Below are 44727 nucleotides of genomic sequence, written 5' to 3' on the forward strand. Positions count from 1 at the left end.
CGAGTCCCGTCCGCTCCGCCATTTATTCCAGACCTCAGCAGCAATGCTGAGGTCTTTTCGTTTCTATCGAATAATCATCTTGTGCCATTCTAAACAGCCTTCCTTTCATTACCTGATAGCGATTAGAGTCATAGAGTAAACATAGCTCAAGTAACCTAATTCGCTTGTTTGATTCAAGGTAAATACTACGTTTTTTGCACTGTGCTTAAATTTACTCTGCCGCTAGCAAATTGCCCCTTATATTTTGCTAAACTCAGGTTAAGATAAATAGCTAACTCACTGTTTCAAAAATAATTGCCTAAAAGGCTTATTAGGGATTGATGATGAAGGTCAACGAAGAATTTTCGAAGCACGCCATAGACGCAGCGATAAAAATAGCAGCGGTCGCGATACTGACGTATTTTTGTTTTACTATTTTGCGCCCATTTGCTCTTCTTGTTACTTGGGGGGCTATTATCGCTACTGCTCTATATCCGGTGGCGCTATTTATCTCAAATAAAACTAAGCTGTCAAAAGGTAAAGCGAGCGGTTTGTTAAGTTTTATTGGTGTGATCCTGCTATTGCTCCCTCTGTTTTTCATTTCCTCTGGTATCTACACCAGTTCTTCCGAAATTATCACTGGCCTTCAAAATGGTACGTTAGAGATGCCCAAACCAAGGGCGTCAATACAAGATTGGCCGATAATAGGTGACAAGTTATATTCGGCTTTGATGCTCTCTTACACCAATATAGAAGAGGCTATAGCTACGTATTCTGAAGAGCTTAAGAGCATTGCAACTAAATCAGCTTCTATACTGGGATCTGTTGCCGGAGGCTTACTCCAGTTTATTATTTCGACCATCATCGCTGGTTTATTTATGGCGAATGCGGACAAGTGCCAGGCAGGCATGGTTAAGCTTGTGACGCGGATCAGTGATGGAAAGGGGGATATGCTTGTCTCCCTCTCGAAGAAAACCGTTCGTGGTGTCGTGCAAGGAGTTATCGGTGTTGCGGTTATTCAGTCTGTGTTGGCTATGCTGGGTCTTGTTATCGCAGATGTTCCTGCAGCAGTGCTTTGGGCTCTCGCGGTTTTAATCGTTGCAATCATTCAGTTACCGCCAATATTGGCTTTGCTACCAGCGATTATCTATATGTTTAGCGTTGAATCGACATTGGCGGCAAGTTTGTTCTTTATTTGGTGTTTCTTAGTCAGCGCCAGTGACACTTTCCTTAAGCCGATGCTACTCAGCCGTGGTTCTGATGTTCCCATGCTTGTGATTTTATTGGGAGCGTTAGGTGGAATGGCGACATCAGGTATTGTTGGGTTGTTTGTCGGGGCCGTGATACTGAGTTTAACCTACAAGCTTCTAGAGGCTTGGGTTAACGAAGGCTCCGAGTCTGAATAATGTAAAAGGGCTCTGCATGTAAGTACAGAGCCCTTTTCATATTTGATAGCGATTGGGTTAGCTGTTAGCTTTGAGCTTTTCTTCTTTCTTCGCCTTTTCAATCATAGGCGTGATGGTTGAGCCCTGAACCAAGATCGAGAACACCACCACAGAATAGGTCATGACCAAGATGATTTCTTTAACATCAATCAGCTTGTCTTGAACGACCCATACGCCTGATGGAATCGATAGAGCCATCGCCAATGCTAGCCCACCTCGCAAGCCGCCCCAAGTAAGTATCTTGACTGACCAAGAGTTGTACTTTCTATAACGCTTAAAACCCACGTATGATAAGAAGACACTGAGATAGCGAGCAGCTAAAACAAGCGGTACAGAGAATGCCATTACAATCCAGTCTTCTTCGTGGAATTCGAACAGTAGCATTGACATGCCGATCAACAAGAACAGTACCCCGTTAAGGAATTCGTCAACTAGCTCCCAAAAATGGTCTAGGTGATCTTCACTCTCCTTAGAAAAACCGATGAAACGAGTCCAGTTTCCGATCATGATACCTGAGACAACCATGGCAAGTGGCCCTGATACGTGGATGATGTCGGCAAACGCATAACCTGCGGTTGGCACGCCGATCGTCAATAGCAATTCCATTGAGTGATCGTCGGTTGAGCTGATTAGAAAATGAAACAGTAACCCCAATGCAAAGCCATAGAAAATGCCACCAATCGCTTCTTGTATGAACAGGAGAGTGACACTGCCAAATGTTGGTGCTTCACTGCCAAATGCAATGGTATAGATGGTGACGAAAATGACTAAGCCAAAACCGTCGTTAAAAAGGGACTCACCTTCAATTTGAGTTGAAATTCGTTTCGGCGCATCAAGTTTTTTTACGATGGCCAGAACCGCAATCGGGTCGGTAGGAGAAATCAGTGCACCAAACAGCAAACAGTAAACAAGGTCAAACTGAATACCGATGACCTGGCAGAACCAGTACAGAGCAAAGCCGATAAAGAAGGTAGAAAATAGTGTTGCGGCGAGGGCGAGGGTAGTAATTTCCCATTTTTGGTCCTTTAAGTTGGGCAGCTTGATGCCTAGCCCCCCGGCAAACAGAAGGAACCCTAGAATCCCTTTGAGTAGAAAATCTTCAAAGTTAATGCTAGAAACGGTCTTAGAAGCAATCTCTGTTAAATGAAACCAGTTATTTTGACCAGCAACCAGGATCAGTAAGGATAGCATCATAGAACCTGCTGTGATTGCTATTGTAGTTTGCATCTTACCTATCTTACTGTTTACAAAGGCTATCAACATAGCGGCGGCAGATAAAAAACAGAGCGTGTAATAGACCGACATTGGACTCTCTACATGTAACAAATTATGAATGGGGATTTTCGGATCCCTGTGTTCAAATAGCAAACACTTTTTTACGATAAATAAGTCATTAATTTGATTGTTTAGACGTCTAGACTCCTTTTTGAACTGTGATAGGATGGAGCGATAACGAAAGGAATGAGGTTGTACTGTGGGAAGTAATGTAAGGCAACAGATTGAAGCTCAATTGAAACAACGTATCTTGTTGATTGATGGTGGTATGGGAACCATGATCCAAGACTACAAACTTGAAGAGCAAGATTATCGAGGTGAGCGTTTTGCTGACTGGCATTGCGATTTGAAAGGCAACAATGATTTATTGGTTCTTTCTCAGCCTCAGCTAATTAAAGATATTCACAGCGCATATTTAGAAGCTGGTGCGGATATTCTTGAAACTAACACCTTCAACGCGACCACCATCGCCATGGCTGACTACGAGATGGAAAGCCTAAGCGAAGAAATTAATTTCGCTGCTGCTCAGTTAGCACGAGAAGTGGCAGACGAATGGACGAATAAAACACCGGAAAAGCCGCGTTATGTCGCTGGCGTATTAGGTCCAACCAACCGTACATGTTCTATTTCGCCGGACGTAAATGACCCAGGTTATCGAAATGTCAGCTTTGATGAGCTGGTAGAAGCTTATTCACAATCGACCCGAGCCTTGATTCGAGGTGGTGCAGATTTAATTCTTATCGAGACCATCTTTGATACTTTGAATGCGAAAGCGTGTGCCTTTGCCGTTGATACTGTGTTCGAAGAGTTAGGGAGCACGCTACCGGTCATGATTTCCGGTACTATTACGGATGCTTCCGGGCGTACCCTTTCTGGTCAAACGACAGAAGCTTTTTATAACTCTCTTCGCCATGTTAAACCTATTTCATTTGGTCTCAATTGTGCTTTAGGGCCTGATGAACTTCGCCCGTACGTTGAAGAGCTTGCGCGTATTTCAGAAAGCTTTGTTTCTGCGCACCCTAATGCAGGTCTGCCAAACGCATTCGGTGAATATGATCTCTCTCCTGAAGAGATGGCCACTCACGTCAAAGAGTGGGCTGAAAGTAGCTTCCTCAATTTGATCGGTGGCTGTTGTGGTACCACACCTGAACATATTCGCCATATGGCGGAGGCTGTTGCCGAACTCAAGCCGCGCCCACTACCAGAGTTAACCGTTGCATGCCGCCTTTCTGGATTAGAGCCGCTGACGATTGAAAAGGAGACGTTATTTATCAACGTCGGTGAACGAACCAATGTCACAGGTTCGGCTCGCTTTAAGCGCCTGATCAAAGAAGAACTTTATGACGAAGCGCTAGATGTTGCTCGTCAACAGGTAGAGAACGGCGCGCAAATTATCGACATCAACATGGATGAAGGCATGCTCGATGCTGAAGCCTGTATGGTGCGTTTTCTTAACCTTTGTGCTTCTGAACCCGAAATCTCCCGAGTTCCGATCATGGTCGACTCATCTAAGTGGGAAGTGATCGAAGCGGGGCTGAAGTGTATTCAAGGCAAAGGTATTGTTAACTCGATATCGCTCAAAGAAGGCAAAGAGAAGTTTGTTGAACAAGCCAAACTGATCCGCCGCTATGGTGCTGCGGTTATTGTTATGGCCTTTGATGAAGTAGGACAAGCCGATACTCGAGAACGCAAGCTAGAGATCTGTACCAACGCATATCGTATTTTGGTTGATGAAGTCGGTTTCCCACCAGAAGATATTATTTTTGACCCGAACATCTTCGCTATTGCCACTGGTATCGAAGAGCACAATAACTACGCAGTCGATTTTATTGATGCTGTCGCTGATATCAAACGTGATCTTCCTTATGCAATGATCTCGGGTGGGGTATCTAACGTTTCGTTCTCTTTCCGCGGCAACAATTATGTTCGAGAAGCCATTCATGCTGTGTTCCTCTACCACTGTTTTAAAAATGGTATGGATATGGGCATCGTTAACGCGGGTCAGTTGGAAATTTATGACAACGTACCAGACAAATTGCGTGAAGCGGTTGAAGATGTCGTTCTCAACCGTCGTGAAGATGGCACTGAGCGCTTGCTTGATATCGCGGCTGAATATGCCAATAAAGGAGTTGGCAAAGAGGAAGACGCTTCAGCACTTGAGTGGCGAACTTGGCCAGTTGAAAAGCGTTTAGAGCATGCGCTAGTCAAAGGCATCACGGAATTTATCGTTGAAGATACAGAAGAGGCACGAGTGAATGCCAGTAAACCACTAGAGGTCATAGAAGGCCCTCTGATGGATGGTATGAACGTTGTTGGTGACCTATTTGGTGAAGGTAAGATGTTCTTGCCGCAGGTGGTAAAATCGGCTCGCGTTATGAAGCAGGCGGTGGCGCATTTAGAACCTTATATCAATGCTGAGAAACAAGCTGGATCGACTAACGGTAAAATATTGCTCGCGACAGTGAAAGGCGATGTCCACGATATCGGTAAGAACATTGTTGGTGTGGTTCTCCAGTGTAATAACTATGAGATCATTGACCTTGGCGTTATGGTGCCGTGTGAACAGATCCTCAAAGTCGCCAAGGAAGAGAATGTCGATATCATTGGTCTCTCTGGCTTGATTACGCCATCACTGGATGAAATGGTGCATGTAGCGAAAGAGATGGAGCGTCTCAATTTCGACTTGCCGCTTCTGATTGGCGGTGCAACCACGTCAAAAGCGCACACGGCGGTTAAAATTGAGCAGAACTATTCGCATCCTGTTGTTTACGTCAACAATGCGTCACGCGCGGTCGGTGTGTGTTCAGCGCTGCTATCTGAGACACAGAAACCTGCTTTTGTTGAAAAGCTCCAAGCGGACTACGACGTTGTACGCGATCAACACGCCCGTAAACGCCCTCGTACCAAACCGGTGACGTTAGAACAGGCGCGAGCGAATAAAGTTGCGATTGACTGGCGAGCTTATACTCCGCCAGCACCTGCGAAACAAGGTGTTCATGTATTCAATGACTTTGATGTTGCGACACTGCGCAACTATATCGACTGGACTCCTTTCTTTATGACTTGGTCGCTCGTAGGTAAATACCCTGCAATTTTAGAGCATGAAGAAGTGGGTGAAGAAGCTCAGCGTTTGTTTAAAGATGCCAATGACTTGTTAGATAGAGTTGAGAAAGAAGGTTTGCTCAAAGCGCGTGGGATGTGTGCACTGTTCCCAGCGGCAAGTGTGGGTGATGACATTGAAGTTTACACAGATGAGTCGCGCACTGAAGTGGCGAAAGTGCTGCATAACTTACGTCAGCAAACTGAGAAACCTAAAGGCTTTAACTACTGTCTTTCGGATTACATTGCACCTAAATCGAGTGGTAAGAAAGATTGGATTGGTGCCTTTGCTGTGACTGGAGGAATTGGCGAGCGCCAATTAGCCGATGAGTATAAAGCGGCTGGTGATGACTACAATGCGATCATGATTCAGGCGGTTGCAGATCGCTTAGCAGAAGCTTTTGCTGAATATCTGCATGAAAGAGTACGTAAGGAAATTTGGGGCTACTCTGCGCAAGAAAACCTATCTAACGATGAGTTGATTCGCGAAAAATATCAGGGTATACGACCTGCTCCAGGGTATCCTGCTTGTCCTGAACATACTGAAAAAGGCGCGCTATGGGAACTACTAAAGGTGGAAGAGACGATTGATATGTCTCTAACCACCAGTTACGCGATGTGGCCGGGTGCGTCAGTTTCGGGATGGTATTTCTCACATCCTGACTCTCGTTACTTTGCGATCGCTCAGATCCAAAAGGATCAAGCGGAAAGTTACGCTGAGCGTAAAGGCTGGGACATGCTGGAAGCAGAGAAATGGCTAGGTCCAAACCTCAACTAGCATTTAGAAGATAAAAATAAGCGCAGCTAACAGGCTGCGCTTTTTTATTCATGTGATTTAACCAAACTAAATGAGAATGGTGGCTAAACCAAGGAAGACGGATAGGCCGATAACATCAGTGACCGTTGTCAGAGCCATACCGCCTGCGAGTGCTGGGTCAATGTTCATTTTCTTGAGCATAATAGGTATTGTCACTCCGGCTACACCTGCCACTAACAAATTGGTTAGCATAGCGGCTGAAATAATGCCTCCTAGCATCCAGTTACCTTTCCAAGCCACCACAATACCGCCGATAATCAGTGCCCACATAATGCCATTGAGTAAACCGATAGCTGCCTCTTTCAACAATAACTCACGTCGGTTGGAATCACCGATATGACCAAGAGCAAGACCGCGAATCACCAGCGCGACGGTCTGGTTGCCAGCAACACCACCCATCGAGGGAACAATCGTCATGAGCACGGCAATCGCCGCCATTTGATCGAGTGTTGCTTCAAACATGTTTGACACAGATGCAGCGGCGAGCGCTGCAAGCACATTCGCACCTAACCAAATACTGCGCTTGCGAGCTGATTTGACTACCGGGGCAAAGGTATCCTCATCATCGTCCATACCGGCCATACTCATCATAGAGTGTTCGGCATCTTCACGAATAACGTCGACTACATCATCGATGGTGATACGGCCGACCAAATGTTGGTTTTCATCGATAACCGGAGCCGATACCCAATTACGGCGCTCAAACAGGCTAGCGATATCAGAGTCGCTCATCGTGACGTCTATCGCTTCATCCGTATCTTCCATCACATCACTGATTTTGACATCGGGCTGTGTGGTGAGCAGAGTCGTGATAGGAAGTTCACCAATCAAGCGACTTTCTTCATCAATCACGTAGAGCGCATCGGTTGCTTCAGGCAGTTCGCCCTTCATACGCAAGTAACGTAGTACAACATCAACATCGACATCACCACGAATGGTAATGACGTCGGTATTCATTAGACTACCTGCGGTATCTTCCGGGTAAGAAAGTGCGGTTTCAACCAGTAAACGCTCATTCGCGTCCATCTGAGAAAGAACTTCACGAGAAACATCATCTGGGAGGCTGCGAAGAACGTAGGCTACGTCATCGGTCTCCATGCCCTCGGTCGCCTCTGCCAACATCTCAGGTGCCATTTTTGACACGAGATTGTCTTTAACGTCCTCACTGAGTTCATCAAGAATTTCACCGTAATCTTCGGGATCGGTCAGTTGCCAGAGTACTTCACGGCTTTTACGAGGAGAGGCTTCTAATAGATGCGCAATATCTTCCGGTTCCATGTCTTGCAGTTGGCGGCGGACATGGACAAAGCGACCATTTTCTAGCGCTTCGGTGACTTCTTGGAGGGCTTGGTGAGCTTGATCGAATTCTATTTGCTCTGCCATTCATTCCTCCTGACTCTCAATGCTTACAATGCTGTGATAGTAACTTAATTTTAGAATGGATTTAATAAGTTATTGTGAAGGAAGAGCATTTAGTGATTATTCGCGGTGAATTATTCGTCTTCGTCAAACTTGTCTTCAATTAGATGGCACACTGCGGCGAGGGCTGGGATCGCATCGCCACCTTCGGCACTAATGGTAACATATTCACCTTGCGCGGATTCAAGCATCAATAGCCCCATTACGCTGTCGGCAGTAGCTTCTTTGCCTTCATGATTTTGGATGGTCAGAATGGCGTCGAATGACTGAGCTAGCTCGACTAACTTAACAGCAGCACGCGCGTGGAGACCTAAACGATTTTGGATTAAGACAGTACGGCTTTGCTGCGGCATAAATAGTTCCTTATAGATTTTTCTCTAGTGAGGCGTGGCGTATTTGAACCTGATGACCCATCTGGGCAAAATATTCACCGATTTGCTGAGTTAAGTATACAGATCGATGCTTTCCGCCTGTACACCCAATGGCAACGGTGAGGTAGCTGCGGTTATTTTTCTCAAGTAGCGGTAACCAGTGTTCGATGAATTTTTGAATTTGTTGTTTCAGTTCCATCACTTCTTGATGACTTTCTAGAAATGACTTTATTGGCGCATCGAGACCGGTAAGAGGTCTTAAAGTGGGTTCCCAATGTGGATTGGGCAGAAAACGGACATCAAACACATAGTCTGCATCACTGGGTAAACCATATTTAAAGCCGAATGATTGGAACACCATAACGAGATCTTTTCTCTCGCGTCCCTCTATCCGCATGCGTACGGTTTCACTCAGTTCATGCAGCGAGCGATTGCTACTATCGATGATTAAGTCGGCATGTTCTTTAAGTGGTGAAAGAATACAGCGTTCCTTTTCAATCGCTTGCTCTAGAGATGTATTCTCTAGGCTCAGTGTCAAAGGGTGAATACGCCGAGTTTCACTGTAGCGTTTGAGCAGCGTTTCTTTGTTTGCATCCAGAAACAGCACACTGACGTCTGAACTTTGCTTGAGTTTAGTTAAAACATCTTCAACCAGATTGGGTTCAGTGGGCAAGTTGCGAATATCAATGCTGACAGCGACGTTTTGTTTACTGGTTTCTACCGATTGAACAAACACTTCGAGCAGATCGACAGGTAGGTTATCGACACAGTAATAACCCAAGTCCTCCAGCACACGCAAAGCCACGCTTTTACCTGCACCGGATTGGCCGCTGACAACGATAAGACGCATTATTGGTTAACCATGATGTCGTACAGTTCTTGGTCTGACTGAGCTTTGCGCAGTTGTTTAAGCACTTGTTTGTCGTTGAGGCGCTCTGCCATGCTCGCTAATGTTTTGAGGTGATCTTTACACTGTGCATCGGGTACCAGCAGAGCAAACAGAAGGTCGACAGGTCGATTGTCAATCGAGTCAAATTCGACAGGTGATTCACATTGCAGCAAAACAGCGACAGCTTTATCGCTCGATTGCATACGGGCATGGGGAATAGCTATCCCATTTCCAATGCCAGTACTGCCCATTTTTTCACGACTGAGCATACATTCAAAAAGTTCGGTTGAGTTTTGCCCGGTTTGCTCAGCCACAAGTTCGCTGATCATTTCAAGGGCTCGTTTTTTACTAGTACATTGAACTGCACTCTTAGTGCAGTTCAATGTTAGGATTTCACTTAGTTGCATGGTAGTTAATGGGCGTTTAGCTTTTCTTTGTGCTTGTTAAGCTGTCGAGTCAGTTTGTCGACGAGCGAATCGATTGCTGCATACATGTTCTCATCATCGGACGAAGCATGTATTTCAGCTTGATTTACGTGAAGGGTAGCTTCTGCGATTTGACGGAGTTTTTCAACTTTTAATACAACATGAATGCTGTTGATGTGGTCAAAAAAACGCTCGAGCTTTTGAAACTTTTCGTTTACGTAGTCTTGCATTGAGTCAGTGAGATCAACGTGGTGGCCAGTAATATTGATTTGCATAGACTTTCCTTCTCGGTTGTTGACCTACTAAAGTAGGCGTTTGCGCTGACTTGAAGGGGCTATTCCTAAAGACTCACGATATTTCGCGATTGTCCTACGAGCGACCTGAATCCCTTGGTCAGCGAGTAGAGCTGCAATCTTACTATCACTGAGTGGCTTGGCACTGTTTTCGGCAGCAACAAGCTTTTTAATCAGTGCACGGATTGCAGTTGATGAGCACTCTCCGCCATTGTCAGTACTGACATGGCTGGAAAAAAAGTACTTCAATTCAAAAATGCCACGTGGGGTATGCATAAATTTCTGTGTCGTTACCCTAGAAATGGTGGACTCATGCATGTCGACAGCTAATGCCACATCATTGAGCACCATTGGCTTCATGGCTTCTTCACCATACTCAAAGAAATCGCGCTGATGTTCAACAATACACTTGGCAACTTTGAGCAGCGTCTCGTTTCTACTTTCTAAGCTTTTGATTAACCATTTGGCTTCTTGAAGATTACTACGAATATATTGGCTGTCAGCACTGTTGCCTTTACCTAATGCGGCGTACTGCTGATTAACTTTAAGTCTAGGTACGGAATCAGGGTTGATGGTGACGATCCACTTACCGTGATCTTTAAATACCGAGACATCAGGGATGACATACTCAGCATGCTCGGAAGCGATTCGGCTGCCAGGTCTTGGATCGAGTTGCTGAATTAACTGCAGCACTTCTCGTAGCTCTGATTCTTTGAGCTTAGTCTCTTTAATCACCAGTTTATAATCGCGGTTACCTAACTGGTCAATGTGGTTGGTCAGCACCATTTTAGCTTCAGATAACCAAGGCGTATCTTCTGGGAAGGTGGCTAATTGAAGCAGTAAACAGTCTTGTAGGTTGACCGAGGCGACCCCAAGTGGATCAAACTGTTGAACGCGTTTGCGTACAGCTTCGATTTCTTCGATTTCAATCTCTTCGTTATCGAAACTCTCGAGAATGTCTTCAGTTGATAGCGTGAGATAGCCATAATCGTCAATCGCATCAATCAGTGCTAAGGCAATGGTTCGGTCTGTTTCGCTAAACGGTGTGAGATCCAACTGCCAAATAAGGTAGTCTTGAAGAGATTGAGTCGTTTCACCTTGGTAAACGGGTGCGTCGTCATCGAGTGCAATTCCGGTACTACCAGTATTGGCACTGTAGACATCTTCCCAAGTGGTATCTATCTCCAAGTCATTACTGATTTCAGATTTTTCGATTAGCTCAGAGCTGTCTTTGACTTCAGGCTCGGCTGTTTCGGCTAGCTCAACGGTAGGCTCTTTTTCTTCGCTGCGGTTGGTTTCTTCTGCCGACGGCTCATCACTGGTTTCTTCAACCTCAAGAAGAGGGTTGGAATCCAAGGCTTCTTGAATTTCTTGTTGAAGATCTAGCGTTGACAGTTGCAGCAAGCGAATCGCTTGTTGCAATTGAGGAGTCATCGCTAACTGCTGTCCTAGCTTAAGTTGTAATGAGGGTTTCATTCAGTCGTATTTGCCTTAATGCTGGAGAATCTCACCGTTCTTTCCTTTAATCATAGACGGAATTGTTCACCGAGATAAACTTGTTTCACTTGCTCGTTATTCAGCACTTGCTCTGGTGTGCCTTCAGCGATCAGGTGGCCTTGACTTACAATGTAGGCTTTTTCGCACACATCTAGAGTTTCGCGGACATTATGGTCGGTAATCAATACGCCAAGACCACGATCTCTTAGGTGTTCGATGATCTTTTTGATGTCGATAACTGAGATCGGGTCAACCCCAGCAAAGGGCTCATCCAACAAGATAAACTGTGGGTTGGCCGCCAATGCGCGCGCGATTTCTACCCGGCGACGTTCACCCCCAGATAATGCCATACCCGCACTATGGCGAATGTGCTGAATGTGGAATTCTTCTAACAAATCTTCCAGCTTGTCCTGGCGCTCTTCACGCGTCATTTCCTCGCGTGTTTCCAGAACTGCCATGATGTTATCTTCTACCGATAACTTACGGAAAATAGAGGCTTCCTGAGGAAGGTAACCGATCCCCATGCGTGAGCGACTGTGCATCGGCAAAATACTGATATCTTGGCCATCAATGGTAATCGCCCCTTCATCACGCGCGACTAGGCCGACGATCATATAAAACGAAGTGGTTTTCCCCGCTCCATTCGGTCCTAACAGACCTACGATCTGGCCAGACTCGACTTGCAGGCTGACGTCCGTCACTACTGTGCGGTTGCCGTAAGTTTTTGCTAAGTGCTCAGCTTTTAGTATTGCCATAATTATTCTTGTACTGCTTGTGGCTGAAGAACGGTAGAAACGCGATCGCCTTTCTCTTTACCATCAGCAATGAGCTTCTGAGATGAGATTTTGTAACGAATTTTAGTACCACGAATGACGCTATCATCTTGGGAAAGCATGGCTTGATCGATCATAGTTAACTGATCGTCAACCATGACGTAGTACAGCTCTTTGGCTTCGCCATACAGAGTTTTCCCATCATCAGTGAGCTGAGAAAAGGTCGCTAAATCACCGTACCCTTCAATTTCTTGAATCGAACCGTCTTTGGGATCTCGGGTCACAATGACTTTGTCGGCGTTAATATTGATACTGCCTTGTTTGAGTTTTACGTCGCCAAGGAAAGTCACTTTATTGCTCTGCATGTCTAACTGCTGGCTGTCTGAGTCGATATAAACCGGTTGTTCTTGGTCGGTTGATAACGCCACCGCTTGGCTAGACAGTAATAAACAAGAAATCAGACTAAGGTGTGAGAGTTTCATATCTACTTTGTACGCGATTGTAGAGGGTAGCGTGATTATCGGCGAAATTCCCCGTCATCGCTTGCCCTAATGTTTCAAACTGAGGCCCAACCATAATTACTTGGTTGTCGGCCCAAAAGTCCCTGCTGTCCAACTGAATATTCATAACATCGGTGGACAGGGTGTCAAAACCGGAATCTGGTAATAAGTTTGTCGCTAAAACATCTTCATAAAGCGTTAAAACGTGATCTTTGCTAAGAACACCACGGACGGCTGTTACTTCCCACTCTTGAGTGGTGCCTTCCTTATATACTTTAAGGACAGGCCGTTTAAAAATGGTATCGCCACTTTTTGCATAGTGGTCGAGATTGACCGATGTAATGACATAACTACGGATACCGCCCTCACTATATGAGGTGTTAACTAGGCCTTCGCCACTAAACATCGGCAGCTCTGTATCTGGCTCAACTTGAATATCATAACTCTGCTGCTTATCGAAAAGATAGTAAGCAGACCAGCATATTATGAAACTCAAGATGAGATAGCCAATACGAGATAGACTCATATACTTAGACCTTTGTGAACATCAAGTTCGTTTCGTGCTTGTAGGATAAGGTCGCAAACTTCTCTAACGGCGCCATGTCCACCTCGAATCGAAGTGACATAATTAGCTCGGCGTGCCAACAGTGGGTGCCCGTCCGCGACACACACTTTTAGTCCTACTTGTTCCATGACTGGCCAATCAATCAGATCATCACCTATGTAGCCAGTGTGTTCCGGCGCGATATTGAGTTTATTGCAAATGTCCTGATACGCTTTGATTTTATCGTCTTGACCTTGGTAGATCAGCTTGATGCCCAATGCTGTCATGCGGTTTTCAACGATTTGTGAACGTCGACCTGTGATGATCGCAATTTCGATACCGGCGTTCATTAGCGATTTTACGCCATAGCCATCACGCGTATGAAATGTTTTTAGCTCTTCACCATGGTTGCCCATGTAAATGAGGCCGTCAGAGAAAACGCCGTCCACATCGCAAATCAGTAACTTAATCTGTTTGGCAATTTCAACAATGGATTGTTCCACGGGTTGATACAAAGTTTCGACCATCAACGACATCACACTACTCCAGCTTTTAGTAAGTCATGCATATTAAGAGCGCCAACGACTTTGCCGTTGTCACATAAGATCAGACCGTTAATACTTTTGTCCTGCATTAAGTTTAGACCTTGTGCGGCAAGCATATTCGGGGTTGCGATAGTCGGGTTGACGGTCATTACCTCACCAATCAATGCACTGTGAATATCGATACGCTTATCAAGAATTCTGCGCAAGTCGCCGTCGGTAAAAATTCCGACCAGTTGCTGGTGGTCATCGACGACAGCGGTCATGCCTAGCCCTTTTTGACTGACCTCCAATAGCGCGTCACGTACGACAGTGTTCGGCGTCACTAAGGGTAAGTCAGCGCCAGAGTGCATGATATCGGAAAGTTTGAGCAGCAGCTTTCTGCCTAACGCCCCCCCCGGATGTGATAGAGCGAAGTCTTCGGCGGTAAAGCCACGTGCTTGCATAATTGACACGGCGAGCGCATCACCCATAACCAGGGTCGCGGTTGTGCTTGAAGTTGGCGCAAGCTCTAATGGGCATGCTTCTTTTGGTACGGTGATCTGCAGATGAATATCGGACAGTTTCGCCATATTGGATTGTGGCTTGCCTGTCATACTAATGATCTTGATATTTAGACGCTTTAGAACCGGGAATAAGCTTAATATTTCATCCGACTCACCTGAGTTAGATATGGCGAGGACAATGTCTCCGGGCTTAATCATACCCAAGTCGCCATGCGCGGCTTCTCCGGGATGGACAAAGAAAGCTGAACTGCCAGTACTGGCGAGAGTTGCCGCAATTTTATTGCCGACGTGACCTGATTTACCTATACCCATGACCACGACTTTGCCATCTTTGTTGGCTAGGATCAGTTCACACGCTTTGACAAAATCTTGATTGAGATATTGGTCGAGCTGCTCTAGTGCGGTGATCTCGGTCTTTAATACTTCTAATGCTGCAGAGCGATAGTCAAACATACAGAACTCCGAAAAGGGTTTAAGCGGTCATGTTCATAATTAAATAGGCTTGGTAGCCAATAAAGCAGCAAAATAGTGCTGCGCCTTCAAAGCGGTTGATGCTACGAGATTTACCCAGTGCCATGGCAACCAGTAATAGTGAGACACCTAGCATGACCCAAAAATCACGCCCCATCGCATATTCACTGAGCACCGAAGGGTTGAGAATACCTGGGATACCCATCACGGCAAGAATGTTGAATACGTTGGAACCTATGATATTACCCACGGCCATATCGTCTTCACCTTTCATCACACCAGCCAGAGAAGCAGCAAGCTCTGGTAAACTGGTACCTACAGCTATGATGGTCAGTCCTATGACAAGATCGCTCATGCCAAAGTACTGGGCGATGATGACGGCATTATCAACCAACAGATCGGCGGCCAGTGGCAAAATAATCAGGCCAATAACGACCCAGATTGCCGCCTTGGTGTTGCTGACTCCTTCAGGAACCTCAGACTCTTGCTCTTCAATAAATGCATCGCCATTATTTTTCTCATTACGGCTGATGCGCAGCATGGCAATAATAAAGGCGGCAAACAAGACGAACAGCAACACACCTTCGTAGAAGCCTAAATGACTATCCCACAATAAAACGCCAGCCAGTAGCGTGACGCCAATCATCAAAGGCAACTCGCGACGTAGAACCCCAGAGCTGATAGAAAGTGGCTTGATTAGCGCGGTAATACCCAAAATCAAAGCGATGTTGGCGATGTTAGAGCCTAAGACATTACCGACAGCGGTATCGGTTTTGCCATCTAGAGCGGCAGTGGCGGAAACCATCATCTCAGGTGCTGAAGAGCCCATTGCTAGGATTGTCATACCGATAACAAGCGGAGAAATACCAATGTTGCGCGCGAGGGCTGCAGCACCAAATACTAGCTTGTCGGCACTCCACACCAAAAATACCAATCCAATTATAAGAAACACAACGGCTTCGAGCATGATGATTCCTAATCCATATACAGCGAGAGAATTTAACCGTCAATTTTGACGGTTTGGGGGTAAAAAGAAAAGCAGTTCATTCAATTAATTGTTAATCCAATAACTATTCTCTTATTCCACACTGACAGATAGGAGGAAATGAGTGATAATTCGAATCACTCACATTTAATTGAACAGTGCTTTAAATTCGAATTGAATGTGCTTATGATTGCTCATTCTAACGGTATGAGTATGAGCGCAGAATGGAATCCGAAGACCTAGTCACGGTCAAGCAGCTAACATTTGCTCGTGGAGAGCGTAAAATCTTTGATAATGTCAATTTACGTGTCCCTAAAGGTCAAATAACTGCGATTATGGGCCCATCGGGTATTGGCAAAACCACCTTATTGCGTTTGATCGGCGGTCAGATTTATCCCCAGAGTGGTGAAATCTGGTTCGATGGCCACGATATACCCACTTTAAGCCGCGGCAAACTTTATCAGCAACGTAAAAAAATGAGCATGCTGTTTCAATCCGGCGCGCTATTTACCGATTTATCGGTGTTTGACAATGTGGCTTTCCCATTGCGTGAGCATACCGAGCTCGATGAGTCCTTGATTCGTACTTTGGTACTGCTGAAATTAGAAGCGGTTGGTTTGCGTGGTGCTGCTCAATTAATGCCAAGTGAACTCTCTGGTGGTATGGCAAGACGTGCAGCACTGGCGAGGGCCATAGCGCTAGATCCTGAACTCATCATGTATGACGAACCGTTCGTTGGCCAAGATCCAATTACTATGGGTGTGTTGGTTGAACTGATTCGCAATCTTAATCAAGCTTTGGGCGTGACCTCCATTGTCGTTTCACATGACGTGCCTGAGGTAATGAGTATTGCAGATTTGGTCTACATTTTGGCCAACGGTAAAGTGATTGCCAGTGGCACACCAGATGAGTTGCGCACCAATACCGACCCACAAGTACAACAATTTCTTAAAGGTGATGCTGACGGGCCAGTACCTTTCCGTTTTCCATCTCAGCCTTTAGCAACGGAGCTGTTCTCACAATGACAAGCTTAGTGGATTTTATCACTTCGGTTGGTCGGCGTAGTATGTCGGTCTGCGAAGCGTTTGGTAGAGCTAGCCTGATGCTATTTGGTGCCTTAGCCACTAAACCACGTCCTATCAAAAATCTGCCTTTATTGGTCAAGCAGCTTTATAGCGTTGGTGTCCAATCACTGATTATTATCATCCTATCTGGTCTGTTTATCGGTATGGTGCTTAGCCTGCAGGGCTATGTAATTTTGGTGGATTTCGGTGCAGAAGGTGCGCTAGGTCAGATGGTTGCCTTGTCGTTGCTACGTGAGCTCGGCCCTGTAGTGACTGCATTGCTTTTTGCTGGGCGCGCAGGTTCAGCGCTGACCGCCGAGATTGGGCTTATGAAAGCAACGGAACAGCTCTCTAGTATGGAAATGATGGCCGTTGACCCACTTAAGCGCGTTATTGCTCCTCGCTTTTGGGCTGGGGTTATCTCGATGCCGATGCTGGCGATGATTTTTATGTCGGTTGGCATATGGGGAGGGCAGTTGGTTGGCGTTGATTGGAAGGGCATTGATCACGGCAGTTTTTGGTCTGCGATGCAATCTTCGGTTGAGCTTGGACAAGATATTGGCAACAGTTTTATCAAGAGCTTAGCTTTTGCGTTCACGGTGACATGGATAGCGCTTTTTAATGGATACGATGCCATACCGACTTCGGAGGGTATCAGTCGAGCAACGACGCGTACTGTTGTTCACTCTTCTTTGGCTGTACTTGGTCTAGACTTCGTACTAACTGCCTTGATGTTTGGGAATTAAGGATGTTTGGATACTAATCATGCAACAAACTCGAAAAATTGAATTATGGGTTGGTAGCTTTGTAGTCGCTGGAATTTGCGCAATTCTAGTGATGATTTTTCAAGTTGCTGACGTAAAGGGTCTTGGCTCAAGTGATACTTATACTCTCAAAGCCGAGTTCGATAACATCGGCAGTTTAAAAGTACGCTCACCAGTTAAAGTCGGTGGGGTAGTGATTGGTCGCGTAACCAGTATCGGTCTTAATAGCGAATCCTTGTTACCTGTCGTCACTATGGCGATAAGCAGCACCTATCAACAATTCCCAGAGACATCCAGTGTTAAGATTTTAACTTCTGGCTTGATTGGCGAGCAGTACATAGGTTTAACGCCCGGCTTTGTGTTTGACGATGAACAAATGCTGGTGGATGGTGATTACATTGAAGATACCCAATCGGCGCTGGTACTTGAGGACTTAATCGGTCAGGTGCTGTACAGCGTTGGCGGTTCAGAAGAGTAAGGAGAAGGTAATGTTGAAAAAGTTAGTACTTACTCTGTTTTCAGTGCTTGTGACAATGAGTGTCACAGCGAACGAAATTGACAAAACTCAACCTTATCAAATGATGAAGCAGGTTTCGGAGGTCGCATTTGCTCGGCTTAAAGCGGAACAAGATCTGATAAAACAAGATCCAAATCATCTAAAAGTGATTATTGAAGACGAGTTTATGCCGTATATCAACGAGAAATATACTGCACTCAAGCTACTTGGCCCAAATCTAAAAGGGGCTAAGCGTGACGATGTTACACAGTTTATTGTTGCGTTTCGCGCCTACTTAGTCACTTCCTATGCTCAGGTATTGACGCAATATACTGATCAAACGATAGAGTTTGGCCCAGAACCCAAACTTGACCCAAATAAGAGTATTACCAGTATCAGAGTGGATATTGTTGATGCACCACGACCAAACATAAAGTTGGAGTTCAAGCTGCGTCGAGACAAAAGCAGTGGCGAGTGGCAGGCTTTCGATATGATTGCAGAGGGAATTAGTCTGCTGTCGAGCAAGCAGTCTGAATGGAGCACTAAGCTACGCCAAGAGGGTATTGTTTCGGTCGCCGAAGAGCTAGAAGTATTGGCACAACAACCGATTCGTATTGAGAGCAAATCTTAATGAAGGTCGCCACATGGAATCAACATGGCGAGAGTCAGTACTCGCTTACAGGTGACTTGTCACGCGATTCTGTTCCCAAGCTATGGCTATCTTTGCAAGCGATTTCATTGCCGGAGCAACAGGTCGATATCTCTTTACAGGGCTTAACGCGTGTCGACTCTGCGGGCATGGTGATGCTAATTCATCTAATAGAGAATGCAAAAAAGCAAAACTGTCATATAATGCTCAGTTTCGTGCCGGAACAACTGCGCACATTATTTCAGTTGAGCAATGTTGATGACCTCATTGCTGGGCATTTAAAGAATACGACAGGGGTGGATTGTGGATAGCGCAAAAGTACAACAGATTTTAAACGAAGCACTGAATTTAGAAGAGCTGCACGTAAAAGGCGAAGGCAGTCATTATGAAGTAGTGGCTGTTGATGCTTGTTTCGATGGAATGAGTCGCGTTAAAAAACAACAGCTAATCTATGCACCACTGATGGAATACATCCAAAGAAATGACATCCACGCGGTTTCTATTAAAGCTTACACTCCTGCAGAGTGGGCCCGTGATAAGAAGTTGATGTCGCTGTAAGGTTTAATGATGGAAAAGTTTCGAGTAACCGGTTCAAAAAAACCTCTTGTAGGTGAAGTGACCATTTCAGGTGCAAAAAACGCTGCACTGCCGATTTTGTTTGCCTCTATTCTGGCAGAAGAACCTGTTGAAGTGGCAAACGTGCCGCGTCTACGTGATATCGACACCACTATGGAGTTGCTAAAGCGTTTAGGGGCGAAAGTCGAACGTAACGGTTCAGTACATGTCGATCCAAGCAGCATCAATGAGTATTGTGCGCCGTATGACTTGGTAAAAACTATGCGTGCGTCGATCTGGGCTCTTGGTCCTTTGGTCGCTCGTTTTGGTCAAGGTCAAGTATCGCTACCTGGTGGCTGTGCGATTGGTGCTCGCCCTGTTGATTTGCATATCCACGGTTTAGAGCAGCTAGGCGCGACGATTACGCTTGAAGACGGTTATGTTAAAGCTAATGTCGATGGTCGCCTCAAAGGTGCGCATATCGTAATGGATAAAGTGAGTGTGGGCGCGACGATCACCATCATGTGTGCTGCGACACTGGCCGAGGGTAAAACGGTGCTCGACAACGCAGCACGTGAGCCTGAAATCGTCGATACCGCTGATTTCCTCAACAAGCTAGGGGCAAAAATCTCTGGTGCAGGTACAGACACGATTACGATTGAAGGTGTGGAACGCCTAGGTGGCGGTCAGCACTCTGTCGTGGCCGACCGCATTGAAACCGGAACATTCCTTGTTGCCGCTGCAGTATCGGGTGGCAAAGTAGTTTGTCGCAATACCAAAGCGCATCTTCTCGAAGCTGTCCTAGCAAAACTGGAAGAAGCGGGAGCAAAAGTTGAAACGGGAGATGATTGGATCTCTGTTGATATGACAGACCGAGAGCTTAAGGCTGTCACTGTACGCACGGCTCCTCATCCAGGCTTCCCGACGGATATGCAAGCCCAGTTTACCTTGCTAAACCTAATGGCCAAAGGTGGTGGTGTGATTACTGAAACCATTTTTGAAAACCGTTTTATGCATGTGCCAGAGCTGATGCGTATGGGGGCAAAAGCCGAAATCGAAGGCAATACAGTCATCTGTGGTGACGTTGATGAACTCAGCGGTGCTCAAGTGATGGCAACAGACCTTCGTGCATCAGCAAGCCTAGTTATCGCAGGTTGTATTGCTCACGGTGAAACGATTGTCGATCGTATTTATCACATCGATCGTGGTTACGACAAAATTGAAGACAAGCTATCTGCGTTAGGCGCAAATATTGAACGTTTTCGAGATTAGAGATAGAATCAGCTAACGCTTGTAAGCCGAAACTTAAGTTTCGGCTTTTTTATGATGAATAGATAGGTTAGAGTCAGCTCAACGAACTTTGACTCTCTATTTTGGAGATCCATAATGATTGCACTATTACGTGTATTAGCTGTTGCGATATTTGCAATTGTGATGTTTGTTTTTGGCTGTGGCTACTGCTTGTTAAGCCCACGTAACCCGAAACACGTATTCACCTTCGGCCGCATGTTTGGCAAGATGTCGCGTATATTTGGCATTAAGCTTGAACTGCGTATTCCTGAAGATGCTTACCAGCGCGGGCAGCATGTTTATATCGCTAACCACCAGAATAACTGGGACTTATTTACAGTTTCATCTGCTGTAACACCTAAAGTGGTCACTGTAGGTAAGAAAAGCCTCGCATGGATGCCGCTCTTTGGTCAGCTTTACTGGCTAACGGGCAACATTCTCATTGACCGTGCGAATCGTTCAAAAGCGAAAGGCACGATAGATCAGGTCGTAGACAACCTAAACAGCAGTGATGTATCGGTTTGGATGTTCCCTGAAGGCACACGTTCACGTGGTCGCGGATTGTTGCCATTTAAAACCGGAGCCTTCCATGCAGCAGTGGGTGCTAAGTTGCCGATTATACCGATTGTATGTAGCTCAACAGCGGGAATTAAACTTAACCGTTGGAACAATGGTCATGTGATTATCGAAATGTTGCCTCCGGTCTCTGTCGATGGCTACGGCAAAGAAAATGTTCGCCAACTTGCCAACACCTGCCGAGAGCAAATGAAAGCCAAGCTGGAAGAGTTAGATAACGAAGTGGCAATACTTAATCAGCAACAAGGCGTAAAAGCCTAACCCATAGTGCGATCTATCGCTTGAACGAAGAGCCAGTTATCGAGCGACTGGCTTTTTTACATCTGTACTTATCACACTGCGATACCGACGTTGAGCTCATCGAGCCAAGCTAAAAATTTACTCACATTCTCTCCTTTGAAAATTCCACCATGTTGCGGGCATATCATCTCGATATCTAGCGCGCTGACTCGTTTTATCCACGCACTCTTAGCTTGATTAGAGGGCATCCAACGACGATGGAAATATTCCATCTTTGGGATGTGAGCTTCAAAGTCTTCGACGAATAGAGGAGCATCTGGTGCATCAAGCGCAGCGCCGATATCGCCAGACATTAGGATTTTGGCTTTCTTATCATACACCGAGAAATTACCCGATGAATGCATATAGTGAGCAGGAACAAATTCGATATCGATGTCAGCCAGTGACAAATGGCCACCTTCATCTTTGATTGGGGAAAACGAGATTGACTCCATGCCAAAGTGGCGGATGAACCCTTCCCACAGCCAAGGAGAGTACAAGGTAGCGCTCGGCAGGGCTTTATCCCATAACCCTAGAGAAGAGATGATGTCTGGGTCTTGGTGCGAGGCAAATAGATATTTAATATGGTCAGTCGGAACCTCTTTGACGACGCTACTTAACATCGAAGAGAACATTTCGATCCCACCGGGATCAAGCAATATTGCCTGCTGCTTGTTGACGATCATGTATTGATTAGTGTCGATGATCTTTTCAGGCTTGTGCGGATCTCGGGCAAACATGACCCAGCGATGTTCACCATCTCGGAATAACACTTTGGATTGCATAGTATTCCTTATTCAAAAAGAGAGAAAAGCTTCAGGGATTGAAGAACATGAGCACGGATAGACTCTGCAGACTGTTGGACATTTTCGGCGATGGAATTGAGTTGTCCCTTAAAACGCTCATCGACTTGTGATGCTTCGACGCTAAGCATAGTCGAGATGATAAGTGCGACTCTCAGTTCGCTGTATAACGTATTCAGTAGGCTACTTAGCTCTTTAGAGCCTTCATTGAAGCGAGTATTGAGCGTTTCAGTTTCTTGGTAACACTGAGTTCGAGTGGTATCTAAACTGTGGAGATAAGGGGCATCTTGGGAGCGAGCGTAAACCGTATTAAAATGCTCTAGCACTGTGCGTGAACGCGCCTCGGCAGTGGCTATCTGACTTAATCTTTGCGCTTTTAAATTAATGCTATTCGAGGCACTGAGCGTGAGCCGCACCAATTCATCAATAGAGTCTGTAATAGGATGAAAGCCTGCCGCGCTTTCTCCTGCTCGAAGTGCAAGTGCGCGTGCATTACTTGCCACCAGTTGAAGTTGTTTAGCAATAAGTACACCGCGGTTGAGTTCCGCAGAAATCTCCGCAGCAACGACAAATAATTGCTTGCTAGCCATAGTGTTTCCTTATAAATATTATGGAGTAACTATAGGAAGCGTGATGCATTTTTGCCAATTAAGTCGAGTAATTCCTAGGCTGGGGATCGAGGTGAATGGAGCATTTACTTGATGTAAGTAAATCAAATCTGAAAACAAAAAAAGCCAAGTCTTGCGACTTGGCTTTTAAAAGTGGCTCCTCCTGCTGGGCTCGAACCAGCGACCTGCGGATTAACAGTCCGTCGCTCTACCAACTGAGCTAAGGAGGAATTGTTCTTTAAGAAAAATGGTGCCGACTACCGGAATCGAACTGGTGACCTACTGATTACAAGTCAGTTGCTCTACCTACTGAGCTAAGTCGGCGCTCTTTATTTTTCTTATATTGTTCGTGTTAAGCACCAACAATAAATTAATTGTGGTGCCCGGAGGCGGAATCGAACCACCGACACGAGGATTTTCAATCCTCTGCTCTACCGACTGAGCTATCCGGGCGACGAGGTGTATTAAACGGCTTTTCGTGCTTTAGGTCAACATCAAAATGCAAAAAAAATATCGTTTGTTGTTTTTCTATACTTAATGGGCTGTTTTTATCCATTTTGAATACTAAATGTATAGAGGACAACCGTCGTTATACCTTGTGAACGGTTAATTAGTGTGGTTTAGATAACAAAAAAGCACACAAAGAGGCGTGCTTTTTGCTGTTCCGAGTGGAATTAGTGCTTAACAGTAAACTTGCTCACCCAGTTTTCGAGCTCGTTTGACAACCTTGCCAAGCTTTGAGTGCTATTGTGACTTTCGGTGACGACACCACTTAACTGATTACCACTCTCTTCGATCATGTTGATCCGTTGTGAAATATCATCACTCACTTGCGTCTGCTCTGCGGCAGCCGTGGCAATTTGCTGACTCATTTGTGTGATGGATTCAAGCGCAACAACGATCTGCTGGAGGGCTTCAGACGCATTTTGTGATTCTTGAACTGTGCTTTGGCTGGTCTCCGCACACACTTCCATGGTTTGAATCGCATTGCGCGAGCCTTCTTGCAAATTACTGATCATTTGCTGGATTTCTTTGGTGCTATCTTGAGTCCGACCTGCTAGGTTACGAACTTCATCGGCCACCACGGCGAAACCGCGGCCCTGTTCACCCGCACGAGCGGCTTCAATGGCGGCGTTCAACGCGAGTAGGTTAGTTTGCTCGGCAATATCACCAATAACATCCAGTACTTTTACGATATTGTTTACATCGTTATCGAGATCGGCAACAGCCTGACTTGCGGTACCTAACTGAGTTGCCAACCCTTGAATGTTATCCACTGTGCTGTGAATCAATTGCTGGGTGTGTTGGCTCTGCTTGTCGGCTTCATCTGTATTTCTTGCGGTGTCACTGGCCGAGTCTGCAACATTGCTTGCCGACGAGGCCATTTCGGTCATCGCAGTGGCAATCATTGCCGTAGACTGTTGTTGAGAGTCGGTTAGCTGAGCAATGCTCGCAGCGCGATCTTCAACGCTTGCCAGCTCGCTACGCAAACCATGCATTGAACCTTCAAGGTTACTCACCAGTTGAGCGAGCGATTGGCTCATTTGCTGAACTGCTTCGTAGATACTACCTGGTACAGCTTGGCTAGCGAATGTCGTCTGAATGTTGCCTTTGGCTACTTCTTGAACGGCAAGACGTACATCTTGAGGTTCCCCACCCAGTAACGCGAGCATACGGCGAATGGATACGATTAAGATGGCTAAGATGATGGCCGCAATACCTAAACATAGAACTAGCTGCCATTGAGCCGTTGCCCAAAAGCGCGCATTGGCTTCATTAAAACCGATTCCAGTACCGACAACCCAGTTCCAATGCGGGGTTTTTTCTGCGATAGAGAGTTTTTCTTCGATGCTGCCATCAGCTTGTTTCTGCGTCCAAGTATATTCAACAATTTGGCCTACTTTTCCACCCAGCTTATCGAGAATCAATTTGCCGACACTGTTTCCGTCTCCATCTTTGAAGTCGTGGAAGCTGGTGCCATGCAACTGGGGATCAAGTGGGGTAGCAACAAAGGTCATTTTTTCATCAGCAACGTAAACGTATTCGTTATCTTTGTAGATATTGTTACGTAGCAAGCGAGTTGCTAAGGTTTTTGCCTGCTCTTCTTCCAGTGTGCCGTCGACAGCCATCTTTTCGACTTCCGTCAGAATACTGTAGGCACTGCGAAAGAGTTCAGTTACGCGAGCCTTATTGTCTAAGTTACTTGCGACACGTAAGGTCCAAAGACCTGTTGCGGTTAACGCAAGCAACGCGAACAAGATAATTCCCGACAATAAATAAGCTTGTGTTTTTAGTTTCATATAATCGCTCACATTTAAATCACATTGCTAAGATTTGAGTCTATTAATTGCTCATTCCAATGAATTGTCATATTAGTGTATAACAAATGAAGCAAATAGCTGCCTTGGTTTGTTTTATGATCAAGATTAAATTTTAGTAACAAAAAAAGTCGCTTAATAAGATAACAAATGCATAACAATTTGCAGGCTGGGGACGAAATAACAATACAAAGATTAGCTATGCAAGAGTTGTTGGAGCGGATCTCAGTTTGGAATTAGAATTGTTTGGGCAATGAGCGTCCAAACTCAAGGCAATATTGCTGTATTGCGGAATGAAGCTGAAGCTTGTCTGGAGGACTTTGGTGATCTAGAAATGAAAAAAGCCAAGTCTTTCGACTTGGCTTTTAAAAGTGGCTCCTCCTGCTGGGCTCGAACCAGCGACCTGCGGATTAACAGTCCGTCGCTCTACCAACTGAGCTAAGGAGGAACTATTCTGTTTGTGTCTTGCTAATCATTTCAAATTAAACAAGTGCACCAAATAATGGTGCCTCGAGGCGGAATCGAACCACCGACACGAGGATTTTCAATCCTCTGCTCTACCGACTGAGCTATCGAGGCAAAAGAATGGTGCCGACTACCGGAATCGAACTGGTGACCTACTGATTACAAGTCAGTTGCTCTACCTACTGAGCTAAGTCGGCACACTATATTCTTTGCTGTTTGTTGATTAAAAGCACCAACAATCAAGAAATTGTGGTGCCCGGAGGCGGAATCGAACCACCGACACGAGGATTTTCAATCCTCTGCTCTACCGACTGAGCTATCCGGGCAACGGAGCGCTATTAAACGGATTTTCGGCTTTGTCGTCAACTTGTTTTTGGAAAAAAAATCAAAAAAGTGGTTGAGTGCTGATTATTTAGGCGATTTTAATGCTTATGTTTTACCAGAGTTAAAATCCTTTTTGAATTTGGTTACTTTTTCAAGGTAGCGGCGTGCTTCTGCATTTGGGTGTTTTTTGGTTAATGCCCAGTAAACTTGATTCGGTTGCAGTGAATTCAGATCACGCATCGCTCGTTTTCTATCGCTACGGTTGAAAGTGTTAAGTACACCACCAGTGCCGCCGTTATAAGCAGAAATCATACTGTATTCGAGTGAAAGTGGATTATTCACGTCTTTTAGATAGCGATTTTTCAAAATGTAGAAATATGCGGTACCAGTATCGATGTTGTTTTCAGGGTTGAACAAGTATTCCGGACTAGGCTGGCCGGATTTTTTCTTCACTATAGTAAATACATCTTTGCCAGCGGTTTTCGGTACGACCTGCATTAAGCCATACGCATTGGCCCAGCTCACCGCATAAGGGTTGAAGCTGCTTTCGGTTTTGATGATGGCATAAATTAAATCTTCAGGGATGCCATATTTACGTGACGCGCGTTGAACAATATCTGCATATTTATAACTGCGAATCTCAAACTGTTCTTCCACCATAGGAATTTCGACGTAGTAGGCCTTCTTAAAGTCGACATCCTTCACTTTGAGTTTGTTGGCGATCAGATAGTCGGCAAAGCGATTGGCACGCCAAGACCACTGGATTGCTTTATTGTCTTGGTCGACGACTTGGCGGTAAAGAAAAGGCTGGCCTTCGAGTTTAATCTCTTTGGAGGAAAAAAGGTCAACGTTGGCAGGATCGTCAGGCGTCAATAGGGTGGTGATGATTGCGTTTTTAAGGTGCCCTTTGGGATCAGTAGGAGAGACGGTTTCAACCGTGATTAAGCCTTTATCAAAGTTGACTTCAGAGCGACTGAGATAGTTATCGATATATTTTACATAATTGCTTTTGCCAGCAAATTTAATCTCACCACGGCCCCAACGTTTTTCAATGTTACCTGAGAAACTACCAATCAAGGCATCCAGCGCCGCGGTATCTTTCTCAAATTGCCCAGGTAGCTCAGCGAGGTTTTTGGCAAATCTATTGGTTGGTTCATAGTTTACATCGTAGAGACTTTCCACGAATTCACGGCTGCAACCCGTTAAGGCGACAGCAAGCAAAAAGTAAGCTAACTTTCTCATAACTCTCCTAAAAAAATGACATCACTGTTGGCAATGATGTCATCTTCTACTTCAATCTATCGCTTACGATTACTCGCTCGGCGGCGTGTAGCCTTCAATATGAACCTCTTTTCCTTCGAACAGGAAGTTGACCATCTCAGTTTCAAGCAAGGTGCGATGTTCAGGATCCATCATATTGAGCTTCTTTTCATTGATCAGCATGGTTTGTTTATGCTGCCACTGGCCCCAAGCTTCTTTTGAAATGTTGTCAAAAATGCGTTTGCCCAATTCACCAGGGTAGAGCTGAAAGTCTAAGCCTTCGGCTTCTTTTTGTAGTCGAGCACAAAATACAGTGCGGCTCATAACGATTCCTTAAAAATAATTAGCGTTGAAGTTCGAAAGGCAGGCTATCCAGTAACTGTTTTACCGGAGCAGCTAAGCCAATTTCTTCAGGTTGAGATAAGTTATACCAAAGACCTTTGCTTGCTTCCATTACCACATTAGGTTGCTTTGATAGGTCTACCAAAATTGGCGTGATATCGAGGTGATAATGACTGAAGGTATGACGAAAGGCGATCAGTTGGGTTTGTTGTTTGATCATCGATTCAGAGAGGCCACGAACATCGAGTTGATGAGCAATATCTGCTGTCGTGCTTTCAGGAAAACAGAATAAGCCGCCCCAAATACCCGACTGTGGACGTTGTTCTAGCCACACTTGCCCCTCATGATGGAGCATCGCAAACCAAGTTTCTTTTACTGGTTTGTCTTTCTTCGGCTTTTTGCCCGGATAGTCGAGAGGGTTTCCTTGTTTGTTGGCCACACACAAAGACTCTACAGGGCATAAAGTACATTTCGGTTTGCTACGTGTGCAGACCATTGCACCCATGTCCATCATTGCTTGGTTGTATTTATCAACATCGGTGTTTGGCGTATGTTGCTCAGCATATTGCCATAGCTGAGTTTCCACTCTCTTTTGTCCCGGCCAACCTTCAACGGCAAACGCGCGAGCAAGGGTTCTTTTAACGTTGCCATCTAAGATCGCGTGGGGCTGCTTATAGACTGAAGAGAGGATCGCTGCAGCCGTAGAGCGGCCAATCCCTGGCAAGGCGTTCATTTCTTCAATGCTGAGTGGGAACTGACCTTGATATTGTTCTGCGACTATCTTTGCCGCCTTGTGTAGGTTTCTGGCCCGTGCGTAGTAGCCTAATCCCGTCCATAGATGCAATACTTCATCTTGCTCAGCATTGGCAAGATCGACAACAGTAGGAAAGCGCTCTAAGAACCTTTGGTAGTAGGGAATCACGGTTGCAACTTGGGTTTGTTGCAGCATGATTTCGGATAGCCACACGCTGTAAGCCGTTTTATCTTGCTGCCAAGGTAGGCTTTTACGTCCATAGTTTTCGTACCACTCTAAGATGGCACCAGCAAAAGGGGTCACGATATGCTCAATATTGTTGTTATCTAATTAGGCAAAATTGCACCACAGAATGGCGCTAAAGTACAACCGATAAAGAGTAAGGATTTAACCCAAATAAGGCATGTAAGCGTTGAGTTGAGTCGAAATACGCTAAAATACTTGCACCAGTAGCAATTCTTTGGATAATCACAATCCCTTTGAGTCGAGACCAATTTTTAAACAGGCAAAATCATGAGTGAAGTGACCACTAACGAGTACAACGAAGACGGTAAACTGATACGCAAAATTCGCAGCTTTGTTCGCCGCGAAGGTCGTTTGACCAAAGGTCAAGAAAACGCGATGAATGAGTGTTGGCCAACAATGGGTATTGATTACCAACAAAAGCTTCTAGATTGGAAAGAAGTATTTGGTAACGACAACCCTGTTGTTCTAGAAATTGGTTTTGGCATGGGCGCATCTCTGGTTGAAATGGCGAAAAATGCGCCGGAGAAAAACTTTATCGGTATCGAAGTACACAGCCCAGGTGTGGGTGCGTGTCTATCAGATGCGCGTGAAGCCAGCATTACTAACCTGCGTGTAATGTGTCACGATGCGGTAGAAGTGTTCGAGCACATGATCCCAGATAGCAGCCTTGCTACGCTGCAACTGTTCTTCCCAGACCCATGGCATAAGAAGCGTCACCACAAGCGCCGTATTGTCCAGCTAGATTTCGCTGAAATGGTGCGTCAGAAGTTGATTGACGGTGAAGGTATCTTCCATATGGCGACTGATTGGGAAAACTACGCGGAGCACATGATCGAAGTAATGAATCAGGCTCCGGGCTTTGAAAATATTGCTCAAGATGGCGATTACATTCCCCGCCCAGATGAGCGCCCGCTAACAAAATTTGAAGCACGTGGTCACCGTTTAGGTCACGGCGTTTGGGATATTAAATATAAGCGCGTAAAATAAAACGCCTAGCTGTATCGGTGAAGATTTATCGCCCATAACACAGACGTGAATAGATTTTAAAAGCCAACATTGATGTGTTGGCTTTTTTGACCCTACAACAAAATAATAATAACTAGCTGATTTTTAAGGTTGATATGAAACCGACACTAACAATATTAAATGAAATCCTCGACGAAGTTCGCCCACTGATTGGTCAGGGAAAGGTTGCAGATTACATTCCTGCTTTGGCTAAAGTACCTGCGTCTAAATTAGGTTTGGCGGTGTTCACCAATCAGGGCGAAGTGATAAAAGCGGGAGATGCAGATGAAGCGTTCTCGATTCAATCGATTTCAAAAGCGTTAAGTCTAACGCTGGCGATGTGCCTGTATAAGCCGGATGAAATTTGGGTGCGTGTCGGCAAAGAGCCGTCTGGTCAAGCATTTAACTCGCTTATCCAGTTGGAAATGGAGCAAGGTATTCCGCGTAATCCATTTATCAATGCCGGTGCGATCGTTGTTGCTGATTTACTTAACAGTCGTTTGTCGGCACCTCGTCAACGGCTGTTGGAGTTTGTACGCCAACTCTCGGGTGATACACATATCTGCTATGACAAGATAGTTGCTGCCTCAGAGATGATGCATAGTGATCGCAATGCTGCCATCGCCTACCTGATGCGTTCATTTGGCAACTTTGAAAATGACGTTATCCCGGTATTGAATAACTATTTCCACGCTTGTGCACTGAAAATGAGTTGTGTCGATTTAGCCAAAACCTTTAGCTACTTAGCCAACAAGGGCGCCTCGGTTCAAACGGGCAAACCTGTCATAACACCGACTCAAACCAAACAGCTCAACGCTTTACTGGCGACATGTGGCTTATACGATGGTGCAGGAGAGTTTGCCTACCGCGTGGGTATGCCGGGTAAATCGGGTGTTGGCGGCGGCATTGTGGCAGTTGTTCCCGGAGAAATGACTATTGCTGTTTGGTCGCCAGAACTGGATCCTTCTGGTAATTCTCTAGCGGGAACCAAAGCCTTGGAGTTGCTCGCTGAGCGTATCGGGCGTTCGATCTTCTAAGTTGAAACGCCTTATAAACAATGGGTTGAGGTTTGCGCCTCAACCCTTTTTTGTTGTCGAGGGTTATTCTTCTGCCATAAAGGCTTCGAGCAGATCGTTAAGGAACAGCTTACCTTTCTCTGTGATTTGCCAATGAGTATCGCTCTCGTCGATGTAGCCCATCTCAATCGCCCAGTTCATGGTTGCTTGAATTGCGTCAAAGCCTAAGCCTGTTGTATCAAGGAAGTCTTGCTTAGGGCAGGCTTCAAGAAGTCGGAAGCGATTCATAAAGAACTCAAACGGGCGATCTTCGAGTGCAACTTCCTCTTCACTATTCAAATAGGGTTTAACCATATTGTCGTAGGCGGCAAGGTAGCCTTTTGGATGCTTTATCTTAGTGGTGCGAACAATGCGCCCATCGCTAAAGCTGATTTTACCGTGAGAGCCGCAACCAATGCCTAGGTAATCGCCAAAGCGCCAGTAGTTTAGGTTGTGCTGACATTGATAGCCGGGCTTGCTATAGCCAGAAATTTCATATTGAACATAACCCGCTTCGGCTAACTTTTGATGCCCTAACTCAAAGATATCCCATAGGTCGTCATCATCAGGCAAAGTTGGCTGCTTGTAGTAGAACATGGTATTCGGTTCGATCGTTAGCTGATACCAAGAAAGGTGGGGCGGATCGAGCTCGATCGCTTTGTCTAGATCCTGCAGAGCTTGATCAACAGACTGATCGGGTAAGCCGTGCATAAGATCAAGGTTAAAGCTATTTAGCCCAATTTTATGCGCCAGTTTGGCGGCATTGATCGCTTCAGCTTGACCGTGAATGCGCCCCAGTCTTTCTAGTTTTTGCTGTTCAAAACTCTGCACGCCAACAGAGATGCGAGTGACGCCAGCTGTTTGATAGCCCGAAAAACGTTCCGCTTCTATGGTGCCGGGATTTGCCTCCATAGTGATTTCGATATTGGGCTTAAATGGAATTCTTGCTTCAATACCTTGCAGTAAATCTGCAATGCCTTGGGCAGAGATCAAACTAGGGGTACCACCGCCAATAAATATTGAATGGAGTGGACGCTGAGGCGTGCTGATCTGATAACGCTCAATATCCGCATCTAAATCTTGCAATAGTGCAGCGATGTATTCCTTCTCCGGAATATCGGTTTTAAGCGCGTGTGAGTTAAAGTCACAATATGGGCACTTCTGTACGCACCAAGGGATGTGTACATAAAGGCTTAAAGCTGGTGGGATTAGTTGGTTCATTGATTCACTAGCGACTTATAACGCTTGTTCTGACAGTGTCGCGAAAAGTTGTTTCAATGCTTTTCCACGATGTGAAAGCTGTTTCTTGCGTGCAGGCTCGAGCTCGGCAGACGCGCAGTTATCTTCAGCAACGAAAAATACCGGATCGTAACCAAAGCCATTCTCACCGTGTGCTTCGCTTAAAATGCGCCCTTCCCACTTACCATGGCATACGATCGGCGTTGGGTCGTTCTCGTGACGCATTAGCACAAGCACACAGTGGAATCGTGCCGTACGTTCAGCTTCAGGGACTTCTTTCATCGCAGCCAGCAACTTCTCAAGGTTCTGTTGGTCAGTTGCACCTTCACCGGCGTAACGTGCAGAGTAAATCCCCGGTGCACCGTTAAGAAAGTCCACCTCAAGACCTGAATCATCCGCAATCGCGGCAAGCCCGGTCTCTTTTGCTGCATGACGAGCTTTAATGATCGCGTTTTCGATAAAGGTTGTTCCTGCTTCGGCCACTTCAGAAACATTGAATTCACTTTGAGCCACTACGTCAAAGCCAAAGTCTGACAGTAGATCTGCCATTTCGCGAACTTTGCCTTGGTTGCCAGTGGCTAGGACAATCTTATTACTCTTCATCGTATGACCTTACATAATTGCAATTATCGAATGTTACTCTTCGACATAAAATTTTTGGCTGAACTTTAATGCGCCTGCGCCTTTATTACCAGCGCTAACGTCGATGTTAAAGGTTAATTGTTCTTCATCCGAAATCGGGAACTCAGCAAGATAGTAAATCGCGTCGCCTTCTTTTATCTCGCGAAAGTCCAGTTCACGCATCTGACCAATCAGGTTTTTTGCATTCCCAGAGATTTGTGCAGTGATAGCAGGCTTTCCTGCTTGGGAGTTGTCTAACACGCTAATGTTCAAAATTGCAGAATAGCCATTGCGCTTGAGTTGATAACTGCGAGCGACTTGTGGCGTTAAAAATGTCGAATTGAACGCTGAATAGTGAACCTCGATATCCTTAATGTTTTTAAACTGACCTGCCCATGTCGGAAAAGCGAGGGAGGTAATCATCAGTAGTGCGATCCAATGTTTCATAATACTTCCTTTATGTTGGGCTAAACCTTCAACCGAGAGTAAATAAAAAGCCATCATAGGATGGCTTCTATCTCTTTCGGTATCTGGGACGGTGAGTTGATCCTGACTTGTTTGTGTCTTCCTAGCTCACCTTTTTCTATTGTTATTAATCCCTTGGCGACCTTAAATTGCTTGGCGAGATACTTACTAAGGTGCGCATTGGCTTTGCCATCGACCGGCGGTGCGGTGATGGCAATTTTGAGTTCTTCACCATGCTGACCGACGATTTTGTCTCGACTCGCTTTCGGCTGAATATAGAGCCGAATGACAAGGTCTTGACCGTCAAACCAAGCTGCTGATGACATTATAGTTGATACCAGATAGGACCGATTAAATCGCCCATCAAGAAATTGGCAAACTGCAGTACAATGAACAGCACCAAAACGCTTAAATCGAATCCGCCCATGGCAGGCAGAATTCGGCGAATTGGCGCCAACATAGGTTCGGTCAATTGATGGAAAACGTATTCAATTGGACTGCGGCCTTGGCTAACCCAGCTTAAAATTGCACGAATCAACAATACCCAAAACAGCAGTCCACCTGCTGCTTTGATTAGAGCTAAGCCACCAAAGATGAAAAAGCCGACATCAAAAGCGGCCGCACCACTAGACAAGATAAAAGTCAGTGCGACGAACTTGAGTACACACAGCAGGTAGGCAAACAGCACTGTCGCAAGGTCGATACTACCAACTGACGGAATCACGCGGCGTAGTGGTGCAACAACAGGTTGGGTTGCCTTGACGATAAATTGAGAAAACGGGTTATAGAAGTCTGCTCGGGCAGCTTGTAACCAGATACGTAAGATCACCACCATGATGTAGAGATCAAACAGGGTGGAAATCAGAAAACTCATTGAATTCATAGGTTACCCTTATTGTCTAGAGCCATATGCTCTGGTCATTAAAATAGTTTTTCCATCTCTTCAGCGCGCGCAACGGCCGCTTGCATGGCTTTGGCTACTATATCTGAAAGTTGATGTTGATTGAATGTACGTAGCGCTTCCGCCGTTGTGCCGCCTTTAGAGGTGACATTTTCTCGCAGAGTGGACAATTCTGTCTCTGGATTGCCCTCGACCATACGCGCTGCGCCAAGTGCTGACTGCTGTACGAGTAAGCGCGCGGTTTGTTTGTCAAACCCTTGCGCGATGGCTTCCGCCTGCATTGCTTCCATGAAGAGGAAGAAGTAGGCAGGGGCGCTACCGGCAGCGGCGATAATATTGTTGATGCCGGATTCTTGCTCTACCCAGCATACCTTGCCGCATGCTTGCATAAGATTGGCGGCAAAGGCCTTATCTTGTTCAGACACGTTAGCCGGAGCAAATAAACCACTCATGCCTAAACCTAACTGTGACGGCGTGTTTGGCATCACGCGTACTAGGCTGAGTTCGCTGTCTAGCATTTGGTTAAAGCGTGCGCTTTGAATTCCCGCCGCAATAGAAATCACCAGTTTTTCAGACCAATCGATAGCCTGTAATGGTTTGCACACTTCTGCCATCATTTGTGGCTTGACTGACAGTACCACCACATCAGCCTCACTAGCCGCTTGGATATTGTCATCAGTGGTACGAATACCAAATTCTTGCTCTAGTGGCAGTCGACGTGTTTCTGAAGGCGCTGTCGCAGTGATTAGCTCTGCTGGGTAACCATCGGCAATTAGCCCAGACACGATAGCTTTAACCATGTTCCCCGCGCCAATAAAGGCAATCTTTTTATGTTCCATTGCTGCTGTGATCCTTTGAATCTTTACGCTTTGTTGGTGTAATCTCGTGCGCCAAATATGGCGGTGCCAATACGTACCATAGTACTGCCGGCTTCAATCGCAGCTTGCATATCTCCGCTCATTCCCATCGACAAGGTGTCGATGTTCTGCTCAGGAAATCGCTCGGCAAGCTTCTCTTTTAGCTCAGCGAGTTGAGTAAAGGCGGCTAACTGGGAAGCATAATCCGACACGTTGGCCGGAATTGACATCAATCCTCTTAAAGTGAGGTTGGGAAGGGTAGAAATCAACTCTGCCAGCTCAAAGATTTCGTTTTCATTGATACCCGATTTAGACAACTCTCCGCTGGTATTAACTTGAATCAATACTTGAAGTGGCTGTAGGTCTTGTGGACGTTGTTCACTTAGGCGCTTGGCAATTTTGGCTCTATCTACGGTGTGAACCCAAGCAAAATTTTCTGCAACGTGGCGCGATTTATTCGACTGTATCGGGCCAATAAAGTGCCATTCAAGCCCAAGTTCGGGATGATGCTGTGAAAAGTAGGCAACTTTGTCGGTGCCTTCTTGCACGTAGTTTTCGCCGAAACGAACTTGCCCTGCTTGGGCTGCCTCTAATATCGCTTCTACTGGTTTAGTCTTACTGACGGCCAGAAGTTGCACTGTGTCTCGACCGCGTCCACACTTTTGTTGTGCGCCCTCAATCTGTGAGGTGATCTGTTCAATGTTTTGTTGAATACTAGTCATAGCAGATTTTACTTAAGGATTTTAAATGGATATCGCCGAATTACTGGATTTTAGTGTAAAGCATAATGCTTCAGATCTACATCTTTCTGCTGGAGTATCTCCAATGGTGCGGATAGATGGTGAAGTCAGAAAGCTCGGAGTCCCTGCTTTTAGTCACTCGGATGTACACCGTTTAGTGTTTGAAATTATGAATGATGCGCAGCGCAGTGAATTCGAAGAGCGTTTAGAAGTCGACTTTTCATTTGAGTTACCTAATGTCGGTCGATTTCGTGTTAATGCCTTTAATCAAGCGCGCGGTTCGGCAGCGGTGTTTCGCACTATTCCTACCGAAATTCCCACTTTAGAGCAGCTTGCCGCACCTCAGATCTTCGAAAACATTGCCAATATGGAAAAGGGCTTAGTGTTGGTGACCGGCCCGACGGGTTCTGGTAAATCGACTACATTAGCGGCGATGGTCGATCATATTAATCGCCATCATAACAAGCACATCCTCACCATCGAAGATCCGATCGAATTTGTACATAGTAACAATAAGTGTTTGATCAACCAACGTGAAGTACACCGCGATACCCATAGCTTTAACAATGCACTACGCAGTGCGCTGCGTGAAGACCCAGACGTTATACTAGTTGGCGAGCTTCGTGACCAAGAAACCATTAGCTTGGCGCTGACTGCTGCGGAAACCGGTCATTTAGTGTTTGGTACCCTGCACACCAGCTCTGCGGCAAAAACCATTGACCGTATTATTGATGTCTTTCCCGGTAGCGATAAGGAGATGGTGCGCTCAATGCTTTCAGAATCTCTACGCGCTGTGATTGCGCAGAAGTTACTTAAACGGATAGGCGGCGGGCGTGTAGCGTGTCATGAGATCATGATGGCAACACCAGCGATTCGCAACTTGATTCGTGAAGATAAAGTGGCGCAGATGTTTTCTGTGATCCAAACCGGCGCTCAACATGGTATGCAAACTATGGAGCAACACGCTAAGCAGTTGATCGCCCAAGGCTTGGTTGATCAACAAGAAGTGGCGAAGAAAATCGAACTTGAAAGCTCAATGTTCTAAGCAACAACAAGAGAAGAAATAATGGATATTGATGCGTTTTTGCAGCAAATGATCAGCCACAAGGCGTCTGATTTATATATTACCGTTGGGGCGCCTATTCTGTATCGTGTCGATGGCGAACTGAAACAGCAAGGTGACAAGCTATCACATGCCATAGTCAACTCTTTGCTTGAAGCCATGATGGATAGCGAGCGTTTGCATGAATATCATGCCACGAAAGAAGCGAACTTTGCCATTGTGCGCCATTTTGGTCGATTCCGCGTTTCCGCCTTCTATCAGCGCGAACTACCCGGAGCTGTGATTCGCCGTATTGAGAATAAGATCCCGACGTTTGAAGAGCTTAAGTTACCGCAAGTATTGCAAGATCTCGCTGTTGCTAAACGAGGGTTGGTGCTGGTCGTTGGAGCGACGGGCTCGGGTAAATCAACTACCTTGGCGGCGATGACAGGTTATCGAAATAGCCATAGCTCTGGACATATCTTAACCGTAGAAGACCCAATTGAGTTTGTTCATGAACATCAAGGTTGCATCGTCACGCAAAGAGAAGTAGGGCTTGATACGCAAAGCTACGAAGTGGCACTGAAAAACTCGCTGCGTCAGGCACCGGATATGATTTTGATTGGCGAGATTCGTTCGCGAGAAACGATGGAGTACGCGATGACTTTTTCTGAAACGGGTCACCTGTGTATGGCGACACTGCATGCCAATAATGCTAACCAAGCGCTAGAGCGCATTCTCCACTTGGTACCCAAAGAGCAAAAAGAACAGTTTCTGTTTGATTTGTCACTTAATCTACGTGGTGTGATTGGTCAGCAGTTAATTCGAGATAAGAATGGCCAAGGTCGTCATGGTGTATTTGAAGTCTTACTTAATAGCCCACGAGTGGCGGATCTGATTCGTCGTGGTGATCTTCATGAGCTTAAAACCACCATGGCAAAATCAGACCAGATCGGAATGCAGACTTTCGATCAGGCGCTCTATACGCTGGTTAGTGAAGATAAAATCACCGAAGAAGATGCGATGCATTGTGCCGATTCAGCTAATGATTTACGCATCATGCTCAAAACTCAGCGTGGTGATACTCCAAATTCCGGCTCTTTGAGTGGCGTTAAGATTGATATGGATTGAAGTACTTGGTTCCTAGAAACCACTCTCTAGGAACTATTCTCCCCACTGCGCTTCAAACCAGCTTTCTAAAATGACCACGGCTGACTGACAATCGACATTACCTTTACTGAGCGCCTTATAGCCTCCCATTTCAAATAGGTCGGCGCGAGCTTCCATGGTGGAGAGTCTTTCATCATGCAGCTCTACTGGCAGGCCAAAACGACCATGCAGACGATTAGCAAATTTTTTCGCTCGCGGGGTAATGGTTTCGAGATCTTTCCCGTAGAGGTCAGTGGGTAGCCCAACCACTAACAGATTCGGCTGCCACTCTTTGATCTGTTTCTCAATATCGTCCCAGTTTGGAATACCATCGTTAGCTTTAAAAGCTTTAAGTGGTGAAGCGGTCCCTGTGATTTCTTGCCCGATGGCACTACCAATACTTTTGGTTCCGAAATCAAAGGCCATAATTGTTCTAGACATGTTTCTCTTCGTTATCTTTGTTAAGCGTGGCCGATATCACTTGATAGTTGTGCAACATCAATACCGAGCATTTGCACCGCTTTTTGCCAACGTTCATTTATGGGTGTATCGAACATTACGTCAGGATCGGCTTCTACGGTGAGCCATGAGTTTTCGGAAAGTTCGCTTTCCAACTGGCCCGGTTCCCAGCCAGCATAGCCTAACGCGACGATATAGTGGTTAGGCTCGGCTTCAGTGCCAAGCACGCCAAGAATGTCTTTTGACGTCGTGACAGAGAGATGATCGGTCATCTTGATGCTAGATTCATACTCATCTTTCGGCTGGTGGAGGATAAAACCGCGATCTTCAGATACGGGGCCACCATTGAGTACCGGTTTTTGCAGGCTTTCAGTCATCAACTTTGGCTGTGTCGACTCTACGTCAACCCGCTCTAGCATCTTACCAATAGTGATATCGATAGGAGCATTAATCATTAAACCCATTGCGCCATCTTCATTGTGCTCACACACATAAATAACACTGCGCTTGAAGTAGGGATCCTTCATCCCCGGCATTGCCACTAAAAAATGGTTGGTTAGATTCATAAAGACTCCCACTTATAAATGTAGGGCAACGAGCGCCGTTGCCCAAACGCGGTTAGGCGTTAAGTCGACGCTCGATAGCATCCATTAGCTTTCCAGTAATTGACACATCAAATGCAGCCTCGATTTCGCGAATACACGTTGGGCTTGTCACATTGATTTCTGTCAGCTTGTCACCAATAACGTCGAGACCTACAAAGATCAGTCCTTTTTCTTTAAGTGTAGGCGCTACTGCCTCAGCGATCTTTTTATCTGTCTCACTAAGTGGTCTTGCTTCGCCTGTGCCGCCAGCTGCAAGGTTGCCACGAGTTTCACCTTTGGCAGGAATACGAGCTAAGCAGTAAGGCATCGGCTCTCCATCGACAACCAGAATACGTTTATCACCATTGCTGATATCTGGGACAAAAGTTTGCGCCATGGCGTAGTTTTGGCCGTGGTTGGTCAGTGTTTCGATAATGACAGAGACATTTGGATCGTTTTCTTTGACTCGAAAGATTGATGCACCACCCATGCCATCGAGTGGTTTAAGGATTACGTCACCATGCTCTTCACGGAAGGCTTTAATCTTGTCTGCTTTGCGCGTCACGATAGTGGTCGGTGTGAGCTCAGGGAACCAGGCGGTAAAGAGCTTTTCATTACAATCGCGTAGGCTTTGTGGCTTGTTGACGATCAAAGTGCCTTGCTCTTCAGCACGCTCAAGGATATAGGTTGCGTAAATGTATTCAGTATCAAACGGAGGATCTTTACGCATCAGGACAGCATCCAGCTCAGACAGTTCGATAGTTTGCTCTGATTTGAACTCGTACCAGCCGTTAGGATCTTCTTTTAACTCAACGACTTTGGTATCTGCAATTGCGACACCTTGCTCTAAGTGTAGGTCGTTCATTTCCATGTAGTGAATCTGATAACCGCGGCGCTGCGCTTCAAGCATCATGGCAAAGCTAGAGTCTTTTTTGATGTTAATGGACGAGATTGGGTCCATTACGATACCTAATTTGATCATGTATTTTCTCCGTTTAACCAAGATCGCCGAAACGAACTTGCAGGGCTGTAATTGCCGTTAGCGCTGCTGTTTCCGTACGTAAAACGCGTGGCCCAAGCAACGTCTCTTCAAATTTGTAATTTTCTGTCATGCTGATTTCTTCGCTAGACAATCCACCCTCCGGTCCAATCAGCAAACGGACTTTTTCTACCGGTGTCGGTAGCGTATTGATGGAGTATTTGGCTCTTGGGTGTAAGTTGAGCTTCAATCCGTCGTACTCTTCGCTGCACCAATCTTCGAGCTGCATAATAGGGCGAATGTCAGGGATGGTATTGCGGCCGCACTGTTCACAGGCGCTGATGGCGATTTTCTGCCATTGCGCGAGTTTTTTCTCAAAGCGTTTATGATCGAGTTTTACCCCGCAACGTTCCGATATTAGAGGTGTGATAGTGTTAACACCCAATTCCACTGATTTCTGAATCGTAAACTCCATTTTGTCACCACGAGAAATGACCTGACCGAGATGGAGGTCGAGTGGTGATTCAGAGCTGCGCTCAACTCGTTCGGTGACTTCTACTTCAACCGACTTCTTGGTTATCTGCGAAATGGTTGCTGGAAACTCGGCACCACTACCGTCAAACAGCAGTACATCTTGCCCCTCTTTCATGCGCAGCACACGGCCAATATGACCTGCCGCATCATCGCTGAGCATTAGAGCGCCTAACTGGGTAATGGCTTGAGGGTGATAAATTCGTGGGATTCGCATTGTGTTTCGACTTCCAGCAACAGGATTTGAGATAACCTCTAACATGGATGCTTTGTTAGTAAAAAACAAGGGTTATAGAGAGTTTCCAGTTATTTACTGGAAACTCGGATTAAGCTATAGCGCCTGGCAGGCTGAGTGGACAAATGTGTTGTGATTGCCTTGCACTTTGGCGATGCGTTTATCGCGTTCACATTCCCATTTATCAACGGGATAAGTTTTGTTCCATGCGCTCATCAATTGAGTTTGTTGTTTCGATAGCTTGAACCCATATTCTTGGCTCATATATAGATAAGTGCGCGCGATTGAACCTTTAGCGCGATCCGGCGGCATAACCTTACGCTGCTTAAAGTTAACTTGCATCTCGCAGCGTCCATAGCTGACGCCATCCATACCATTCCACTGGCTAAAGTTATAGTTAGAACGGTCGCCGTTGACTTCACCTATTGCCGGAGTGAGGTTGTGTAAATCGGCTTCCATCTGACGAAAAGTTTGGTCGCTTTTAGTACAGTTTTTTCGCCCACCGCTTTGCCAGCATTGACGCTGGTGGCCAAATTGCCAGGCAGGAACCACATGCTCCCATTCAATACGTGATGCGCGTTTTTGTTGTTTACGAACCTGATAACCGCAAGAGGCTAAATCAGGAACCCCTTTACGTCCTTGCCATTGAATATCACAGCCACAGTAAAAGCTGGTTGGGTGATCGGCGTAAATTTTTATCGCTTCTTTCTTCGCTTGACTAAAAGAAGTAGGAGGGGCGGCAAACGCGGTTGTGCTGAATATGAGTGCGGAGACAGACAGCCAAAAAGATTTTTTCATGCTCAAGTATTAGATAAGTAGTAGTAACTACAGTCTAACACGCACTTATTTTATCTATTAGTGATGGTTTAATTAATTAAGACAACTGTTTACCAGTAAAGCTTAGCGACTGCTGACACTGTTGGCAGCGATAGCTTGCTTGGTTGCGCACCACTTTATTGTGACGACGAATTGATAGTGGGTAGACTCTGCAAGCACAAATGTACTCGAAGGTCTTGCCTTGTACGGACGCCACTTCAAAGCTGTGTGTTGTTTTGGCTGGCACTTTGAATACGGATTCCATTATCCCTTGCCACTCTTTTCCGTGTGGGCGTACTCGGCCATAGACTTGATAAGTGATGAGATGGGCAATTTCGTGAGGAATGACTTCATGCAAGAAGGCTTGCTGATTTTCTTTAAACAGGATCGGGTTGAGGCGTATCTCGTTGAGTTGCAGGTAGGCTTTGCCCGCGGCTTTGCCACGTAGCTTAAAACTGAGCTGGGGCACAGAAAAAGAACGATCTAAGGTCTTAGAGGCAATAGCAATGAACTCTGCCATGACCTTTTTTGCTCGGTATTCCAGTTCTAAGTCCAACATCAACTCCAATAAAAACGCCCCTAAAGCTAGGGGCGAATCATATACTGGTTGAGTGTGTTGTGCGACCTAAGGGTGATGCTTTTTCTTAATGGTCTCGTGATAAGCATGCCAGGTTGCGTAACCAAGAATTGGCATAGTGAACAGCATTCCGAAACCGTAGGTAGCAAAGCCGACTAAAATACCGCCACAGATGAGCGCAGCCCAGACAATCATCGCAGGAATGTTCGACTTGACGGCATTAAAGCTGGAGAACACGGCTGTCATCATGTCAACTCGGCGCTCCATCATTAATGGAATCGAGAACGCCGAAATGCTAAATACGACACAAGCCAGTACTAGGCCAACTAATGAACCAATCACAAGGAAAGGCATAAACTCGGTGAGAGGCGCACCTTGTACCGATGGATAAAGCGCGTGCAACAGGGCGGCAATACGCATCCAGAAAATCATACATACGGCGAGCAATACCGCAAAGGCCCATTGAGAGGTAGAGTTACGGCTAATGGCTTTCATTGAGTGGATAAGACTAGCGTTGTGGCCTTTTTCTCTTTCCCAACTGGCATCATAGAGGCCAAGTGCTAAAAAGGGACCAATCAACATGTAGACAACAAGGCTCGGCATTACCACCAGATGGGTGCCTTGCCATTGAACGAGTAGTACGATACCAACGGCAGCCGCCATAAAGCATAAGCCGTAGACCGCACTGATAAGAGGCATGCGCACAAAGTCGTGTAGACCGAGCGCAAGCCAGTGGAATGGAGCAGAGATACTTACCGTATTACACCCTATTGTTCGGGCGTATTCCGAGTCTTTGACTTCTTTGTGTTTATCGTCGAAGCCTTGGGGATTCACCGTACGAGGCATACGTCCTCCTTGATCGATTATCTAGCTTCACTGGGCTGTTAAAGCAACAGTGGACGTAACTCGATGCCCGGCTTTGCGACCTCATTGATGTAAGCGGTGCATCAGTTAAAGAGCTAACGAAGTCCTGTCGATATTTGACTGCTTCATTAACATATTTTTAACTATTGACCCCATGGCAAAAAAATACAAATTAATTGACGCTTTTTTACACATAAAAAAAGAACGCCTGGATTTCCAGACGTTCTTAGCAGATTTTAGCGTTTTAGAGCGATTATTTTAGACCAGCAAACTCGCGTAGTTGTGCTGCTTTGTCTGTCGCTTCCCAAGGGAACTCTTCACGGCCGAAGTGGCCGTACGCCGCTGTCTTTTTGTAGATCGGCTGAAGTAGGTTCAACATTTCTTGTAGGCCGTATGGACGTAGGTCGAAGTGTTGACGAACTGCTTCCACAATGATGTCGTGAGAGACTTTCTCAGTGCCAAAGGTTTCAACCATGATAGAGGTTGGATCTGCAACACCGATAGCGTATGAAAGTTGGATTTCACAGCGATCCGCCATACCAGCCGCAACGATGTTTTTCGCAACGTAACGTGCAGCGTATGCAGCAGAGCGGTCTACTTTTGATGGATCTTTACCAGAGAATGCACCGCCACCGTGACGAGCTGCGCCGCCGTAGGTATCAACGATGATCTTACGACCGGTTAGGCCACAGTCACCCATTGGGCCACCGATTACGAAACGACCAGTTGGGTTGATGAAGAAATTAGTCTCTTTGTTGATCCACTCTGCAGGCAGTACTGGTTTGATGATCTCTTCCATCACTGCTTCACGTAGGTCTGGAGTAGAGATTGAATCACAGTGTTGAGTCGAAAGAACAACGGCGTCGATGCCAACAATTTTGCCATGGTCGTATTGGAAAGTAACCTGAGATTTTGCATCAGGACGCAACCAAGGAAGAGTGCCATTTTTACGTACTTCCGCTTGCTTTTGTACAAGACGGTGAGAGTAAGTAATCGGAGCAGGCATTAGGATTTCTGTTTCGTTAGTCGCGTAACCGAACATAATACCTTGGTCACCAGCGCCTTGCTCTTTAGGATCGGCTTTATCAACACCTTGGTTGATGTCTGGAGATTGCTTACCGATGGTATTGAGAACTGCACATGAATCCGCATCAAAACCCATGTCAGAATGAACGTAACCAATTTCGCGCACAGTTTGGCGAGTTAGCTCTTCGATATCGACCCATGCTGATGTTGTGATTTCACCACCAACCATCACCATGCCAGTTTTTACGTATGTTTCACACGCAACACGCGCTTTAGGGTCTTGTTCTAGAATCGCATCAAGGACTGCATCAGAGATTTGGTCTGCAATTTTATCTGGATGACCTTCTGAAACAGACTCAGAAGTAAACAGGTGCTTAGCCATGTGAGCTCCACTTTAAATTTTTAGACAGTGCTCCGTGAATGATAGCGGAATACTGATAAATAATATTAATATCTGTAGGTGTATCTACATCTAGACGTCTATTCTAGTTTTGAATGTTCGGATTACAAGCATTTTTTTGCTATTTGCTAAAGACAAACGTTTGCTGAGTATGTGGGAAATTTTGTTAACTTTTATCGATTGGTGGTGAAAGCGAGGAAATTTGTGAGCTTTTCGTTTGGAAATCGATTGCAGTGCTGAGGGGGCTTTGAGAGAATTATCGTCCATTTTATATTTGATTCGCTTAACGCATTCAGGAGCTGACATGTCTTCTCGTCAACATCTCGCTAACGCAATCCGTGCTCTAAGCATGGACGGTGTACAACAAGCTAACTCTGGTCACCCAGGCGCACCTATGGGTATGGCTGATATCGCTGAAGTTCTTTGGCGTTCACACCTAAACCACAACCCTGCAAACCCAGAATGGGCTGACCGCGACCGTTTTGTATTGTCAAACGGCCACGGCTCTATGCTGATTTACTCTTTGCTGCACCTTGCTGGTTACGAGTTGTCTATCGAC

Annotated in this window: 48 protein-coding genes, 7 tRNA genes and 1 pseudogene; 15 read left to right on the forward strand and 41 right to left on the reverse strand. The window is 45.8% G+C overall.

Annotated elements, in window-relative coordinates:
* Nucleotides 1-323 precede the first annotated feature (323 nt).
* Nucleotides 324-1385, forward strand: coding sequence for an AI-2E family transporter (locus TW81_RS18260; protein WP_045957178.1), 1062 nt, complete (start codon nucleotides 324-326; stop codon nucleotides 1383-1385).
* A gap of 57 nt (nucleotides 1386-1442) precedes the next feature.
* Here TW81_RS18260 and TW81_RS18265 read toward each other — a convergent pair whose 3' ends face one another.
* Nucleotides 1443-2729: a cation:proton antiporter gene (locus TW81_RS18265; RefSeq protein ID WP_045957179.1), complete on the reverse strand. Its 1287-nt coding sequence runs from the start codon at nucleotides 2727-2729 to the stop codon at nucleotides 1443-1445.
* 169 nt (nucleotides 2730-2898) lie between these two features.
* Between TW81_RS18265 and metH the strand changes: the two genes are divergently transcribed.
* Nucleotides 2899-6576, forward strand: a complete 3678-nt coding sequence (gene metH / locus TW81_RS18270; protein WP_045957180.1) for a methionine synthase — start codon at nucleotides 2899-2901, stop codon at nucleotides 6574-6576.
* A gap of 66 nt (nucleotides 6577-6642) precedes the next feature.
* Here the strand turns inward: metH and mgtE are convergent, their stop codons facing one another.
* The 12 genes from mgtE to TW81_RS18330 form a co-directional block, all read right to left on the reverse strand.
* The gene (mgtE, locus tag TW81_RS18275) at nucleotides 6643-7998 is read right to left on the reverse strand and encodes a magnesium transporter (protein WP_045957181.1); all 1356 of its coding nucleotides are present in this window, start codon (nucleotides 7996-7998) and stop codon (nucleotides 6643-6645) included.
* Between the two features lie 110 nt (nucleotides 7999-8108).
* Entirely contained in the window at nucleotides 8109-8387 is a 279-nt protein-coding gene (locus TW81_RS18280; protein WP_045957182.1) for an HPr family phosphocarrier protein, read from the reverse strand.
* A 10-nt stretch (nucleotides 8388-8397) separates the two neighbouring features.
* Nucleotides 8398-9255, reverse strand: a complete 858-nt coding sequence (gene rapZ / locus TW81_RS18285) for an RNase adapter RapZ (RefSeq protein WP_045957183.1) — start codon at nucleotides 9253-9255, stop codon at nucleotides 8398-8400.
* Nucleotides 9255-9701: a PTS IIA-like nitrogen regulatory protein PtsN gene (ptsN, locus tag TW81_RS18290; RefSeq protein ID WP_045957184.1), complete on the reverse strand. Its 447-nt coding sequence runs from the start codon at nucleotides 9699-9701 to the stop codon at nucleotides 9255-9257. Before ptsN ends, rapZ begins: the two co-directional genes overlap by 1 nt.
* Before the next feature lie 5 nt (nucleotides 9702-9706).
* Nucleotides 9707-9994 (reverse strand): ribosome hibernation promoting factor, encoded by a 288-nt coding sequence (gene hpf, locus TW81_RS18295; protein ID WP_045957185.1) that lies wholly within the window; start codon nucleotides 9992-9994, stop codon nucleotides 9707-9709.
* 27 nt (nucleotides 9995-10021) lie between these two features.
* Complete coding sequence (locus TW81_RS18300; RefSeq protein WP_045957186.1) at nucleotides 10022-11488, reverse strand: RNA polymerase factor sigma-54; 1467 nt, start codon at nucleotides 11486-11488, stop codon at nucleotides 10022-10024.
* 50 nt (nucleotides 11489-11538) lie between these two features.
* Nucleotides 11539-12264, reverse strand: a complete 726-nt coding sequence (gene lptB / locus TW81_RS18305) for an LPS export ABC transporter ATP-binding protein (RefSeq protein ID WP_045957187.1) — start codon at nucleotides 12262-12264, stop codon at nucleotides 11539-11541.
* 2 nt (nucleotides 12265-12266) lie between these two features.
* Entirely contained in the window at nucleotides 12267-12764 is a 498-nt protein-coding gene (gene lptA / locus TW81_RS18310; protein ID WP_045957188.1) for a lipopolysaccharide transport periplasmic protein LptA, read from the reverse strand.
* A complete protein-coding gene (lptC, locus tag TW81_RS18315; protein ID WP_045957189.1) occupies nucleotides 12745-13308 on the reverse strand; it encodes an LPS export ABC transporter periplasmic protein LptC in 564 nt (187 codons plus the stop codon). Before lptC ends, lptA begins: the two co-directional genes overlap by 20 nt.
* Nucleotides 13305-13862 carry a 3-deoxy-manno-octulosonate-8-phosphatase KdsC gene (kdsC, locus tag TW81_RS18320; protein ID WP_045957190.1) on the reverse strand — a complete coding sequence of 186 codons (558 nt, stop codon included), beginning with the start codon at nucleotides 13860-13862 and terminating at the stop codon, nucleotides 13305-13307. Before kdsC ends, lptC begins: the two co-directional genes overlap by 4 nt.
* On the reverse strand, nucleotides 13862-14827 hold the full coding sequence (locus TW81_RS18325) for a KpsF/GutQ family sugar-phosphate isomerase (RefSeq protein WP_045957191.1): 966 nt from the start codon (nucleotides 14825-14827) through the stop codon (nucleotides 13862-13864). The genes kdsC and TW81_RS18325 overlap by 1 nt, the downstream gene beginning before the upstream one ends.
* A 19-nt stretch (nucleotides 14828-14846) precedes the next feature.
* A complete protein-coding gene (locus TW81_RS18330; RefSeq protein WP_045957192.1) occupies nucleotides 14847-15812 on the reverse strand; it encodes a calcium/sodium antiporter in 966 nt (321 codons plus the stop codon).
* 242 nt (nucleotides 15813-16054) lie between these two features.
* Here TW81_RS18330 and mlaF point away from each other — a divergent pair, with 242 nt between their 5' ends.
* From mlaF to TW81_RS18370, 8 genes are all read left to right on the forward strand, one after another.
* Nucleotides 16055-16855 (forward strand): phospholipid ABC transporter ATP-binding protein MlaF, encoded by an 801-nt coding sequence (mlaF, locus tag TW81_RS18335; RefSeq protein ID WP_045957193.1) that lies wholly within the window; start codon nucleotides 16055-16057, stop codon nucleotides 16853-16855.
* Nucleotides 16852-17640: a lipid asymmetry maintenance ABC transporter permease subunit MlaE gene (gene mlaE, locus TW81_RS18340; RefSeq protein ID WP_045957194.1), complete on the forward strand. Its 789-nt coding sequence runs from the start codon at nucleotides 16852-16854 to the stop codon at nucleotides 17638-17640. Before mlaF ends, mlaE begins: the two co-directional genes overlap by 4 nt.
* A gap of 19 nt (nucleotides 17641-17659) precedes the next feature.
* Complete coding sequence (mlaD, locus tag TW81_RS18345; protein ID WP_045957195.1) at nucleotides 17660-18136, forward strand: outer membrane lipid asymmetry maintenance protein MlaD; 477 nt, start codon at nucleotides 17660-17662, stop codon at nucleotides 18134-18136.
* 10 nt (nucleotides 18137-18146) lie between these two features.
* Nucleotides 18147-18785 (forward strand): MlaC/ttg2D family ABC transporter substrate-binding protein, encoded by a 639-nt coding sequence (locus tag TW81_RS18350; protein ID WP_045957196.1) that lies wholly within the window; start codon nucleotides 18147-18149, stop codon nucleotides 18783-18785.
* Complete coding sequence (locus TW81_RS18355; protein ID WP_045957197.1) at nucleotides 18785-19114, forward strand: STAS domain-containing protein; 330 nt, start codon at nucleotides 18785-18787, stop codon at nucleotides 19112-19114. Before TW81_RS18350 ends, TW81_RS18355 begins: the two co-directional genes overlap by 1 nt.
* Nucleotides 19107-19361 (forward strand): BolA family iron metabolism protein IbaG, encoded by a 255-nt coding sequence (gene ibaG, locus TW81_RS18360; protein WP_045957198.1) that lies wholly within the window; start codon nucleotides 19107-19109, stop codon nucleotides 19359-19361. Before TW81_RS18355 ends, ibaG begins: the two co-directional genes overlap by 8 nt.
* A 9-nt stretch (nucleotides 19362-19370) precedes the next feature.
* Nucleotides 19371-20630, forward strand: a complete 1260-nt coding sequence (gene murA / locus TW81_RS18365; RefSeq protein WP_045957199.1) for a UDP-N-acetylglucosamine 1-carboxyvinyltransferase — start codon at nucleotides 19371-19373, stop codon at nucleotides 20628-20630.
* Between the two features lie 114 nt (nucleotides 20631-20744).
* Nucleotides 20745-21485: a 1-acylglycerol-3-phosphate O-acyltransferase gene (locus TW81_RS18370; protein WP_045957200.1), complete on the forward strand. Its 741-nt coding sequence runs from the start codon at nucleotides 20745-20747 to the stop codon at nucleotides 21483-21485.
* A 71-nt stretch (nucleotides 21486-21556) separates the two neighbouring features.
* Here the strand turns inward: TW81_RS18370 and TW81_RS18375 are convergent, their stop codons facing one another.
* From TW81_RS18375 to mutY, 13 genes are all read right to left on the reverse strand, one after another.
* Nucleotides 21557-22288: an oxygen-binding di-iron domain-containing protein gene (locus tag TW81_RS18375; RefSeq protein WP_045957201.1), complete on the reverse strand. Its 732-nt coding sequence runs from the start codon at nucleotides 22286-22288 to the stop codon at nucleotides 21557-21559.
* Nucleotides 22289-22296: 8 nt separating this feature from the next.
* Nucleotides 22297-22896 (reverse strand): hypothetical protein, encoded by a 600-nt coding sequence (locus tag TW81_RS18380; protein WP_045957202.1) that lies wholly within the window; start codon nucleotides 22894-22896, stop codon nucleotides 22297-22299.
* A 172-nt stretch (nucleotides 22897-23068) separates the two neighbouring features.
* A tRNA-Asn gene (locus tag TW81_RS18385) sits at nucleotides 23069-23144 on the reverse strand.
* A gap of 18 nt (nucleotides 23145-23162) precedes the next feature.
* A tRNA-Thr gene (locus tag TW81_RS18390) sits at nucleotides 23163-23238 on the reverse strand.
* A 53-nt stretch (nucleotides 23239-23291) separates the two neighbouring features.
* Nucleotides 23292-23367: transfer RNA gene (locus tag TW81_RS18395), tRNA-Phe, on the reverse strand.
* A 221-nt stretch (nucleotides 23368-23588) separates the two neighbouring features.
* Entirely contained in the window at nucleotides 23589-25214 is a 1626-nt protein-coding gene (locus tag TW81_RS18400) for a methyl-accepting chemotaxis protein (protein ID WP_045957203.1), read from the reverse strand.
* A gap of 390 nt (nucleotides 25215-25604) precedes the next feature.
* Nucleotides 25605-25680 (reverse strand) — tRNA-Asn (locus tag TW81_RS18405).
* 55 nt (nucleotides 25681-25735) lie between these two features.
* Nucleotides 25736-25811, reverse strand: a tRNA-Phe gene (locus tag TW81_RS18410).
* A 7-nt stretch (nucleotides 25812-25818) separates the two neighbouring features.
* Nucleotides 25819-25894: transfer RNA gene (locus TW81_RS18415), tRNA-Thr, on the reverse strand.
* A 53-nt stretch (nucleotides 25895-25947) separates the two neighbouring features.
* Nucleotides 25948-26023 (reverse strand) — tRNA-Phe (locus tag TW81_RS18420).
* A 103-nt stretch (nucleotides 26024-26126) separates the two neighbouring features.
* Nucleotides 26127-27263, reverse strand: a complete 1137-nt coding sequence (gene mltC / locus TW81_RS18425; protein WP_045957204.1) for a membrane-bound lytic murein transglycosylase MltC — start codon at nucleotides 27261-27263, stop codon at nucleotides 26127-26129.
* A gap of 69 nt (nucleotides 27264-27332) precedes the next feature.
* Nucleotides 27333-27605, reverse strand: coding sequence for an oxidative damage protection protein (locus tag TW81_RS18430; protein WP_045957205.1), 273 nt, complete (start codon nucleotides 27603-27605; stop codon nucleotides 27333-27335).
* Between the two features lie 19 nt (nucleotides 27606-27624).
* Nucleotides 27625-28680: an A/G-specific adenine glycosylase gene (gene mutY, locus TW81_RS18435; protein WP_045957206.1), complete on the reverse strand. Its 1056-nt coding sequence runs from the start codon at nucleotides 28678-28680 to the stop codon at nucleotides 27625-27627.
* A 210-nt stretch (nucleotides 28681-28890) separates the two neighbouring features.
* Here mutY and trmB point away from each other — a divergent pair, with 210 nt between their 5' ends.
* Together trmB and glsB are read left to right on the forward strand one after the other, a co-directional pair.
* On the forward strand, nucleotides 28891-29610 hold the full coding sequence (trmB, locus tag TW81_RS18440) for a tRNA (guanosine(46)-N7)-methyltransferase TrmB (protein ID WP_045957207.1): 720 nt from the start codon (nucleotides 28891-28893) through the stop codon (nucleotides 29608-29610).
* A gap of 134 nt (nucleotides 29611-29744) precedes the next feature.
* On the forward strand, nucleotides 29745-30665 hold the full coding sequence (gene glsB / locus TW81_RS18445) for a glutaminase B (protein WP_045957208.1): 921 nt from the start codon (nucleotides 29745-29747) through the stop codon (nucleotides 30663-30665).
* Nucleotides 30666-30728: 63 nt separating this feature from the next.
* On the opposite strand, the gene hemW is transcribed toward glsB, so the two are convergent.
* The 7 genes from hemW to TW81_RS18480 are packed head-to-tail and all read right to left on the reverse strand — an operon-like array spanning nucleotide 30729 to nucleotide 35488.
* The gene (gene hemW, locus TW81_RS18450; RefSeq protein ID WP_045957209.1) at nucleotides 30729-31904 is read right to left on the reverse strand and encodes a radical SAM family heme chaperone HemW; all 1176 of its coding nucleotides are present in this window, start codon (nucleotides 31902-31904) and stop codon (nucleotides 30729-30731) included.
* Between the two features lie 15 nt (nucleotides 31905-31919).
* Nucleotides 31920-32525 (reverse strand): XTP/dITP diphosphatase, encoded by a 606-nt coding sequence (locus TW81_RS18455; protein WP_045957210.1) that lies wholly within the window; start codon nucleotides 32523-32525, stop codon nucleotides 31920-31922.
* A gap of 33 nt (nucleotides 32526-32558) precedes the next feature.
* Nucleotides 32559-32990 carry a DUF4426 domain-containing protein gene (locus TW81_RS18460; protein WP_045957225.1) on the reverse strand — a complete coding sequence of 144 codons (432 nt, stop codon included), beginning with the start codon at nucleotides 32988-32990 and terminating at the stop codon, nucleotides 32559-32561.
* Nucleotides 32991-33043: 53 nt separating this feature from the next.
* Complete coding sequence (yggU, locus tag TW81_RS18465; RefSeq protein ID WP_045957211.1) at nucleotides 33044-33334, reverse strand: DUF167 family protein YggU; 291 nt, start codon at nucleotides 33332-33334, stop codon at nucleotides 33044-33046.
* Nucleotides 33334-33891 (reverse strand): YggT family protein, encoded by a 558-nt coding sequence (locus TW81_RS18470; RefSeq protein WP_045957212.1) that lies wholly within the window; start codon nucleotides 33889-33891, stop codon nucleotides 33334-33336. The genes yggU and TW81_RS18470 overlap by 1 nt, the downstream gene beginning before the upstream one ends.
* A 38-nt stretch (nucleotides 33892-33929) precedes the next feature.
* On the reverse strand, nucleotides 33930-34748 hold the full coding sequence (gene proC / locus TW81_RS18475; protein WP_045957213.1) for a pyrroline-5-carboxylate reductase: 819 nt from the start codon (nucleotides 34746-34748) through the stop codon (nucleotides 33930-33932).
* A gap of 23 nt (nucleotides 34749-34771) precedes the next feature.
* A complete protein-coding gene (locus tag TW81_RS18480; RefSeq protein WP_045957214.1) occupies nucleotides 34772-35488 on the reverse strand; it encodes a YggS family pyridoxal phosphate-dependent enzyme in 717 nt (238 codons plus the stop codon).
* Nucleotides 35489-35513: 25 nt separating this feature from the next.
* Here TW81_RS18480 and TW81_RS18485 point away from each other — a divergent pair, with 25 nt between their 5' ends.
* Both TW81_RS18485 and TW81_RS18490 read left to right on the forward strand, forming a co-directional pair.
* On the forward strand, nucleotides 35514-36551 hold the full coding sequence (locus TW81_RS18485; RefSeq protein WP_045957215.1) for a type IV pilus twitching motility protein PilT: 1038 nt from the start codon (nucleotides 35514-35516) through the stop codon (nucleotides 36549-36551).
* A gap of 21 nt (nucleotides 36552-36572) precedes the next feature.
* A complete protein-coding gene (locus TW81_RS18490) occupies nucleotides 36573-37679 on the forward strand; it encodes a PilT/PilU family type 4a pilus ATPase (protein ID WP_045957216.1) in 1107 nt (368 codons plus the stop codon).
* Nucleotides 37680-37712: 33 nt separating this feature from the next.
* On the opposite strand, the gene ruvX is transcribed toward TW81_RS18490, so the two are convergent.
* The 8 genes from ruvX to metK form a co-directional block, all read right to left on the reverse strand.
* A complete protein-coding gene (ruvX, locus tag TW81_RS18495) occupies nucleotides 37713-38138 on the reverse strand; it encodes a Holliday junction resolvase RuvX (protein ID WP_045957217.1) in 426 nt (141 codons plus the stop codon).
* A 20-nt stretch (nucleotides 38139-38158) separates the two neighbouring features.
* On the reverse strand, nucleotides 38159-38722 hold the full coding sequence (locus TW81_RS18500; protein WP_045957218.1) for a YqgE/AlgH family protein: 564 nt from the start codon (nucleotides 38720-38722) through the stop codon (nucleotides 38159-38161).
* Between the two features lie 52 nt (nucleotides 38723-38774).
* Nucleotides 38775-39722, reverse strand: a complete 948-nt coding sequence (gene gshB / locus TW81_RS18505) for a glutathione synthase (RefSeq protein WP_045957219.1) — start codon at nucleotides 39720-39722, stop codon at nucleotides 38775-38777.
* Between the two features lie 13 nt (nucleotides 39723-39735).
* Nucleotides 39736-40467, reverse strand: a complete 732-nt coding sequence (gene rsmE / locus TW81_RS18510; protein WP_045957220.1) for a 16S rRNA (uracil(1498)-N(3))-methyltransferase — start codon at nucleotides 40465-40467, stop codon at nucleotides 39736-39738.
* Nucleotides 40468-40581: 114 nt separating this feature from the next.
* Nucleotides 40582-41283 (reverse strand): deoxyribonuclease I, encoded by a 702-nt coding sequence (endA, locus tag TW81_RS18515; protein WP_045957221.1) that lies wholly within the window; start codon nucleotides 41281-41283, stop codon nucleotides 40582-40584.
* 76 nt (nucleotides 41284-41359) lie between these two features.
* Entirely contained in the window at nucleotides 41360-41857 is a 498-nt protein-coding gene (locus TW81_RS18520) for a SprT family zinc-dependent metalloprotease (RefSeq protein ID WP_045957226.1), read from the reverse strand.
* A gap of 69 nt (nucleotides 41858-41926) precedes the next feature.
* Nucleotides 41927-42724, reverse strand: coding sequence for a DUF2189 domain-containing protein (locus TW81_RS18525; protein ID WP_045957222.1), 798 nt, complete (start codon nucleotides 42722-42724; stop codon nucleotides 41927-41929).
* 271 nt (nucleotides 42725-42995) lie between these two features.
* Nucleotides 42996-44150 carry a methionine adenosyltransferase gene (gene metK, locus TW81_RS18530; RefSeq protein ID WP_045957223.1) on the reverse strand — a complete coding sequence of 385 codons (1155 nt, stop codon included), beginning with the start codon at nucleotides 44148-44150 and terminating at the stop codon, nucleotides 42996-42998.
* Nucleotides 44151-44472: 322 nt separating this feature from the next.
* Between metK and TW81_RS18535 the strand changes: the two are divergent.
* Nucleotides 44473-44727, forward strand: a pseudogene (locus tag TW81_RS18535) (transketolase); the annotation flags it as partial.

The sequence above is a fragment of the Vibrio galatheae genome, from assembly GCF_000967545.1.
GTDB lineage: Bacteria > Pseudomonadota > Gammaproteobacteria > Enterobacterales > Vibrionaceae > Vibrio > Vibrio galatheae.

What these genes read in the sequence shown, in the direction of transcription:
- TW81_RS18260 (WP_045957178.1), top strand. Translation starts at nt 324, where the DNA reads ATGAAGGTCAACGAAGAATTTTCGAAGCACGCCATAGACGCAGCGATA.
- TW81_RS18265 (WP_045957179.1), bottom strand. Translation starts at nt 2,729, where the DNA reads ATGTCGGTCTATTACACGCTCTGTTTTTTATCTGCCGCCGCTATGTTG.
- mgtE (WP_045957181.1), bottom strand. Translation starts at nt 7,998, where the DNA reads ATGGCAGAGCAAATAGAATTCGATCAAGCTCACCAAGCCCTCCAAGAA.
- TW81_RS18280 (WP_045957182.1), bottom strand. Translation starts at nt 8,387, where the DNA reads ATGCCGCAGCAAAGCCGTACTGTCTTAATCCAAAATCGTTTAGGTCTC.
- rapZ (WP_045957183.1), bottom strand. Translation starts at nt 9,255, where the DNA reads ATGCGTCTTATCGTTGTCAGCGGCCAATCCGGTGCAGGTAAAAGCGTG.
- ptsN (WP_045957184.1), bottom strand. Translation starts at nt 9,701, where the DNA reads ATGCAACTAAGTGAAATCCTAACATTGAACTGCACTAAGAGTGCAGTT.
- hpf (WP_045957185.1), bottom strand. Translation starts at nt 9,994, where the DNA reads ATGCAAATCAATATTACTGGCCACCACGTTGATCTCACTGACTCAATG.
- TW81_RS18300 (WP_045957186.1), bottom strand. Translation starts at nt 11,488, where the DNA reads ATGAAACCCTCATTACAACTTAAGCTAGGACAGCAGTTAGCGATGACT.
- lptB (WP_045957187.1), bottom strand. Translation starts at nt 12,264, where the DNA reads ATGGCAATACTAAAAGCTGAGCACTTAGCAAAAACTTACGGCAACCGC.
- lptA (WP_045957188.1), bottom strand. Translation starts at nt 12,764, where the DNA reads ATGAAACTCTCACACCTTAGTCTGATTTCTTGTTTATTACTGTCTAGC.
- lptC (WP_045957189.1), bottom strand. Translation starts at nt 13,308, where the DNA reads ATGAGTCTATCTCGTATTGGCTATCTCATCTTGAGTTTCATAATATGC.
- kdsC (WP_045957190.1), bottom strand. Translation starts at nt 13,862, where the DNA reads ATGTCGTTGATGGTCGAAACTTTGTATCAACCCGTGGAACAATCCATT.
- TW81_RS18325 (WP_045957191.1), bottom strand. Translation starts at nt 14,827, where the DNA reads ATGTTTGACTATCGCTCTGCAGCATTAGAAGTATTAAAGACCGAGATC.
- TW81_RS18330 (WP_045957192.1), bottom strand. Translation starts at nt 15,812, where the DNA reads ATGCTCGAAGCCGTTGTGTTTCTTATAATTGGATTGGTATTTTTGGTG.
- mlaF (WP_045957193.1), top strand. Translation starts at nt 16,055, where the DNA reads ATGGAATCCGAAGACCTAGTCACGGTCAAGCAGCTAACATTTGCTCGT.
- mlaE (WP_045957194.1), top strand. Translation starts at nt 16,852, where the DNA reads ATGACAAGCTTAGTGGATTTTATCACTTCGGTTGGTCGGCGTAGTATG.
- mlaD (WP_045957195.1), top strand. Translation starts at nt 17,660, where the DNA reads ATGCAACAAACTCGAAAAATTGAATTATGGGTTGGTAGCTTTGTAGTC.
- TW81_RS18350 (WP_045957196.1), top strand. Translation starts at nt 18,147, where the DNA reads ATGTTGAAAAAGTTAGTACTTACTCTGTTTTCAGTGCTTGTGACAATG.
- TW81_RS18355 (WP_045957197.1), top strand. Translation starts at nt 18,785, where the DNA reads ATGAAGGTCGCCACATGGAATCAACATGGCGAGAGTCAGTACTCGCTT.
- murA (WP_045957199.1), top strand. Translation starts at nt 19,371, where the DNA reads ATGGAAAAGTTTCGAGTAACCGGTTCAAAAAAACCTCTTGTAGGTGAA.
- TW81_RS18370 (WP_045957200.1), top strand. Translation starts at nt 20,745, where the DNA reads ATGATTGCACTATTACGTGTATTAGCTGTTGCGATATTTGCAATTGTG.
- TW81_RS18375 (WP_045957201.1), bottom strand. Translation starts at nt 22,288, where the DNA reads ATGCAATCCAAAGTGTTATTCCGAGATGGTGAACATCGCTGGGTCATG.
- TW81_RS18380 (WP_045957202.1), bottom strand. Translation starts at nt 22,896, where the DNA reads ATGGCTAGCAAGCAATTATTTGTCGTTGCTGCGGAGATTTCTGCGGAA.
- TW81_RS18400 (WP_045957203.1), bottom strand. Translation starts at nt 25,214, where the DNA reads ATGAAACTAAAAACACAAGCTTATTTATTGTCGGGAATTATCTTGTTC.
- mltC (WP_045957204.1), bottom strand. Translation starts at nt 27,263, where the DNA reads ATGAGAAAGTTAGCTTACTTTTTGCTTGCTGTCGCCTTAACGGGTTGC.
- TW81_RS18430 (WP_045957205.1), bottom strand. Translation starts at nt 27,605, where the DNA reads ATGAGCCGCACTGTATTTTGTGCTCGACTACAAAAAGAAGCCGAAGGC.
- trmB (WP_045957207.1), top strand. Translation starts at nt 28,891, where the DNA reads ATGAGTGAAGTGACCACTAACGAGTACAACGAAGACGGTAAACTGATA.
- glsB (WP_045957208.1), top strand. Translation starts at nt 29,745, where the DNA reads ATGAAACCGACACTAACAATATTAAATGAAATCCTCGACGAAGTTCGC.
- hemW (WP_045957209.1), bottom strand. Translation starts at nt 31,904, where the DNA reads ATGAACCAACTAATCCCACCAGCTTTAAGCCTTTATGTACACATCCCT.
- TW81_RS18455 (WP_045957210.1), bottom strand. Translation starts at nt 32,525, where the DNA reads ATGAAGAGTAATAAGATTGTCCTAGCCACTGGCAACCAAGGCAAAGTT.
- TW81_RS18460 (WP_045957225.1), bottom strand. Translation starts at nt 32,990, where the DNA reads ATGAAACATTGGATCGCACTACTGATGATTACCTCCCTCGCTTTTCCG.
- yggU (WP_045957211.1), bottom strand. Translation starts at nt 33,334, where the DNA reads ATGTCATCAGCAGCTTGGTTTGACGGTCAAGACCTTGTCATTCGGCTC.
- TW81_RS18470 (WP_045957212.1), bottom strand. Translation starts at nt 33,891, where the DNA reads ATGAATTCAATGAGTTTTCTGATTTCCACCCTGTTTGATCTCTACATC.
- proC (WP_045957213.1), bottom strand. Translation starts at nt 34,748, where the DNA reads ATGGAACATAAAAAGATTGCCTTTATTGGCGCGGGGAACATGGTTAAA.
- TW81_RS18480 (WP_045957214.1), bottom strand. Translation starts at nt 35,488, where the DNA reads ATGACTAGTATTCAACAAAACATTGAACAGATCACCTCACAGATTGAG.
- TW81_RS18485 (WP_045957215.1), top strand. Translation starts at nt 35,514, where the DNA reads ATGGATATCGCCGAATTACTGGATTTTAGTGTAAAGCATAATGCTTCA.
- TW81_RS18490 (WP_045957216.1), top strand. Translation starts at nt 36,573, where the DNA reads ATGGATATTGATGCGTTTTTGCAGCAAATGATCAGCCACAAGGCGTCT.
- ruvX (WP_045957217.1), bottom strand. Translation starts at nt 38,138, where the DNA reads ATGTCTAGAACAATTATGGCCTTTGATTTCGGAACCAAAAGTATTGGT.
- TW81_RS18500 (WP_045957218.1), bottom strand. Translation starts at nt 38,722, where the DNA reads ATGAATCTAACCAACCATTTTTTAGTGGCAATGCCGGGGATGAAGGAT.
- gshB (WP_045957219.1), bottom strand. Translation starts at nt 39,722, where the DNA reads ATGATCAAATTAGGTATCGTAATGGACCCAATCTCGTCCATTAACATC.
- rsmE (WP_045957220.1), bottom strand. Translation starts at nt 40,467, where the DNA reads ATGCGAATCCCACGAATTTATCACCCTCAAGCCATTACCCAGTTAGGC.
- endA (WP_045957221.1), bottom strand. Translation starts at nt 41,283, where the DNA reads ATGAAAAAATCTTTTTGGCTGTCTGTCTCCGCACTCATATTCAGCACA.
- TW81_RS18525 (WP_045957222.1), bottom strand. Translation starts at nt 42,724, where the DNA reads ATGCCTCGTACGGTGAATCCCCAAGGCTTCGACGATAAACACAAAGAA.
- metK (WP_045957223.1), bottom strand. Translation starts at nt 44,150, where the DNA reads ATGGCTAAGCACCTGTTTACTTCTGAGTCTGTTTCAGAAGGTCATCCA.